Annotated in this window: 41 protein-coding genes (2 of these 41 running past the window's edge); 15 read left to right on the forward strand and 26 right to left on the reverse strand. The window is 63.4% G+C overall.

Going from position 1 to position 57,671, the window contains the following annotated elements:
* Positions 1-924: the 5' portion of an IS110 family transposase gene (locus FJ977_RS11910; RefSeq protein ID WP_140771609.1), read on the reverse strand. It extends 165 nt beyond the left edge of the window; the window shows 924 of its 1,089 coding nt (coding positions 1-924); its start codon is at positions 922-924; the stop codon falls past the left edge of the window.
* Positions 925-1,380: 456 nt separating this feature from the next.
* Between FJ977_RS11910 and FJ977_RS11915 the strand changes: the two genes are divergently transcribed.
* Positions 1,381-2,544, forward strand: a complete 1,164-nt coding sequence (locus FJ977_RS11915) for a hypothetical protein (protein WP_140771611.1) — start codon at positions 1,381-1,383, stop codon at positions 2,542-2,544.
* A 91-nt stretch (positions 2,545-2,635) separates the two neighbouring features.
* Here the strand turns inward: FJ977_RS11915 and FJ977_RS11920 are convergent, their stop codons facing one another.
* The gene (locus FJ977_RS11920) at positions 2,636-3,106 is read right to left on the reverse strand and encodes a hypothetical protein (protein ID WP_140771613.1); all 471 of its coding nucleotides are present in this window, start codon (positions 3,104-3,106) and stop codon (positions 2,636-2,638) included.
* Positions 3,107-3,226: 120 nt separating this feature from the next.
* Between FJ977_RS11920 and FJ977_RS11925 the strand changes: the two genes are divergently transcribed.
* A complete protein-coding gene (locus FJ977_RS11925; protein ID WP_140771615.1) occupies positions 3,227-4,969 on the forward strand; it encodes a DUF6119 family protein in 1,743 nt (580 codons plus the stop codon).
* A 112-nt stretch (positions 4,970-5,081) separates the two neighbouring features.
* Here the strand turns inward: FJ977_RS11925 and FJ977_RS11930 are convergent, their stop codons facing one another.
* Both FJ977_RS11930 and FJ977_RS11935 read right to left on the reverse strand, forming a co-directional pair.
* Entirely contained in the window at positions 5,082-6,047 is a 966-nt protein-coding gene (locus FJ977_RS11930) for a DUF4365 domain-containing protein (protein WP_140771617.1), read from the reverse strand.
* Between the two features lie 210 nt (positions 6,048-6,257).
* The gene (locus FJ977_RS11935) at positions 6,258-10,328 is read right to left on the reverse strand and encodes a helix-turn-helix transcriptional regulator (RefSeq protein WP_140771619.1); all 4,071 of its coding nucleotides are present in this window, start codon (positions 10,326-10,328) and stop codon (positions 6,258-6,260) included.
* A gap of 99 nt (positions 10,329-10,427) precedes the next feature.
* Here FJ977_RS11935 and FJ977_RS11940 point away from each other — a divergent pair, with 99 nt between their 5' ends.
* The 5 genes from FJ977_RS11940 to FJ977_RS11960 all read left to right on the forward strand — a co-directional run bounded on the left by FJ977_RS11940 (position 10,428) and on the right by FJ977_RS11960 (position 15,611).
* The gene (locus FJ977_RS11940; protein ID WP_140771621.1) at positions 10,428-11,027 is read left to right on the forward strand and encodes a type IV toxin-antitoxin system AbiEi family antitoxin domain-containing protein; all 600 of its coding nucleotides are present in this window, start codon (positions 10,428-10,430) and stop codon (positions 11,025-11,027) included.
* Entirely contained in the window at positions 11,024-11,944 is a 921-nt protein-coding gene (locus FJ977_RS11945) for a nucleotidyl transferase AbiEii/AbiGii toxin family protein (RefSeq protein WP_140771623.1), read from the forward strand. The genes FJ977_RS11940 and FJ977_RS11945 overlap by 4 nt, the downstream gene beginning before the upstream one ends.
* A gap of 834 nt (positions 11,945-12,778) precedes the next feature.
* Positions 12,779-14,242, forward strand: a complete 1,464-nt coding sequence (locus FJ977_RS11950; RefSeq protein WP_140771625.1) for a phosphatidylserine/phosphatidylglycerophosphate/cardiolipin synthase family protein — start codon at positions 12,779-12,781, stop codon at positions 14,240-14,242.
* 119 nt (positions 14,243-14,361) lie between these two features.
* Complete coding sequence (locus FJ977_RS11955) at positions 14,362-15,213, forward strand: endonuclease/exonuclease/phosphatase family protein (protein WP_140771627.1); 852 nt, start codon at positions 14,362-14,364, stop codon at positions 15,211-15,213.
* A gap of 74 nt (positions 15,214-15,287) precedes the next feature.
* Positions 15,288-15,611, forward strand: a complete 324-nt coding sequence (locus tag FJ977_RS11960) for a hypothetical protein (RefSeq protein WP_140771629.1) — start codon at positions 15,288-15,290, stop codon at positions 15,609-15,611.
* Between the two features lie 18 nt (positions 15,612-15,629).
* Here the strand turns inward: FJ977_RS11960 and FJ977_RS11965 are convergent, their stop codons facing one another.
* The 9 genes from FJ977_RS11965 to FJ977_RS12005 form a co-directional block, all read right to left on the reverse strand.
* Entirely contained in the window at positions 15,630-17,024 is a 1,395-nt protein-coding gene (locus FJ977_RS11965; protein WP_140771631.1) for a glutamine synthetase family protein, read from the reverse strand.
* A 32-nt stretch (positions 17,025-17,056) separates the two neighbouring features.
* A complete protein-coding gene (locus FJ977_RS11970; RefSeq protein ID WP_140771633.1) occupies positions 17,057-18,142 on the reverse strand; it encodes a branched-chain amino acid ABC transporter permease in 1,086 nt (361 codons plus the stop codon).
* A 1-nt stretch (position 18,143) separates the two neighbouring features.
* The gene (locus tag FJ977_RS11975; protein WP_140771635.1) at positions 18,144-19,043 is read right to left on the reverse strand and encodes a branched-chain amino acid ABC transporter permease; all 900 of its coding nucleotides are present in this window, start codon (positions 19,041-19,043) and stop codon (positions 18,144-18,146) included.
* An 8-nt stretch (positions 19,044-19,051) separates the two neighbouring features.
* Entirely contained in the window at positions 19,052-19,756 is a 705-nt protein-coding gene (locus FJ977_RS11980; protein ID WP_056578155.1) for an ABC transporter ATP-binding protein, read from the reverse strand.
* Positions 19,757-19,798: 42 nt separating this feature from the next.
* Entirely contained in the window at positions 19,799-20,953 is a 1,155-nt protein-coding gene (locus FJ977_RS11985; RefSeq protein WP_181179788.1) for an ABC transporter substrate-binding protein, read from the reverse strand.
* Between the two features lie 43 nt (positions 20,954-20,996).
* Positions 20,997-21,722 carry an ABC transporter ATP-binding protein gene (locus FJ977_RS11990; protein ID WP_140771639.1) on the reverse strand — a complete coding sequence of 242 codons (726 nt, stop codon included), beginning with the start codon at positions 21,720-21,722 and terminating at the stop codon, positions 20,997-20,999.
* Positions 21,723-21,867: 145 nt separating this feature from the next.
* Entirely contained in the window at positions 21,868-22,668 is an 801-nt protein-coding gene (locus tag FJ977_RS11995; protein WP_246683023.1) for a helix-turn-helix domain-containing protein, read from the reverse strand.
* The gene (locus tag FJ977_RS12000; RefSeq protein ID WP_181179789.1) at positions 22,641-23,444 is read right to left on the reverse strand and encodes an N-formylglutamate amidohydrolase; all 804 of its coding nucleotides are present in this window, start codon (positions 23,442-23,444) and stop codon (positions 22,641-22,643) included. Before FJ977_RS12000 ends, FJ977_RS11995 begins: the two co-directional genes overlap by 28 nt.
* Positions 23,445-23,460: 16 nt before the next feature.
* Entirely contained in the window at positions 23,461-24,870 is a 1,410-nt protein-coding gene (locus FJ977_RS12005) for an aldehyde dehydrogenase family protein (protein WP_140771643.1), read from the reverse strand.
* A 154-nt stretch (positions 24,871-25,024) separates the two neighbouring features.
* Between FJ977_RS12005 and FJ977_RS12010 the strand changes: the two genes are divergently transcribed.
* The 7 genes from FJ977_RS12010 to FJ977_RS12040 all read left to right on the forward strand — a co-directional run bounded on the left by FJ977_RS12010 (position 25,025) and on the right by FJ977_RS12040 (position 36,724).
* A complete protein-coding gene (locus FJ977_RS12010; RefSeq protein ID WP_056578165.1) occupies positions 25,025-25,783 on the forward strand; it encodes an SDR family oxidoreductase in 759 nt (252 codons plus the stop codon).
* A 129-nt stretch (positions 25,784-25,912) separates the two neighbouring features.
* Positions 25,913-27,298 (forward strand): MdtA/MuxA family multidrug efflux RND transporter periplasmic adaptor subunit, encoded by a 1,386-nt coding sequence (locus FJ977_RS12015; RefSeq protein ID WP_140771645.1) that lies wholly within the window; start codon positions 25,913-25,915, stop codon positions 27,296-27,298.
* Positions 27,295-30,429 carry an MdtB/MuxB family multidrug efflux RND transporter permease subunit gene (locus tag FJ977_RS12020; RefSeq protein ID WP_140771647.1) on the forward strand — a complete coding sequence of 1,045 codons (3,135 nt, stop codon included), beginning with the start codon at positions 27,295-27,297 and terminating at the stop codon, positions 30,427-30,429. The genes FJ977_RS12015 and FJ977_RS12020 overlap by 4 nt, the downstream gene beginning before the upstream one ends.
* Positions 30,426-33,710, forward strand: coding sequence for an efflux RND transporter permease subunit (locus tag FJ977_RS12025; protein WP_140771649.1), 3,285 nt, complete (start codon positions 30,426-30,428; stop codon positions 33,708-33,710). The genes FJ977_RS12020 and FJ977_RS12025 overlap by 4 nt, the downstream gene beginning before the upstream one ends.
* A gap of 196 nt (positions 33,711-33,906) precedes the next feature.
* Positions 33,907-34,281 (forward strand): hypothetical protein, encoded by a 375-nt coding sequence (locus tag FJ977_RS12030; RefSeq protein ID WP_140771651.1) that lies wholly within the window; start codon positions 33,907-33,909, stop codon positions 34,279-34,281.
* A 505-nt stretch (positions 34,282-34,786) separates the two neighbouring features.
* On the forward strand, positions 34,787-35,701 hold the full coding sequence (locus FJ977_RS12035; protein ID WP_140771653.1) for a hypothetical protein: 915 nt from the start codon (positions 34,787-34,789) through the stop codon (positions 35,699-35,701).
* 156 nt (positions 35,702-35,857) lie between these two features.
* Positions 35,858-36,724, forward strand: a complete 867-nt coding sequence (locus FJ977_RS12040; RefSeq protein ID WP_140771655.1) for a hypothetical protein — start codon at positions 35,858-35,860, stop codon at positions 36,722-36,724.
* A gap of 240 nt (positions 36,725-36,964) precedes the next feature.
* Here the strand turns inward: FJ977_RS12040 and FJ977_RS12045 are convergent, their stop codons facing one another.
* From FJ977_RS12045 to FJ977_RS12085, 9 genes are all read right to left on the reverse strand, one after another.
* Positions 36,965-38,479 (reverse strand): aldehyde dehydrogenase family protein, encoded by a 1,515-nt coding sequence (locus tag FJ977_RS12045; RefSeq protein ID WP_140771657.1) that lies wholly within the window; start codon positions 38,477-38,479, stop codon positions 36,965-36,967.
* A gap of 199 nt (positions 38,480-38,678) precedes the next feature.
* A complete protein-coding gene (locus tag FJ977_RS12050; RefSeq protein WP_140771659.1) occupies positions 38,679-39,953 on the reverse strand; it encodes an RNA polymerase sigma factor in 1,275 nt (424 codons plus the stop codon).
* Positions 39,950-40,324, reverse strand: coding sequence for a YciI family protein (locus FJ977_RS12055; protein WP_056578181.1), 375 nt, complete (start codon positions 40,322-40,324; stop codon positions 39,950-39,952). The genes FJ977_RS12050 and FJ977_RS12055 overlap by 4 nt, the downstream gene beginning before the upstream one ends.
* 94 nt (positions 40,325-40,418) lie before the next feature.
* Positions 40,419-41,507, reverse strand: coding sequence for a DNA topoisomerase IB (locus FJ977_RS12060; RefSeq protein WP_140771661.1), 1,089 nt, complete (start codon positions 41,505-41,507; stop codon positions 40,419-40,421).
* A 103-nt stretch (positions 41,508-41,610) separates the two neighbouring features.
* Positions 41,611-42,549 carry a glycosyltransferase family A protein gene (locus FJ977_RS12065; protein ID WP_140771663.1) on the reverse strand — a complete coding sequence of 313 codons (939 nt, stop codon included), beginning with the start codon at positions 42,547-42,549 and terminating at the stop codon, positions 41,611-41,613.
* A gap of 146 nt (positions 42,550-42,695) precedes the next feature.
* On the reverse strand, positions 42,696-43,580 hold the full coding sequence (locus tag FJ977_RS12070) for a transglutaminase family protein (RefSeq protein ID WP_140771665.1): 885 nt from the start codon (positions 43,578-43,580) through the stop codon (positions 42,696-42,698).
* A gap of 164 nt (positions 43,581-43,744) precedes the next feature.
* Complete coding sequence (locus FJ977_RS12075) at positions 43,745-46,156, reverse strand: circularly permuted type 2 ATP-grasp protein (protein ID WP_140771667.1); 2,412 nt, start codon at positions 46,154-46,156, stop codon at positions 43,745-43,747.
* 6 nt (positions 46,157-46,162) lie between these two features.
* The gene (locus tag FJ977_RS12080) at positions 46,163-49,522 is read right to left on the reverse strand and encodes a transglutaminase family protein (protein WP_140771669.1); all 3,360 of its coding nucleotides are present in this window, start codon (positions 49,520-49,522) and stop codon (positions 46,163-46,165) included.
* Positions 49,523-49,637: 115 nt separating this feature from the next.
* Complete coding sequence (locus FJ977_RS12085; protein WP_140771671.1) at positions 49,638-50,834, reverse strand: acyl-CoA dehydrogenase; 1,197 nt, start codon at positions 50,832-50,834, stop codon at positions 49,638-49,640.
* Positions 50,835-50,991: 157 nt separating this feature from the next.
* Between FJ977_RS12085 and FJ977_RS12090 the strand changes: the two genes are divergently transcribed.
* The gene (locus FJ977_RS12090; protein ID WP_140771673.1) at positions 50,992-51,903 is read left to right on the forward strand and encodes a LysR family transcriptional regulator; all 912 of its coding nucleotides are present in this window, start codon (positions 50,992-50,994) and stop codon (positions 51,901-51,903) included.
* Here the strand turns inward: FJ977_RS12090 and FJ977_RS12095 are convergent, their stop codons facing one another.
* From FJ977_RS12095 to FJ977_RS12110, 4 genes are all read right to left on the reverse strand, one after another.
* A complete protein-coding gene (locus FJ977_RS12095; RefSeq protein ID WP_140771675.1) occupies positions 51,904-54,225 on the reverse strand; it encodes a Tex family protein in 2,322 nt (773 codons plus the stop codon).
* A gap of 125 nt (positions 54,226-54,350) precedes the next feature.
* The gene (locus FJ977_RS12100) at positions 54,351-55,532 is read right to left on the reverse strand and encodes a serine hydrolase (RefSeq protein ID WP_140771677.1); all 1,182 of its coding nucleotides are present in this window, start codon (positions 55,530-55,532) and stop codon (positions 54,351-54,353) included.
* A 35-nt stretch (positions 55,533-55,567) separates the two neighbouring features.
* Positions 55,568-56,764 carry a serine hydrolase gene (locus tag FJ977_RS12105; RefSeq protein WP_140771679.1) on the reverse strand — a complete coding sequence of 399 codons (1,197 nt, stop codon included), beginning with the start codon at positions 56,762-56,764 and terminating at the stop codon, positions 55,568-55,570.
* Positions 56,765-56,826: 62 nt separating this feature from the next.
* Positions 56,827-57,671 carry the 3' portion of an extracellular solute-binding protein gene (locus FJ977_RS12110; protein WP_140771681.1) on the reverse strand. The gene runs 190 nt beyond the window's last position, so only the last 845 of its 1,035 coding nucleotides appear in the window; the start codon falls outside the window, past its right edge; it ends in the stop codon at positions 56,827-56,829.

The raw sequence follows: 57,671 nt of genomic DNA on the forward strand, positions 1-57,671 counted from the left end.
TGAGCGTTTGGCGATCGCCTGGCCCCAGCTCTTGACCTTGTCCCTGCCCTTGAAGCGCGTCATCAGCCCCGACGCCGCCTCGTAGAGCGAGCGTCGCACGTCAGCATCGCCGGCCTTCGATATGGGACCCTGGACGTCGATCGAGGTGCCCGACTGCCAGCGCCGCGAGGTTAGCCCGAAGTAGGCCGCGACGTCGCGTGAGCGGCGGAAGCGCGACGGGTCGTCGATCGCCGTCATGAAGGAAAGTGCTGTCACCGGGCCAACGCCAGGGATCGCCATGAAGCGTCGGCACAGTTCGCTGCGCGCCACCATTTTGACGACGAGATCGTGTAGCCGGCAATACTGCCGCCACAGTGCTGCGCGCGCCGACAGCATGGCGTCCATCAGCTCGGACGACAGTGGATCTTCCGCGACCGCGGCGCGCACCGCCTGATCGAAGGCCCCGCGTCCGACCTTGCCCAAGCGTATGCCGAATGCCTTCAGCGAGTGCCGGATGGCATTCTCCAGGTCGAGGAACTTTGCCTTCAGATTGCGACGATGCGTCAAGAGAAGCTTCGTCCGGTAGCAGCTTTCCGACTTGATATGGGCCTGGCGGAACCAGCCGGTGCGCATGATATGGGCGATGCCGAGCGCGTCAGCCTTGTCGGTTTTGTTGCGCTGCGCCGACATCGCGGCGCGCACATGCTGTGTCTCCAGGCAGACGGCCGGCAGGCCGAGTTTCTTCAGCTCCGGATGCAGCCAGGACGACAACGCGCCAGCCTCGTGGCCGACGCGGCGCAAGCGCGGCACAAACGGCTTCAACACCGCAAACAGCGCATCGGGATCTGTCACGGCCGTCGTCTCAAGATGCACCGCGCCATGATCGTCGACGACGCACACCGCTGTCTCGTCCATCGCTACGTCCAGTCCGCAAAAGAATTCCATCGTTCGCCTCCTGCGTTGCTTCACAGGCGCAGATTTTGCCGCCGAGTCGTCGGCCACCGCCAGTTGACTAGCGGTCGACGCACAGTTTTGCTGCTCTGCCAGGCGCTCGCCCCGATTACGGGCGGCAATCGGTCTTCGGTCGTATTTCGTGGCCCTCGCTCGACAGCACCAAACCTCGCTTGTCACGCGGTAATGTCCGGCTACCCCCTGCTGCGCGAGGAACTACGAAAGGGAGCAGATCGCTTCTGAAGCGTCCCGCTGATGCTCACTGAGAGCGCTGCTTCAGCTGCAGTCAATCTGCAGCCGCCTTGATGATATAGGCGCATCCCTGGCACGATCGAGGGCACGTTGGAGTTGCCAGATTTGACCCTTAGATCGCGCTGGCCGGCCTGTCATATCGACACTGCGAAGGCCTGCCAAAAACAGCCTGGTTGAACAAGATGGAGGTAAGCCGACGTGTGGCAGAAAGACATTCTTGTGTTGCCCGACGATCTGATTGCGTTCGCATGGTCGGCACCGATGCGGGACTTGGCGGCGAAGCTTGAACTGTCCGACGTAGGGCTGAAGAAGTTGCTGACGCGATGTGGAGTTGCGTCGCCACCGCAAGGATATTGGAACAAAATCCGTGCCGGAAAGAAGGTGCCAGTACTACCCAAAGCGCCACCGAGGCGCCCCGGTGAATTGGGCCGAGCAAGTGTCGACGCCCGCTTCAAAAAGGTGCTGCCGATAGCAGCTCCTCTTCCATCGAGTGGGCCATTTGCATCGGCTCTGGTTCCAGAAGACCTCGACGAACTCCACGCACAAGAGTTGAAGGCGATTGGCAAAGCTTCCGTCCCACACACGTTGGACAGGCCTCACAAAGGGCTCGTTCAAATACTGAAGCAGGAGCAGCGCCGCCGCGATAAGAATGCAGAACGCGAGTGGACCTTTGACGAACCCAAGTTCGACAATCCACTAGGCAAGCGACGACTGAGAATCTTCAACGCGTTGTTTTTGGCGCTTAGCAAGCGCGGCCACGACGGTGGTGCCTACGAGCGCGATGGAGAAATTCACGCGGGAGCAGCGATCGGCGACACACATGTTGGCTTGGAAATTGGAATAGTCGGCAGCCACCGAACCGTGCGTCAGCAGGGGTACCTGCGGCCGGCGCCGGACCTGCCAGCATCAACCTCACTTGCCCTGCGGATCGATCCGGGGTTCGACCGCAAGAATACAGTTTCTTGGCAGGATGACGGTGACGCCAAGCTTGAGTCAAAGATCGCTGAGATTGCGGCTGCGATCATCGTGGCGGGCGAGAAAAAGTTCAGAGCTAGCCTGCGGGAAGACGAGGAGCGCGCAGAGCGGGAGCGGATCGAAAAGGAAAAGCAGCGCCAGGAATGGTTAGTCCAACTCAACCAAAAGCGCCTGCAAAACCTGCGGACCAGCGGGGAGCTGCTGCGTCAGGCTGAAGACATTCGCGTGCTTGTTGAGCGCGTCCGTCGCGCGATCGATGATGGTTCGGTTGATATCGATGCATCGACACTGGACGCATGGCAACGTTGGGCACTCGCAGAGGCAGACAGGATCGATCCAGTGCGGTCTGGTCAGATTTTGACGCATCTCAACGAGCCGTCGCTTTAGTAAGTCAGCTGCGCCTTTCTAACCGAAAGCCCGGCTGTTGAGGAATTTTGCAGGGAGCAATACGGAATAGCGAGTGGCTACCGCCACTGACTCAACGTTGCGTTCTCTGTCGCACCTTTGTCTTGGCCAGGATGCGTCGATTGATCTTCTCTTTCCACGCCCTCTGTGGCTGGGAGAGCCTCCGCTTTAAGACCGTCTGCTTGAGGAAAGTGTATTCCTTCTCGCCAAACAGATAACCGTTGCGCCAAGCGTGTTCGATCAGATCGTGATTGGCGTTAGCGCTGATGTCCGCGGCGATGCGTCTTAGGCCTTCGAACAGATTACCGGTATCGATCTGGATAAAGCGGTTGATACACACGTTGCCGACGTAAGTTGCATACCCGTTCAGCCGATTGCGGATGTAGCAATGCTCCTTGATCTCCTGCCCGCAGGGACAGTTGTCGAATTCATCACTGATTTCGATCGCTTCAAGGAACCACTCCGTCCGGGCGACGTCAAATACCTGCGAGACCGAAAGCGGCAGAATGTGCGCCTTGAGGCGCTCGAAATTATGACTTTCCATAGACCAACCTTAAATCCCTGCTCAGCATTGCGCAAAATTCCACATTGAATACACCAATTACCTGAATATAGTGGTTTTTTGGTCAGGAATCTTAGAATATCTAGGCTTGGGCGGATTTCGATGGAAGGCACCGGGGTAGAGATTGCACAGATAACCTTCTTTCTCGCGAAGGAAGGCGTCACAATGGTTTCGATTATCGAAGACGAGGCCGACCTGGAAGGCGAGAAGGCTGTTCAGACGTTCGACTTCGAAGTGGAGGACGCAGCCTGTCGCTTCATCTATTTCGAAGCGAAATCAGTTCGGAAGAATCCTCCGTGGCTTGACTTCATCAACGAGCAAATGGGCGATGTCCCAATTACCTTCAGCTCCACCAGTCAAAGCCCCAACGGCTTACTTCTGATCTCGGTCGATAAGCGACTATTCGCTGCGGTATTTGGCCGGAGCGCGGTGGGCTACCTGAACAGAAAAATGCTCGAGCCAGATTTCGGCATCAAGACCGCGATGAACATGTGCGGCAACGAGGAAATTCGCCAAACACGTAGTCAGAGCAATACCATCACGCCGACCCATATCGACCGTCAGGCCACCAAGCCGTCCGACAGCTTCGTGTTTGGCTTGAGCGAGGCGGAGGACCTGAGGTACATATCGGCACACATAAAGGGCAACCGAAACACCACATTGCAAGGGCGTGACAGCCTAACAGTGAAGGTGATCGGCGAGGAAAAGCTTAGCTGGAAAAAAGTCATCGCACAGTGCCAGGAGTTCCTCGGCCGCTTCGGCGCCCGGGACTATATCGCCTTGTTCCCAAACTACCGCAATTTCCAGCCTGCATCGGATGAGGATGCCGCCATTCTCGACGCTGCCTTGATCGCGGCACTAAGAGCGAAGGACTATGGCAAGATCGAGCTGTGCATCCCCGAGTTCCTTTTGGAAGAGGACTACAGTTTCTCCTATTCCAATAAGGCTGAGCGAGAAAACACGATCTATTCGTTCCTTGAGCCCGAGCAGATGGAGAAGGTGTTCAAGACGCCGGAAGCTATCACTGTTGATCACCTCCAAAAGAAGCGTATCTTTGCTTATTCGACAGCTGAGGAACGTGTCCTGGGTTATCGGCGCTGGTCGATATATAATTGTCTGGTCTACGAGCATGAGCTCGACGGCCGCTATTTCATTCTGAACGATGGCCGATGGGTTCAGGTCGATCCCGATTTCTATAAGTCCATCGTCGAGTTCATTGCCGACCGTGTGCAGGAGGAAGCGCCGGAAGACTGGTATCTCGATATCGACATAAGTGATGATGCCGCGAAGAGGAACAGTGAAGCGATCTTCAATGCACGAATTGTCGAACTGCGTCCGACTTGCGTCCTGTTCGACCGCGCCAAGCTCCAAATTGGTGCAGGTCGCAAGGATAAGGAGTTTTGCGATGTTCTCGACTTGCGGGGCGACGGAGTGGTGCGAATCATAAATGCCAAGCAGTACAAAGACGCGTCATCGATCAACTACCTATTTTCTCAAGCAAAATTCTATTGCGAAGCATTCCTCAACGATGACACTTTTCTCAGGGAAATCCGAGAATTCATTGAAAAGAGCCCGAGCCCGCAACGGGCAGAATATCTTGATTACATAAAGCCTGAGATTGAGAACAACCACGGCGCCGACTACGTCCTATGTCTCTGGCTGCTCTACGATAAGAACACGGCAGCACCTTCAAAGGGCGACATCCCACTCATAGCTCAGTATGAGCTCAAGCTAATGCACGACCACCTGCGCAAGGTCTGCAAATTCCAAGAGATCATCATTCGTTTCATTCCTGTGAAGACGACACGATACACGCTGTCACGCAAGAACAAGAAAGCGGCGTAAAGGGCTGCCTTGTGTAGGCGAGGAAGCCGGCATTCGAGCGCTCGAAAATGTCATGTCGGACACAAGACAGCTGAGTACGTATCTGGATAGGCCCCCAGTCAATCGACAAACCCTATGTTTCTTCCATTGGGGTGCTTAGTGCCTGGCCCAAATCAGTCGGCAGGAACCACTCCCTCCAAACATCCTCGTAGTTCTTCGGCAGGATCGACAAGCCTTGCCACAGGAGGAACACATCGACCTTTCTTAGGTGGTCATCCATTTCTCCCTCGAACGTCCTAACGTCGACGAGAGGGATTGACCGCTCGATGAGGCCAGGCTGCCCCGTCTCGATGAACCGCCGCAGACCATCGCGGTAGTGTCCGATAATCGGACACATCTCGACGTCGTCCCAGAAGTCGTATCTCGCAATCTTCTGGGCGAAGTGTTCCGCTAGCGATCGCCAGTCGCCATTCTCAGCCCAGTTCAATTCCGAGTGCTGAAAGGTGAATCTCTGGAACGCTGAGAACAGCTTTGAACGCTTGGCATACCAGCGTAGCGCTATACGCCCGACAGTCCCAGAGACGTCGTTGGTGCAGGGCAGGTGTATGGTCCGGTGTTCCTTATCACGGTAGTCGTCGAAACGCGGAACGAGGATCTTGTCGATATAGTCATTGAGGCAAACGAAGATGCATCTCTCCCGTGTGAGATCGGCGATAACCAGCAGGACCGGCAGCCCGACCCCCATCCTTTCGATCGTGACGAGTTCAGACGTCTCAAGGCTGAGCCTGTATGTCTCGATCGACATGGAAGGCTCGTCATCGAGCTTTTCCCGACCCTTTTCGACATTGCCGCGACGATGCAGTTGCAGGCTTCCAATTTTCGGGGAGTCGGTGCTTTTCAGCTGAATGAAGAAATGTTCACCGAGCGTCTGGGGATACGGCGTCCCCGCATCCTCGAAGACCTCCACCGCATAGTCCAAGCCGTAGTCAGGTCTGTACTCGCGCAGTACCCAGTTCACCGGCATTACGCGCTTCAGCAGCGCAATTCCGCGCTCGTCGATCAGATGCTGGGGAGCTCGTCGCTTTGCATGACCTACCATATGATGCCTTTACCGTTTCGCTTCTTCTCACGTCGCTTGGCGGCGCGACCCAGAAAGTTCGAAAAGCTTCCAAGAACCCAGGTGGACTAGACTAGACGCCTCGTGAACCTGGCGCCCGACGGGCCGGCAGCTTAGCAGGATCAGATTGCAAATAGCTGACGTTCAGTTACGAGACGCAGTGATACTGCGCATAGACCGTCGTTTAGCAGATTAGCTGGACCAGTCGCGCCGCTCGGCATCCTCATCCTCCCGCTTCGCCTGCCAATCATAACTGTCGGCAAGCTCGTTCAGCGCCTTGGCAGTGTAAGGGTGCTCGAAGGCGATGGCCTTCGCCCAGTGTCGGTACTTCGTCACCTCGTTCCGCTCCAGAATGCCGCCATCGCCTGGCATTCGAGTGGTCACGCCACGCCGGTTTGCCTTGCCAACGCGAAACCCCTCCAGCATGGATTTGCTTCGGAAAATGTCGAGAGCGTCGCGGACGGGCTCCGCGGGCCAGTTCCCATCTGCGCCCTGGGGCGAAGAGGAAAGCATCTGGCCAATCTTGCTATCGGCGATGTCGAGCCGGCCGACCGACTTGGCCAGCGCGCGCGCGTCCTTGATCCAGGCTTCCAGCGTCTCGCCGTCGATGCTGTTGCCTTCGCGCTGGCCAGGGATGTGGTTCCAGAGTTCGAATAGCCGGTAGGCCTGGCGGGCAACCGCGTGCGCCTGTTCGGGATCGTTTGGCTCGGGCTCCTCGATCCCGCTTTCGGCGCTGGGTTTGAAAACGGCGCTTAGCATTTCGATGAATAGCTTCGGCTGTTCCGAAAGAACTGACAGCAGCACCTTCGGGGGTCGGCGAGAGTACTCAAGGACGCGCAGGTAATTCCATTCCACCATCGCCAGAGCATCGCGATCAACATCATCACGGCCGTCCAATTCCGTCAGCGTCTCGGCGACATAGTGCTGGAACATGGTAGCCTCGTTGCCGTCGGCCTGGTTCTCAGCGGGTTGGCGCGCCGCCTGCTCCAGCACCTCAAGCAGCAGGGCGGACGGAAGACCGACCGACTTGTCGCGACGGCCTACGAGCATCAGAGCGTGACTGGCCCGACCCACGTCGATCAGTTGGCGGATGGCGTAGACGATGGCTTCGCTGTCTCCGTCTATCCAAAAGACCGGTGCGCGGCGCCAGTAGGTCGCCAGCGTCTCGCCTCCGATCGACGCGACCTGGTCCCAGGTCCATCGGCCGCTAGGCAGGGCGCGCAGGACCGTCATCATAGCGTCCTGGCCCCAGGCGTCCGCTCGCACCCGGGCGATCAGCGCCTCAGCCCATGTCACGTTGCGGTCTCGGAATGCCGAGATGATGAGGCCGTGGGCGACGTCACGCTCGTGCGGATCGTCGCTTCTAGCAGCCGCTTCGATCAGGGCATCCAGGTCGACGGTCGTGATGCCGCTGTCGTAGAGTGCCTTGCCGATGTGGCCAGCTGTTTCTACCAGTCGAGCTAGGCCGAGGATCGCCGGGATCCCTCCCTTCTTGAAGAGGGTTTCAGCGGCCACCTGGCGGGCCACCTCTACCTCGCGCTGCTCGGCTTCCCATCCTTTGCCCGCAGGTTTGGGCAAAGCGACAGAGTTCTCGAACAGCCATGCAGCCAGAGCCAGTGAGTCGCTGGGTGCAAAGCGCTCGTAGACCGCCTCCAATCGTAGCAGCACTTCCTCCGACAATGACCACTGTGCGTCGGGAAACTGTCGATGGTGGTGCAGGACGCGCCGAAGCTTTTCCCAGAAGACGGCACGATCGCTGCTGTTCGTGACCTTTGGTTCAGCCGCCTCCAACGTCGCAAGTGCGTGTCCTAGGTCTGGCGCAAGGTCGCCAAACCGATCCAGCAACGCCGACCATCGCTGAGGATCGATGCCCACGTCGGCGATCAGCCGCTCGCGGATACTTGCGGCGCCCTGGCCGATCAGATTCCAGGTCACCACTTCCGGCTTGTCGACGCTGAAATCGCGCCAGCGCGGCTGGGGCGACGGACTTGAGATGTCGTGCCCGCTCGGCAGCACGCCGAGCATTAGTTTCCACGCCGTCGCCGGTTCGCGTTTGCGTATCAAGTCGAGCGCGCGAATACGCTGCTCTTGCGTAGCATAGGTCTGTGGGCTCCAGAGCAGGTGAACCTCCTTCAGACTGTTCATCGGCCCATTGATGTATTTGCGCGGCTTGACGTCTATCGCGTCGAGACGTGCCAAGGCATGAGTTACGCGCGGCATCCAATCGGGTGACCATGCAAGGGATTCCAGCGCCCACATCAGGTCGGACAGGTGCTCGGTACCGAAGACGCCGCCGTCATCGTGCCCAAACAGAGCGCCAATCGGCGGATCGTTGTGGTCTAGACTGTCTTCGATAGCCGTAAGGAAGGCATCGGGCGAAGCCTCGGCGAGCAGCCGAAAGTCGCCAGACAGTGACCACCAGCGCCGCTCGTCGGCGCCTCGTAGCAGTCGCGCAACGATTGCGTCCGCGCGTCTCGGCGCGTCTGCTACGGTGCGAATCTTGCCCCCCCAGAGTGCCAGCAGGATCAGCACCTGGCCCACGCCATGTCGCAGAAGGCCTGAATAGCTCGGCTGAACACCATGGATGTCGGCCATCCAGCGGTCGTCTGGCTCCATGTCAAAACGAGGATCGGGCGCACCAAGGACCGCTTGAGCGACATTCTCGAAACGGTTGAGATCGGCGGGCGTTAGGTAGTGGGCCAGCAGAATCCAGGCGTCAGACGGCGACGCTATGCGCCATGCCTCACCAACCTTCTGCAGCGGACTGTCGAAGGCGCCCACAAACGTCGCAAGGTCGGCGATGACGGCGTCGTAGGGCTGCTCTGCAAGTTCGGCCAGACGCGCTCGGTCGCCCTCCGAGGTCTCGACCCAGCCGCCGGCGAGCAGCGCCGCCAATAGCGCCTTCGGCGGGGCCGCTTCCGCCCACCACGGCAGACGTCCAGGAGCGCCCGGAATGAGCCGACGCAAGACGGCAAGATTTCGTGCGCTGTCGCGAGCCAGCGCCTGCGCCCGTGGTTCGCCTATGCCCGCTGCTTGGAGGGCGTTGGCGATGCCTTCTCGAGATGGCCGAGCCAGGGCTCGGACCTCGCCGCGTCCGATCAGACGCTCGTCATAGGCCAGGAGTACGAAATGGCCCCGGTTGGCGAGGGAGCGGGCAAGACCCGGATCAGGTTCGGTGAAAATCAGGATCAGCGGCCCCCTAGCATTGCTCAGGGAGCGGGCCGCCTCGGCCGTCGTAACCACCAACGTGCGGGCGCGATAGGCCGCCGCGAGATCGTCCGGAAGTTCGCTCAGCGCAGCATGAAAGAACGCGGCCACCTCTTCGGTCGTAGTCGCCTGAAGGGAAAGGACGGACGGTTCGCCGCGCAGCCAGCGCAGGACCTCGGCCGAATCCTCGCTCCGGTCGGCGAGCACGAGGTCCTCGGTAAGTCGCCACTCGGTAGCGAGCGACCACTCCTCCCATAGCTCATCGAGTTCTCGCGTCCCGGGCGGCCGCTTGTTGAGACGCGACGCGATCCAGAGGCCAACTGCCGGATGCTGCTCGATCCAATGCACCAGGTCATCAGCATCGTAGACGCGTACCTCCCGCCATGGCCCCAGTGCCTGACGGGACCTGGCCCAGGCGTCCTTCTGCGGCCAATGCCGCAGCGTGACGAAAATATAGGCGGACGTAGCGGGATCGAGGGGACTCGGTGTGGCCGTCCGCTTCTCGTAGTCTTCCGTCGCCTTCTGCTGGATGTTTCGCCGCTGGGCGCCGAGTTCCCAGCCAGCGCGCCCTTTCGGGATGTAAGCGTTACCGTTGACGGCGACGGTAACGCCGTCCCATCCGGGGTGACGAACGCCTTCATCAGACGGGAAACGCAGTTCGATGTTGGGGTCGAGCGCAGCCTGGACCAGTTTGGCGAGTAGCGTAGGCAGGCTGACCGAACCGTCTGTGCGGTCAGCCCATTCCGATAGGTCTTGCGCACTGACCCAGCGAACCGGAGTTCCGGTCGCCTCGCCGCCGGCGATAGACGGCACCGCGGGACCGATTACCGCGCCCGTGGGCAGGAAGGTGATGCCCGCGCTCTCCAGGGCGGTGCGGATGGCCTGAGCGTTGTTGGCGACCGGTGTACGTGAGCCGCGCTCGAAATCGGCGATGGTCGATGTTCCCACGCGCGCCGCCTTCGCAAGATCCTGCTGCGACCAAGCCAGTAGAGCGCGCGCAGCCCGAACATGCTTGGGTGTAAGTTCCGTGGGGGGACTGGAGTTTCTCATGGTCATATGAAATATATGACATCAGAAGGAAAATCTCAACCGTTACCTTGTGTTGACAATACCTAATTTATGCCGACAATAGGTAACATTGTGGCTGGTCGTCATATGGGTTATCGCGAACGCGCCCTTGATCTGGTCCGTGCCCGAGGCATAGCCCGAGCGCGAGACTTCAAGGCTGCCGGCATCCCCCTGACCTACCTCAAACGCCTGACTGACACCGGAGACCTGGTTCGTCTAGGCCGCGGACTCTATCAGGATTCTGCCCACGTTGGTGAGCATATCGAGCACAATTTGGCGGAAGCGGCGCGCCTTGTCCCGAATGGCGTCATCAGCCTTATCAGTGCGCTCCGTCACCATGAGCTGACGACCCAGCTGCCACATGTGGTCTGGATGACAATCCCCCACAAGGGCAGGACGCCGAACACGAGGAACCTTAAGATTGAAGTCGTCCGAGCAACTGGGAAAGCCCTGACGGCCGCGATCGAGCTAGTGATGATAGAAGGGGTGCCGGTGCCGATCTACGGCGTCGCCAAGACCGTCGCCGACTGTTTTAAGCATCGCCGGCAAGTAGGCGAGGACGTGGCGATCGAGGCCCTGCGCGACGCCCTGAAGCAGCGGAAGACGACCGTTAGCGAGCTCATAAAGTATGCCGCCATCGACCGGGTGACCAGCCGAATGGAGCCATTCATCAAGGCTATGCAATGAAGGACAAAGTCATCAAAGATCCAGCCGCATCAATCCGCGCGCGGCTGTTCGCCCACGCCAAAACAAATGGCGACGATTTCCAGCGGGTCCTGACGCGCTACGCCATTGAACGCTTGCTATTCCGCCTTAGCCAGACCGACGCGGCCGAGAGTTATGTCCTGAAAGGGGCCATGCTGTTCGTCACCTGGCCCAAGCACGCCCTTCGGCCTACCGGCGACCTCGACCTACTCGGCTACGGGGACCCCGCCCCCGAGGCCCTGATGACGTTGTTCAAACACATTTGTCAGATGGAGCTTCCGGAGGACGGCATCCTGTTCGACCCAGCTACGCTGAAGATCGAGGCGGTCCGCGAAGACGACAAGTATCAAGGCGCCCGGCTAACCCTGAAAGCGACTTTGGCCAGCGCGGTCATCACCGTGCAGGTCGACATCGGCTTTGGGGATCACGTCTACCCGCCGCCGAAAGTGGAAATTTTTCCGTCTCTTTTGGCGGGCCTGCCAGAAGCCAGCATCCTCATGTACCCGCCCGAGACTATGATCGCCGAGAAGTTCGAGGCAATGATCCGCTTCGGGCAGACCAACGGCCGCGTCAAGGATTTCCACGACATCTGGGTAGCCACGCGCATATTCCCGTTCGAGATGACCAATGTAGTGGAGGCAGTCGGCGGAACACTGCACCGCCGCGGGACGGCCATCCCAACGGAGATGCCCGTCGGCCTAACCGAGCCCTTCGCAGCGATCGCGGAGCAAGGCCTCTGGAAAGGCTTTCTGCGCCGCACGCCGCCTGTGATGAAGCCGCCCCCTTTCTCACAGCTGCTAGGTGAGCTTCGACACTTTTTCGGACCGATCATCGTCAGCCTAAGCGTCCCAGAAGGCGCGCGCGGACGTTGGGACCCTGATGGCAGCGCCTGGCGTTGATTGGCTCGTCGCCTGCGGTCATCCCTGGATGACAGTACGCAACGCAGCGATCGGCAAAACGAAACTTCAATCAAGAGTGCCGTACGGGCAATGTCACGGGTCCAAGCTCTTATGGCTACCGCATGGCCGCCAGGGTCCCTTGGCGCAGCGTTGCCCGGGACGCAAAAAACCGCCCCGGTTAGACCGGGACGGTAATTGATTTATGATGAAATTGGTTGCGGGGACAGGATTTGAATCTGCTGAGCTCTCTTGCGAAGTCCCATTAACAGACGAACTCGGTTGCAGCGCTGTATTGGCGGTAGCGCTCTCCCGCTACCACTTTCTCCACACTGTTTTGACGCCGTCGGGGGTACTCTCGCCCAAGGGTGCGGTGAGACGCTCCGCGACTTCAACTTCACCGATCCTCGGTGATCTCGAAACACAGAAGCGGCCGTCAACAACTCAATGCCAATCGACACTGTGCATCTGTTCGCAGGAGCGGGAACTCCGGCTCGCGAAGGTGCGGCTACTCGCTCAGTATGATCCCGGATGCCACGATTTGCGCCGTGCGCTCGGTTAGTTTTTCGCGTTTCACAAGCGTGGGTTTGACGTAGGTTTTCTTCATGGTCACGCTCCGATGGCAGTGGCACCGGGACTAAACGACCGCGGCGCGGCAACGTTCCATGGGACCCGGCAAGGCGACGCTGGAGCGCGCAGAACCGATGTTTTGCCCTGGCCAATCCCGTGGCGCTGACGCCTATCCAAAGTGCTGACCGAGCTATGGGCGCCACCTGCGAATGTGAAGCATGATCGGCCGCATTGCCTTCTGCAATCGCTCGCTGGATAGTCCCGGCAATGTTCGACACCATTACGACTCACTGGACCCAAATCCTGGCAATCATCTCGGTGGTGATGGCGACCGTCGGCATCGCCCACGCCGTCATGACCAAGGAAGATGTCCGCGCCGCCACCGGCTGGGTCGGCGTGATGGTGCTGTCACCGATCCTCGGCGTGCTGATCTATGCCGTGGCCGGCATCAACCGCATTCGCCGTGCCACGATCACCGCGCAGCGCCCGCTTGCCGGCGATGCGGTGGCCGCCAAGCACGAGGGTGACGTCGCTGCCGAGGAGACACTCATTGTCGAACGGTACGGGCAGCGCTTCACCGGTCTGCGGACACTGGGCGACAGGGTGGCGCGGCGCGCGCTCAACCCAGGCAATGCCATCGACGTACTGGAGACCGGCGACGAGGCCTATGCCGCCATGTGCGCGGCCATCGATGGCGCCGAACGCAGCCTCCTGCTCGAGACTTACATTTTCGACAATGACGCCGTCGGCCTGCTTTTCGTCGAATCGCTGGCCGGTGCCGTCCGGCGCGGCGTCACCGTTCGTGTGCTGATCGACGCCGTCGGCGCCCGCTATTCGGTCCCTAGCATCCTGGGTCATCTGCGCGAGGCCGACATTCCCGCCGACGTCTTCAACGGCAACATCGTCATGGGCCTGCGCCTGCCTTACGCCAATCTCAGGACCCACCGGAAGATCCTTGTGGTCGACGGCACGGTTGCCTTTACCGGCGGCATGAACATCCGCAAGGGTTTTTCCGCCGAGTTCGCAGGCTCCAACAGCGCAAGGGACACGCATTTCAAGGTCACCGGGCCTGTCGTCGCCGACCTGTTCTCGGTTGCCGCCGAAGACTGGCGCTTCGCGACCAACGAGGCCCTGAAGGGCGATGCCTGGCGAATTGCCCCGCTGTCGCCGCCACCTGGCCAGCCGATGCTGGTGCGGGCGGTTGCATCCGGACCCGATGCCAGCAATGAGACCAACCACAAACTGCTGATCGGCGCGTTCTCGGTCGCGCGCAAGTCGATCCGCCTGATGTCGCCCTATTTCCTGCCGGACCGGGAGCTGATCAGCGCCTTGATCACCGCCGCCCGACGCGGCGTCGAGATCGATGTCGTGGTGCCCGCGGTGAACAATCTCTTCCTCGTCGACCGCGCCATGACCGCGCAATTCGACCAGATCCTGAAGAACTATTGCCGCATATGGCGCACGGAAGGCCCATTCGACCATTCCAAGCTGCTTTCGATCGACGGCGTCTGGGCCTATGTCGGCTCGTCCAATCTCGACGCCCGGTCGTTGCGGCTCAACTTCGAGATCGATCTGGAGGTCCTCGACGCGGGCTTTGCCCACGAGATCGAAACCCGGATTGGATCGGCAATCGAAACGGCCATCCCTGTCACCCTGGACTCCTTGCGGGCCCGGCCCTTCATCATCCGGCTGTTCGACCGTATCCTGTGGCTGGGATCACCCTATCTCTAGAAGGCCTGGCTTTAACAAAACGACGTGTTTGCCGGATAGTTTGAAGTCGATCATGGAACATAGGCGCAAAGACTCTATTTGAAGTGCATGGTGAAGGCAGCAGCAATGGCAAGCACACGATGCGAATGAACGGACGCAGCCTTCCGGCAAGCATGCTTTTGACCATCCGCGACCGGCGGATGCGGAAAGCAAACGCCGCGGCCCACAAGGCGACCGCCGCCACCGGCACGCTGGTCGCTTCCTACAATGTCCATAAATGTATCGGTGTCGACCGGAAGTTCGACCCTGAGCGGACGAGCCGCGTCATCCGCGAAATCGACCCCGATGTCATCGCCCTGCAGGAGGCCGACAACCGTTTCGGCGACCGTGACGGCCTTCTGGACCTGCCCCGCCTCGAGCGCGAAACCGGCCTCGTGCCGGTGCCGATTTCGGCCACCGGCAAGGGTCACGGCTGGCATGGCAATGTCCTGCTGTTCAAGAGGGGTGTCGTCCGTGACGTGCATCAGATCAGGCTTCCGGGCCTGGAACCGCGCGGCGCGGTGGTGGCGGAGATCGACCTCGATGGCAACCGGACATTGCGTGTCATCGCCGCCCATCTCGGCTTGCTGCGCCATTCGCGCTCCCAGCAGGCTCGCGTCGTGCTGGACATCATGAGCAGCGCCGACGAGAAGCCGACCCTGCTGCTTGGCGACCTTAACGAGTGGCGGCTTGGAAACCGCTCCGCGCTCAACACGCTGCATGCGACTTTCGGGCCGCAACCGCCGGCGGTCCCGACCTTCCCCTCCAACCTGCCGCTCTTGGCGCTAGACCGGATCATGACCAATCGGCACGGAATGATCGCCGCGGTCGAAGCGCACGATACGCCGCTCTCGCGCGTTGCCTCCGATCATCTGCCGCTCACAGCCTTCGTGCGCCTGGATCATATGGTTTCGGCCGATAACGCAATGTCTCCTGCGTCGCAAAGCGTGTAGATTTACAGTGGAACGCTCGGTTCTTCCGCGAGTTGATACGTCGAGTTTAAGTCCTGAACTCGCAGGAGGACGAAATGAAGAAATTGATTTTAGCTTCCCTTTTGGCATTGACGGCGACAGCGGCAGTCATTGCGCCAACGCAAGCCGCTAGCGTGATTATCCAGTCCGACGACGGCAACCGATATTCACCGGATGACGAGTCCGATAATGGCGGAATTATTGTTCGCCGGCACCATGACCGCCGCTATGACAATCAATATGATGGCGACCAGAACGTCCAGTACGACAATGATGGCGAATACCGGCGCCACCACCGGCATCACCGCTGTCATACCGAAACGGTCGTGCATTGGCGCCATCATCACAGGGTGATCGAGGACGTTCGCGTCTGCGGCTAATGTGACAGGCCTGCCTCGTCAGCTCACAAAATAGCGCTGCCATTCGAAGTCAGTGATGTGCGACGCCTGCCAGGCGTCGAACGCCGCCTGTTCGGCGCGCCGGCTTTCGGCATAGTTGTCGCGGAAGGCCTCGCCGAACGCTTCGGCGCAGAAATCGGATGCCGCGAAGGCTTCGATCGAGGCATTGAGCGTGCGCGGCAGTTTCGGCTTGTCGAGAGTGGCGAGGTTCGACGTCACCGGCGCTTCCAGTGGCAGGTCCTTTTCAATGCCCTCGCAGCCCGCCGCGAGGATCGCCGCGATCGACAGATAGGGATTGATGTCGGCGCCCGGCGCACGATGCTCCAGCCGGCAGGCCCCGTCATTGGGCGTGGTGATGGCGCGGATTGGCGCGGTACGGTTCTCGAAACCCCAGGCGACGTCTTCCGGCGACCAGGCGCCACGGTCGAAGCGGCGGTAGGAATTGACCGTCGGCCGGAACAGGAGATGCGTTTCCTGCATCCGGCTGAGCACGCCGGCGAGGAATTTCTCGGCGAGCGGCGTCAGCCTGTTCGGGCCAGCGGCGAAGGCCGGCTTGCCGTCGCGCCACAGGCTGATATGGTGATGCGCGCCACAGGCGCTTTCCTTGCCCGGCGGCTGGAAGCGGGTCATGAAGGTGGCAACCAGGCCCCGCTCGGCGCAGAGTTCGCGCAGGTGCAGCTTGGCGCGCATGGCGTCATCGGCCGCCTGCAGCGGGGTCTTTGGCGTCAGCGCATATTCATACATGCCGTAGCCATATTCGGTGACCAGCGAGGCAACGCCGATGCCGATGCTCTTCATCCGGGTGATGAACTCGGCGGCGAAATCCTGATACTCGCCGCTGCGCACCAGATCATAGTTGATCAGCGAATGGCCCCATGGCTTGAGCTCACGATAGCGCCCGGCGCGCATCAGATCGTGGTCGGCATGGAAGATGCCGAACTCGTATTCCAGCGCGAACATCGGCTCGTAGCCGAGCGCCTTGGCGCGCTCCTCGACACGAGCCAGCACGCCGCGCGGATCGAAGGGACAGACCGCGCCGTCGAGCATGTAGGAGCGGGTGATGGCCGAGGCGAATTTCGGCTTCCAGCCATGCCGCACCACGGTCGCCGGATCGATGATCCCCTTGATGTTGGGAAAGCCGTTCTCCTCATTGGCGCTGGGCGATGCAAAGGCGACATCGCCCATCGGCTGGCCGTCGCCATGGGTGACGCAATAGAGGATGGCGTTGATGGATTCGCCCTGCGTCGACAGCTTCAGCGGTGCGATCTTGGAGCGGAACGCGCCCGACGTGTCGACCGTATGCACCTCGATGAACTCGACCCCGTCGGCCGCGAGTTTCTTCTGCAACGCCTCGAGCTGGGGCGCGTAAGCCGCGGCCTTGTCCTCAAATTCCACTTTCAGTCCTCCACCAAGAATGCCGGGCGCCGCTATTTCGCGTTGCGCCTCAAAAATCGCGACAACAATTCGTCGAGCTCGTAGCGGCCGCTGATGCCGCTCGGCCGGAACGCCATGCACAGCACGATGACGACGCCGAGCGCCACGCCGGACAGGCCGAGCAATTGCGGCAGCTGGACGCTGCCGATCGTCACGCCGGATTCGATGCTGCGGATGAATTCGAGCCCGACCGAAAGCACGATCACGCCGGTCACCGCGCCCGTCACCGTGGCCATGCCGCCCAGGATCAGCATCGCCAGCGTGTTGAAGATCATCTGGAAGTAGAAGAGTTTTGGGCTGATCGTGCCGGCGAAATAGGCATAGAGCACACCGGCAAGGCCGCAGATCAGCGCCGACAGCACCCACGACATCAGCCGCAGCTTTTTCGCGTCGATGCCGAGTGCAGCGGCGGCTTGCGGACTCTGGGCGCTGGCCCGCAGCTGCAGGCCCCAGCGGCTATCCTTGAACAGCCGCGCCAATACGATCACCACCACCGAGAACACCAGCATCCAGGGCAGGCCGACTACTTTTGGAATGCCGAAGAAGGCCTGGTTGCCCTTGAACAGATCGGTCCAGTTGAGAAACACCGAATGCACGATGATCAGCAGCGCCAGGCTGACGATGGTCGCGGCGACGCCCGACAAGCGGCTGATGACCTTGCCGCTGATAGCGGCCACGATGCCGACCACAACGAGAGCGATCAACGCAGAGGACACCGGGTCGAGCTGCAGCGTCGCGAAACCGAATGGCGCGTTGGGGATCGACAGCTTCTTCATCGCCAGCGGCGTCGAGAGAATGGCGACGCCATAGGCGCCAAGGCCGACAAAGGCGCTGTGGCCGAGATTGGCGATGTTGGAGTTGCCCATGAACACTTGCAGACCGACGACGACGATCAGGTTCACGAAGGCGCCGAGCGCCAGATAGGTGTAGTAGGTCGGCGCGAAATTGAGGATCGCGAGCCCGATCACCAGCACCGGCAGCGACGTCACCAACCCGCCGATAAGCGAGCGCTTCAGGGCGCTGTTGGGCCGTGTGACAGCCGCAACCGGATTCGCAGTGGTTTCGATAGTCTGCGACACCCTAGATCTCCTTGTCGCCAAGTTCGACCCGCTGGCCGAGCAGGCCTTCCGGCCGGTAGACCAGCAGCGCGACGATGATCACGTAGGTGAGCGCATCCTTGAAGCCCCCATATTCCTGCGGCAAGGCAACCAGCAGCCCGACTTCAATGAAGCCGAGCAGCATGCCGCCGGCCGCCGCCCCCGCCAGCGAGCCGAAGCCGCCGATGACGCAGGCGACGAAGGCCTTCAACACCAGGCTGAAACCAAGGTCGGGCGAGACGCTGCCGCGCCGCGCGATGATGAAGACGGCCGCGATGCCGGCCAGCGCGCCCGAAATGGCGAAGGCGGTGGCGATCACCCGGTTGGCCTTGATGCCCATCAGCCGCACCGTGGCGAAATCGCGCGATGCCGCGCGGATCGCCAGGCCAAGCGTCGAGCGGTTGAGGAAGAGCACCAGCGCCAGAATGGTCAGGCCGGAAACGATGAGTTCCATCACCTGCAGCGAAGACACCGCGAACGGGCCGAAGAACCACATCTGGTTCAGCCCGTTGAGGATCGAGACCGACTGCGGCTTGGGCGAGATCAGCAGCATGAACAGGTTCTGCACGACGATCGAGACGCCGAAGGCAGTGAGCAGTCCTGTCGTCGTCGGCGCGTAGCGCACCGGCCGGAACGCGACGCGTTCGAAGGCGACCGCCGCAAGGGCGGCGGCGGCGACGGCAAGCAGCACGGCCACGAATGGCGAGGTCAGGCCAAGGGCGGCCGCCAGGAACACGCTGTAGGCAGAGACGCCGATGATTTCGCCATGCGCGAAATTGACCAGGCCCATGATGGAAAACACCACCGCCAAGCCGAGCGCGACCAGTGAATATTCCGCGCCGAAGGCCAGCGCGTTGAGAAGCTGCTGCAGGGCATAGTCCATGTCGCCGCCTACCCGCCAATATAGAGGTTGAAGAGGCCATGCTCGTCGGCAAGCTCGGCCGGCGGCCCGTCATAGCGGAGCGTGCCGGCGCTGACGACATAGACGCGGTCGGCGAAGCGCAGCGCCTGCTTGGCGTTCTGCTCGACCACCAGCAGCGTCAGCCCTTCCCGCTTGAGTTCGCCTATGAAATCGAAGATCTGCACGACGATCTTCGGCGCCAGCCCGAGCGACGGCTCGTCGAGCAGCAAGAGCTTCGGCCGCGACATCAGCGAGCGGGCGATGGCGAGCATCTGCTGCTCGCCGCCCGAAAGCGTACCGGCCGCTTGGCCGTAGCGCTCGGACAGCACTGGAAACAGCGCCAGGAAGCGTTCGATATCGCCGCGCACGCCCTTGGGATCGCGTCGTGTCGCTGCACCCAGCCGCAGGTTCTCGCCCACGGTCAGATTGGCGAAGATGTGCCGGCCCTCCGGCGTCGAGGTCAGGCCGGCGCGGATACGATCCTCGGTGCGGACACGCGAGATGTCCTGGCCGTCAAGCACGATTCGACCGGAGGCCGGCGTGACTAGGCCGGTCAGCGCGTTGATGGTCGAACTCTTGCCCGCGCCGTTGGGACCGAGCAAGGCGACAAGTTCGCCCCGCCCGACCTTCAGGCTGAGGTCGCGCACCGCACTCACCGCGCCGTAGCGGACGACCAGATTGTCGACGCTCAGCACGACTGGGCCTGCCAGGCTCTCATCATCATCGCCTGCTGCCCGTCAGTTCAGCGCCGGCACGAAGGTCGGCGGCGTGTCGGTGATCAGCACCCGCTTGCCGTTGGAGAAGCCCATCACCGGTACGGCTTTCACCGGATAACCCTTCTTCTCGGCGAAGGAGATGGTGGGCGCGGTGGTGCCGGGATAGCCGCCCGGTGCGCGGATCGCCTCACGCAAGGCAGCGGGTTCGACGGTGCCGGATTTCTTGGCCGCCTCGTAGCTGATCTGCACCATGTCGGCGCCGAGCGCGTCGAAGATGCCGTTGATCTTGTAGCCATCGGCCTTGCACTGGGCGAGGAACTTGTCGATCGGGCTGTCGATGCCGGTCGCGCCATGGGTGGCGAACATCACCTTCTCCAGCGACGCCGGATCACCGACGGTGCCTTCCAGGGACTTGTCGTCGAAGGCATCGCAGCCGGCGACCCAGCCGTCATAACCATTGGCGCGCAGCTGGCGGATGAAGATGCCGACGTCGGGCAGCACGCCGCAAATATGGATGGCGTCCGGCTTCTGCGGCAGCGCCTTGATGCTGGCGATCTGCGGCGACCAGTCGGTGGTGCCCCAGGAATAGTTGAACTTGCCGACGACCTTGCCGCCGAGATGCTCGAACACCTCGCCGAACCATTCCGGCAGCTTTTCCGAATAGGATCCGGCATCGGGCGAGACCATCAATGCCACGCTGCGCGCGCCCTTGCCGTAAAGCGCGTTGGCGGTGGCCGCCGCGTTGATCGGATCGGGCACCGCGCCGGCGATGAAATTGTCGAGCCCTGCCTGCTGCATTTCAAGCTGCGTGTTCGGCGCCGAAAACACGGTGGCGCCGTAAGGCGCCGCGATCTGCGCGGTCGGGATCAGCGCGTCGGGGAACGGCACGCCGGTGATGATCTGCGCACCCGCATCGAGGAACTTCTGGCCGAGCGACACCGAGAGCTGCGGGTCGGAGCGGTTGTCCTCGATCATCAGCTCGACCTTGGGATCGCCTGCCGCAGCCGCCTTGTTCAGCTTGTCGGCCATGCAGCGCGCGCCCTCGGCTTCGCTGTAAGGTGCATAGGTGCCGGTCATCGCCACGGCGAGCCCGATCTTCAGGTCTGCGGCCTCGGCATGCGCCACCTGCAAAAGCCCCGCCGCGACGACCGCGGCTCCCAAGATCATTTTCTCCATTTGAACCCCTCCTTCTCCCTTGTTGTTGCTGGCCCGGGCGCCGTCACGATGTGGCGGACTGCCCGACATAAACCTCGATGACGCGCGGATCGCGCCACACCTCTTCGGTCTGTCCGGAGGCGATCACCTGGCCCTGGTCCATGACGCAGAGCCGGTCGCAGAGCCGGTTGATGAAGCGCAGATCATGATCGATGACGATGGTGGCGCAGCCGACATCGCTGCGAATACCTTCGATCGCCACGGCCAGCGTCTCGGACTCGCCTTCGTTGAGGCCCGCGGCCGGCTCGTCGAGCAAAAGCAGCGATGGGCCCAGAGCCAGCGCTCTGGCGATTTCGAGCCGGCGCTGGCTGCCGTAGGACAGCGTGCCGGCCGGGACGTCGGCAAAACCATCGAGCTGATACTGGGCGAGCAGCTGGTCGATGCCGATGCGCGCCGCCGCATCCGGGCGAACCGCCTGGCAGGTGATATGGGCGACCTCAACATTCTGCCGGACGGTCAGATCCTTGAACAGGCGGATGGTCTGGAAGGTGCGCGCGACCCCCGCCCGAGCGCAATGCTCGGGACCATGGCCGGTGATCTCCTGGCCTCCCAGCCGGACACTCCCGGTATCGGGCTTGAGCACGCCGGAGATGGCATTGACCAGCGTGGATTTCCCCGCGCCATTGGGGCCGATCAGGCCGAGGATTTCCCCGGCCTCACAGGACAGCGACGCATTGCGCAATGCCTGTACGCCGCCAAAGGTCTTGCTGACTGCCTCAACCGACAGCATCGGTCACATCTCCCATCCCGGTCGATGGCTATTTCTCCTGTCGGCCGGTCAAGTGGATGCTAGACCTCCGACTTTTCCATAACAAGTATTTTTTTCCATTTTAGAAAATATTCTTGAGATGAGGAGGTGTGCGGTCAGGTTGGACTCAAATCCCCGCGCCGGCGGGAAGCCCGTCGCGCGGCACGGTGTTCGACATGAGCATGACGACGGGCTCGTCACCAAGCGCGATATAGGCGTGCTGCATTTCGCCGTCGAACAGGATGCTGTCGCCCGGCAGCAGCACCGTCGGATCATAGTGGATCGTGTGCAGTTCCAGGCTGCCGCTCAGCACGTGGATGAACTCTTCGCCCGAATGGCTGCGCCAGCCGCCATTCTCCTCGAAACTCTTCGCGCGCAGCGTGACGCGCCAGAAAATGTTGGTCTTGTCGCGGAAATCGCTGCACAGGACCTCGAATTCCATGGCATTGCCCTGGTGCAGGATGCCGCTGCCGGCGCGCGTGATGGAACGGCGTGCCTGCATGCCGGGCTTGGGGCTGAACAGGAAGGAAGCCACCGGCACATGCAGCACGCCGGCGATCATCAGCGCGACATCGACCGTCAGCCGCGCCTTGCCGTTCTCGAGTTTGGACAGTTGCGACACAGACAGGCCGGAGCGTTCGCTGAGATCTCGCAGCGTGATATTCTGCTCCTTGCGCGCGTCGCGGATCTTGCTGCCCACATTGCCCTGCATCGCCCACGCCCTTGGCTGTCGTGTTTCCAATTCGACAAGCTCTAGCGGGGCCGCCTTGGGGCGTCCAGCCTCTAGAGCAATTCCAGGAAAAGTGTGCGGCGGTTTTCCCGGGAAAAGCGCATCGCGCTTTCCCTTGGGAATTGCGTCAAAACAAGGAGATAAAGCGGGTCGCCGTTCGGCGAACCGCTTTAGACGGCTACGGCTGGTTTCGGCCATAGCGACATCGCAACAGTTGCAAAGACGGTTTCGAGCGTGCGGCTGACAAGCTCGAATGTTTCCGGATCGGAAAGCAGGTCGTTGCGGACCTCGAGGTAGAGGCAAGGCCTGCCCTGCTCCAGTCCGTGCCGGTTCAACGTGTAGCCGATCGCCTGGCGCCAGTCATAGGGTTCGTTGTCGCCGATCCTCAAGCCCGCTTCCGCACCGTGCGCGCCAAGCATCTTCAGCACCGAGGTGACGAAGGCAGACGGCTCCCGCCACAAGACGCCGATGTCGACATTGCGCCTGACACCGCCCATCACCGGGGTGAAGGAATGCACCGAGACCAGCGCCTGCCGGCCGGCTGCGGCCTCGACGATTGCCTGTTCGACCGGCGCCCAGGCGATGGACTTGCGCAGCCTGACATCGGTGGCATCCGGCGCGACATTGCCGGGCACCGGGATGCCGCCGAGATCCGGACGCATGAAGTCCCACTCGTCGGCCGGCCTGTTGTAGTCCAGGAACAGCCGCGAGTAGTGCGCGAGAACGGCCGGCGCCCGTAACGTGCGCGACAGCCTGCGGGTCAAGGCGTCGATGCCGATGTCGACCGCGAAATGCGTGCCGAGATAGGGCCCTGGCAGGCCAAGGTCATGCCAGGGCGAGGGCACGACATCGCCGGCGTGCTCGGCGATCAGCAGGTAGGGGCTGGCGGCATCGATGTGCAGCCGCTCGACGCCGGCCGCGGCCAGCGCGGCGATGGCCGCATCGTCAAGCCCTGCAAGGCCCGCGGCGTTCATCGCACCAGGCTCCGGATCAACCGATGACGGAGCGGACATGGTAGGCCTTCGCCGCTGTCGCCTCCGCCAGTCCGGCGCGGCCATTGGTGCGGCCAAGGCCGGAGTTCTTGATGCCGCCCCAGGGCAGATGCAGGTCGGCGTGATCGCAGCGGTTGAGATAGACCGTGCCGGCTTCGACTTCGTCAAGCAGCGCCACGCCGCGCTCGATATCCCTGGTCCAGATCGAGGCGCTCAGCCCGAAATCGCTGTCGTTCATCAGGCGGATAGCCTCGTCATCGCTGCCGACCGACTGGATGCAGGCCACCGGCCCGAACAGCTCGTCGCGCATCATCTGCATGGTGTGATCGACCCCGACCAGCACCTCCGGCGCGACATAGGCGGCGCCGAGGCCGGAGGCCTTGAGCGCGCCATCCTGCTGCATCAGGCGTCTGGCCCCTGCCCGCACCGCGCTTTCGGTAAGAGCGCGAATGGTGTCGGCCGCACTCGCCCGCACCACAGGGCCGACCATCGGCTTCTCGTCGAAGGGATGGCCAATGGTCCATTTGGCGGTCTCGGCGACCAGGGCTTCGACGAAGCGGTCATGGATTGCCTTGTCGACATAGATGCGCTCGACCGAGCAGCAGGACTGGCCGGCATTGGAGTAGGTGCCCTCCGCGATCTGCGGGATCGTCGCCTCGATGTCGGCATCGGCCCTGACATAGGTCGGGTCCTTGCCGCCGAGTTCGAGATGCACCTGTGTGAAGGTGCCGGCGGCGGCGGCATGGACACGCCTTCCGCCATTGACCGAGCCGATGAAATTCACCGCGTTGAAGGCACCCGACGCGATCAGCTTCTCGGCATCGGCATGGTCGAGATGCAGGCTCTGGAACACGCCCTCGGGACCGCCGGCGGCACGGAAGGCTTCCTCGGCCAGTTCGGCGATCAGCGGCGTTTGCGGTGAGTGCTTGAAGATCACGACATTGCCCGCCGCGAGCGGCGACGTCACGAGATAGCCGAGCATGGCGGTCGGGTAATTCCAGGCGCAGATCGACAGATGCAGGCCACCTGCCACGGGCTTGGCATAGCGGCGGATGTTTTCATCCGAAGGATACGGCACATCGGCCAGCGTTTCCGGTGCGACGCCGGCCAGCAGTTCGCCAACCAGCGCCAGGCGCGGCGTCTCGTCGGCCTGCCACAGCGGCCGGCCGATCTGCCACGCCACCATTTCAGCGAGCGGCGTTGCCCGCGCTTTCATCTCCTCGCCGAAGCGCAGCAGGATCGCCAGCCGCTCTGCCAGCGGCGTGCGCCGCCACGACGGCAGCGCGGCACGTGCCCGGCTCAGCGCGGTCTCGATGGCCGCCCCGTCCGCATAGGCGCGCGTCGTGTAGGTCGAGCCGTCGACGGGAGAAGTCACGGAAAAGGTCCGCGCGCCGGAATGCAGGTTCATGGTCGTGAAATCCATCCGAGATGAGAGGTCATTCGGGGCACGATATCGCGATTTTCCATTTTGGCAAATTTTTTCTAATACCGCTTGATGGAATTTTTATCCGCCCCTATTGTCCCGACATCGCGCATTGGCGGCAGCACATGAGGGAGTTGAGATGATCGCTTACGATTTCACCGGCAGGCATGCGGTGGTCGCCGGCGCGGGCGGCGGCATGGGCGAGGCGATCACGCTGGCCCTGCTCGATGCCGGCGCCTCCGTCACCGCCATCGACGTCAAGGCCCGTCCGGCGTCGCTGGCCGCCTATGACGACAGGCTCACCTTCGCGCAGGGCGATCTGACCGACGCCGCCTTCGTCGAACAAGTGGTCAATACGGCGGGCCGCGAACGCGGCGGCATCGACTATCTCGCCAATGTCGCGGGCGTGCTGTGGTTCGGCCGCGACAAATCGGCCTTGGAGATGGACCTCGACGTCTGGGACGAGGTTTTCAACATCAATCTGAAGTCCTTCGTCCACACCGCACGCTCGGTCGTTCCGCATATGCGCTCGGGCGGACGCGGCGGCGCCATGGTGCATTTCTCGACCATCCAGTGGTATCGCGGCGACGCCAATCCGCAGGACGCCTACCAGGCCTCGAAGGCAGGTGTGTGTGCGCTCTCCAAATCACTCGCCATGCAGCTCGCCGGTGAGCGCATCCGCTCCAACGCCATCTGCCCCGGCATGGCGTTGACGCCACTGCAGGCGCGCTGGGACACCGAGGAAAAGCGCTCGGCCGTGGCGAGCTACGCACCGCTCGGTCGCATCGGCACGCCGCAGGACATGGCCAACGCCGCGCTGTTCCTCCTCTCCGACGCGGCGAGCTACATCACCGGCATCGAGCTTGCGGTCGATGGCGGCCTGTTGATGCGCATGTAGAAGGCGCCCGCCAGGTCGCGATGGCGCGACCGAAGCGAACGGCCGCAGAGCCGTTCGAACCTGTCCAAGTGTTAATTCGACTTGGGCCGGTTTCAGCCATATTGGTTCACGGGGGTGAAAGACGCCGCCATGGACCAGCAATTGGAAATGCCCCTGCAGACGACCGTCGCGCAACGCCGTTCGCGCGGCTGGATCCCCTGGCTGATCTTCATTGCGATCGTTGCCGCCACGGGCGCCTATCTCTATCAGCGGCCGCATGTCGAGGCCAGGCAGCCCGGCGGCAGACGCGGCGCGCAGCCGACGACGATCGGCGCCGCCGCCATCGAAAAGGGCACGATAGATGTCACCCTCAATGCCCTCGGCACGGTGACTTCGCTCTCCACCGTCACGGTCAAGCCGCAGGTCACCGGTCCGCTCGTCCAGGTGAATTTCAAGGAGGGCCAGGACGTCAAGAAGGGCGACCTGCTTGCGCAGATCGATCCCCGCCCCTACCAGGCGGCGCTTGCCCAGGCCCAGGGCCAGTTGGCGCGCGACCAGGCCATGCTCAGGGATGCCCAGCTCGACCTCGTTCGTGACCAGAAGCTGGTGGCCCAGGGAACGGCGACACCCCAGACCCTCGACGCGCAGGTCGCCCTTGTCGCGCAGGATCAGGGTTCCATCCAGGTCGACCAGGCGATGATACAGACCGCCACCCTCAATCTCGATTATTGCCGCATCCTGGCTCCGGTCGACGGACGGGCCGGCCTGCGCCAGGTCGATCAGGGCAACTACGTAACCCCCAGCGATGCCAACGGCATCGTCGTCATCACGCAGGTCCAGCCGATCAGCGTGCTGTTCACCGTGCCCGAGGATGAATTGCCCGCGATCGCGCAGCGCATGCAGCAGGGGGCCACGCTGCCCGTCACCGCCTTCGACCGCGCCGGAGCCAAGAAGCTCGCCGCCGGCCAGCTCGAGACCTTCGACAGCCAGATCGACCCAAGCACCGGCACCATCAAGCTGAGGGCGGGCTTCGCCAATGAGGCTCGTGTCCTCTATCCGAACCAGTTCGTCAACGTCGCGCTTCTCGTCGACGAGCACAAGGACGTGGCGATCTCCCCGGTAGCGGCGATCCAGCGCGGCCTGCCCGGCACCTTCGTCTACCTGGTCAATCCCGACAGCACGGTTTCCGTGCGCAAGGTCACGCTCGGCGTCACCAATGGCGAGCATGTCGAGATACTCGCCGGCCTGAGCCCCGGCGACCGTGTCGTCGTCGACGGCGCCGACAAGCTCCGCGACGGCGCCCATGTCAACCTCGCACAGGACGGCCAGGCGCCAGCCCCGGCACAGCCCTCAACACAGGCGCCAGCACAGACACCTGCGCAGGCATCCGCTGCCTTGCCCGCCGGCACGGCGCCCCAGGCGCAGGCGCCGGCATCCGACCAGCCCGTATCCGATACGCCGAAGCCGGACGACACGGGCAGGCACAAGGGCCAGGGCCGCAAGCACCGTCACGCGGAGTCCGGGCAGCAGCAATGAGCCCGTCGCGAGCCTTCATCCTGCGGCCGGTGGCGACGTCGCTGTTCATGGTCGCCATCATGCTGTCCGGCCTGCTCGCCTATCGTTATCTGCCCGTCTCGGCCCTGCCCGAGGTCGACTATCCGACCATCCAGGTGCAGACCTTCTATCCCGGTGCCAGCCCTGACGTCATGACGTCCTCGGTCACCGCGCCGCTGGAGGTCCAGCTCGGCCAGATCGCCAACCTCAACCAGATGAACTCGGTAAGCTCGGCCGGCTCCTCGGTCATCACGCTGCAGTTCAGCCTGGCGATCTCGCTCGATGTCGCCGAACAGGAGGTGCAGGCCGCCATCAACGCCGCCGGCAATCTTTTGCCGGCCGACCTGCCGGCGCCGCCGATCTATGCCAAGGTCAATCCGGCGGACGCGCCAGTGCTGACGCTGGGCCTGACCTCGGCCACGATGCCGCTGCGCGACGTGCAGCAGCTTGCCGACACCCGGCTGGCGCAGAAGATATCGCAGCTGCCGGGGGTCGGCCTGGTCAGCCTCAGTGGCGGCCAGCGCCCCGCCGTGCGCGTCCAGGCCGACCCGCGCAAGCTCGCAGCCTATGGCCTCAATCTCGACGACCTGCGCACCACGCTGGGCAGCGCCAACGTCAACACGCCGAAAGGTAATTTCGACGGACCCTCGCGCGCCTACACGATCAACGCCAACGACCAGTTGAAGAGCGCCGACGAATATCGCTCACTGATCGTCGCCTACAAGGATGGCGCCCCGGTGCGGCTCAGCGATGTGGCCGATGTGGTCGACGCCACCGAGAACAACCGGCTGGCAGCCTGGATGAACAGCACGCCGGCGATCATCCTCAACATCCAGCGCCAGCCCGGCGCCAACGTCATCGACGTGGTGGACCGCATCAAGGCGCTGCTGCCGCAGCTCCAGGCCTCGCTGCCGAACGCCATCGACGTGAAGGTCCTGACCGACCGCACCACGACCATCCGCGCCTCCGTGCGCGACGTCGAATACGAGCTGACGCTGTCGATCATCCTCGTCGTGCTGGTCATCTTCGTCTTCCTGCGCAGCGCGCGCGCCACGCTCATCCCGAGCCTCTCGGTGCCGCTGTCGCTGGTCGGCACGCTGGGCGTCATGTACCTGTTCGGCTTCAGCCTCGACAATCTGTCGCTCATGGCGCTGACCATCGCCACCGGCTTCGTCGTCGACGACGCCATCGTCGTCATCGAGAACGTCGCGCGCTATGTCGAGGAAGGCGCGACTCCGCTGCAGGCGGCGCTGAAAGGGTCGCAGCAGATCGGCTTCACCATCATCTCGCTGACCGTCTCACTGATCGCGGTGCTGATCCCGCTTCTGTTCATGGGCGACGTCGTGGGCCGGCTGTTCCGCGAATTCTCCATCACGCTCGCCACCACTATCCTGATCTCGGCCGTGGTATCGCTGACGCTGGTGCCGATGGCCTGCGCCAAGCTGCTGAAACCCTTGTCGGCGGTGCATGAGAATGCCCTGCAGCGCGCCAGCCACGATTTCTTCGACTGGGTGATCCGCGGCTATGGCCGGGCACTGACCTGGGTGCTCGACCGGCAGACGCTGATGCTCGTGGTGGCGGCGGCGACCCTGGTGCTGACGGCGGTGCTCTACGTGGTCATCCCCAAGGGGTTCTTCCCGGTACAGGACACCGGCGTCATCCAGGCCATATCAGAGGCGCCGCAGTCGATCTCCTATGCCGCCATGGCGCAGCGCCAGCAGCAGCTGGCTGCCATCATCCTCAGGGATCCCGATGTCGACAGCCTGTCGTCCTTCATCGGCGTCGACGGCACCAACACCACGCTCAATGTCGGCCGCATCCTGATCAACCTCAAGCCGCATGAGGAGCGCACCGCCGGTATCACCGCCGTCATCGCGCGCCTGAAACAGGAAGCCGCTTCGGTGGCTGGCGTCACCCTCTACATGCAACCGGTCCAGGATTTGACCATCGACGGCCAGGTCAGCCGCACCCAGTATCAATTCGTGCTTCAGGACGCCAATGCCGACGAATTGGGCGAATGGACGCCGAAGCTGCTCGCCAGGCTGAACACGCTGCCGCAGCTCGCCGATGTCGCCAGCGACCTGTCGAACAGCGGCCTTGCCGTCTTTGTCGACATCGACCGCGACCAGGCCGCCCGTTTCGGCATCACGCCGGCGACCGTCGACAATGCGCTTTACGACGCTTTCGGCCAGCGCATGGTCTCGACCATCTACACCACGTCAAGCCAGTACCGCGTCATTCTCGAGGCCGCCCCGTCCGAACAGGACTCGCTGAAGGCGCTGTCCTCCGTCTACCTACCTTCGTCAACGGGTGGCGCGCCGGTGCCACTGTCGGTGGTGGCGACCACCCATATCGCCACCTCGCCGCTGCAGATCACCCATATGGGGCAATTCCCGGCCACCACCGTCTCGTTCAACCTGGCGCCGGGCGCGTCGCTCGGCGAGGCGGTCACCGCGATCCAGCAGGCGCAGGCCGACATCGGCATGCCGCTCAGCATCATCACCAGCTTCCAGGGCGCCGCCCGCGCCTTCCAGGCTTCGCTCGACAACACGCTGTTCCTGATCCTGGCGGCGGTGGTGACCGTCTACATCGTGCTCGGCGTGCTCTATGAGAGCTTCATCCATCCGATCACCATCCTGTCGACGCTGCCTTCAGCCGGCATCGGCGCGCTGCTGGCGCTGATGATCGCCGGCCAGGACCTGACCATCATCTCGATCATCGGCATCATCCTGTTGATCGGCGTGGTCAAGAAGAACGCCATCATGATGATCGACTTCGCGCTCGACGCGCAGCGCCATGAGGGCAAGACGCCGCGCGAGGCCATCTACCAGGCCTGCCTGCTGCGCTTCCGCCCGATCCTGATGACGACACTGGCGGCAATGCTGGGCGCCTTGCCGCTGATGCTGGGCACCGGCGTCGGCTCGGAGCTGCGCCATCCCCTGGGTGTCTCGATCGTCGGCGGCCTGCTGCTCAGCCAGTTGCTGACCCTGTTCACCACGCCGGTGATCTATCTCTGGTTCGACCGCCTTGCCGCCCGCTTGCGAGGCATCGAACCCAATCGGCCCGGTGCCCCCGATCGTCCCCGCATCCAGGGCATGGACGCCAGGCCATGAACCTGTCGGTTCCCTTCATCCGGCGGCCGGTGGCAACGACGCTGCTGACCTTCGGCCTGCTGGCGGCCGGACTGGTGGCGTTTCCGCAATTGCCGGTGGCACCGCTGCCGGCGGTCGACTACCCCGTCATCTCGGTGTCGGCCTCGCTGCCGGGGGCCAGTCCCCAGGTGGTGGCCAACACCGTCGCCAGCCCGCTCGAGCGGCATCTCGGCGAGATTGCCGACGTCAATGAAATGACCTCGTCGAGCAGCGTCGGCAGCGCCCGCATCACCTTGCAGTTCGGGCTGGACCGCGACATCGACGGCGCCGCGCGTGACGTCCAAGCGGCGATCAACGCCGCGCGCGCCGACCTGCCGTCCAGCCTGCGCTCCAACCCGACCTATCGCAAGGTCAATCCCGCCGATGCCCCGATCCTCATCCTGTCGATGACATCGGACACCCTGTCCAAGGGCCAGCTCTTCGATGCCGCCAGCACCGTGCTGGCGCAGAAACTATCGCAGGTCGACGGCATCGGCGAGGTCTCGGTGGGCGGCAGCTCGCTGCCGGCCGTGCGCGTCGAACTCAACCCGCAGGTGCTCTACGATTACGGCATCGGGCTGGAGGATGTGCGCGCGGCCCTTGCCTCCGCCAACGCCCACAGCCCCAAGGGCGCGATCGATGTCGGCCAGCAACGCTATCAGATCTACGCCAACGACCAGGCCAACCAGGCGGACGCCTACCGCTCACTCATCGTCGCCTACCGCAATGGCGCGCCGGTCAGGCTTTCCGATGTCGGCCAGGTCAATGATTCCGTCGAGAACATCCGCAATGCCGGTCTCGCCAACGGCAAGCCGGGCGTGCTGATCATCCTCAACCGCTCGCCCAACGCCAACATCATCGCGCCGGTGGACCGGGTGAAGGCGCTGTTGCCGACGCTGCGCGCCTCCATCTCGCCGGCCATCGACCTGTCGCTGGCGGTCGACCGCTCGACCACCATCCGCGCCTCGCTGAGCGAGGTCGCGCGGACGCTGATGATCGCCATCGGCCTGGTGATCCTCGTCGTCTTCGCCTTCCTGCGCGACGTGCGCTCGGCGCTGGTGCCGATCGTGACCGTGCCCGTGTCCCTGGTCGGCACGCTGGGCGCTATGTACCTCATGGGCTTCAGCATCGACAATCTGTCGCTGATGGCGATGACGGTCGCCACCGGCTTTGTCGTCGACGATGCCATCGTCGTGCTTGAAAACATCGCCCGCCACACCGCTTCCGGCATGGGCCGCATGGAGGCGGCCATCAAGGGCTCCCAGGAAGTCGGCTTCACCGTACTGTCGATGAGCCTGTCGCTGATCGCCGTCTTCATCCCGATCCTGCTGATGGGCGGCATCGTTGGCCGGCTGTTCCGCGAATTCGCCATAACGCTGTCTGCGGCGATCCTGGTCTCGCTCGCAATATCGCTGACCACGACGCCGATGATGTGCTCGATCCTGCTGCGCCCCGAGGGAGAACGCGAACACGGCCGGCTGTATCGTTTCAGCGAACGTATCTTCGAGGGCATGCTGAATTTCTATCGCCGGTCGCTGTCCTGGGCGCTCGACAATCCGCTGCTGATCATGGCCGTGCTTGCGGCCACGCTCTGCCTCAACGGCTACCTCTATGTCACCATCCCGAAGGGCTTCTTCCCGCAGCAGGACACCGGACGGCTGACCGGCTCGATCCAGGCCGACCAGGCAACCTCTTTCCAGTCGATGTCGCAGAAACTCAGCCAGTACGCGGCCATCGTCGGCAAGGATCCGGCCGTCGACACAGCCGTCGGCTTCACCGGCGGCGGCCAGACCAATTCCGGCTTCATGTTCGTGTCGCTGAAGCCGCTGGCCGAGCGCAAGATCTCCGCCGACCAGGTCATCGGCCGGCTGCGGCGCGAACTGGCTGATGTGCCGGGCGCCACGCTGTTCCTGCAGGCGGTGCAGGATATTCGCGTCGGCGGGCGTCAGTCGAACGCGCAATACCAGTACACATTGCAAGGTGACAGTTTCGACGAGCTGGCGGAGTGGGCGCCGAAGCTCGCCGCCGCGCTGCAAACAGAGCCCAGGCTCACCGACGTCAACTCCGACCAGCAGAACAAAGGCCTGGAAGCCGACGTCACCATCGACCGTGATACGGCGACGCGCCTCGGCGTATCAGCCAGCCAGATCGACAACACGCTCTACGACGCCTTCGGCCAACGCCAGGTGTCGACCATCTACGTGGCGCGCAACCAGTATCACGTCATCATGGAGGTGGCGCCGCAATACTGGCAGAACCCGGACGCGCTGAACAAGGTCTATGTCAGCACCTCCGGCGGTTCGGTGCATGGTTCGCAGGCCAGCAATGCGGTCGCCGGCACATTCGTTGCGGCAGGCCGGTCCACCTCGGCACAGTCGATCGCCGCCGACGCGGCGCGCAACCAGGCCAACAATTCCATCACCAGCACCGGCAGGACGGCGGCCTCGACCGGATCGGCGGTCAGCACCGGAGCCGAGACCATGGTGCCGTTGTCGGCCGTCGCGCATTACGGCCCCGGCAGCACGCCGCTGTCGGTCAACCATCAGGGCCTGTTCGTCGCCACCACCCTGTCCTTCAATCTGGCGCCCGGCGTCGCGCTCAGCGAAGGCGTCGCGGCCATCAACGCCGCTGCCGACCGCATCGGCATGCCGGCCACCATTCATGGCAGTTTCCAGGGCACGGCGCGCGTCTTCCAGGACTCGCTGTCCGATCAGCCGCTGCTGATCCTCGCCGCGCTGATCGCCGTCTATGTCGTGCTCGGCATTCTCTACGAGAGTTACGCCCACCCGCTGACCATTCTGTCGACCTTGCCTTCGGCCGGTGTCGGCGCCTTGCTGGCGCTGACCCTATTCAACATCGAGTTTTCGATCATGGCGCTGATCGGCATCATCCTCCTGATCGGCATCGTCAAGAAGAACGCGATCATGATGATCGACTTCGCGCTGGCTGCCGAGCGCAACGAAGGCAAGCCGGCGCATGACGCCATCTACCAGGCGTGCCTGCTGCGCTTTCGCCCGATCATGATGACGACCATGGCGGCATTGTTCGGCGCCGTGCCATTGGCGATCGGCCTTGGCGAGGGCGCGGAACTGCGCCAGCCGCTTGGCATCGCCATCGTCGGCGGCCTGATCCTGAGCCAGATCCTGACCCTCTACACGACGCCGGTCATCTACATCTATGTCGACCGCTTCAGTCGCTGGTGCCGGCAATTGCGTTCACGGGCACGGTATCCCCGGCAACCAACTGTGCAAGCCGGGGAGTGAGCCGGCTCACCCCGCCGATCACAACCTGTCAACTTTCCGTTCCTCTGCCATGCCGGGCCCCGGAACATCCCTATATCGACTTTGCGGGCCACGAACCGCCGGCGATGACAGGATCATCGCGACGCGACGGGAGCAGATTGCCCGCGATCGGAAAGCGATAGCCTTACCGCTTTTCCCGTTGAAGGGAGGCGCAACCATGCGCGGTTTCACACCAAAGATCATAGCAATTGCATCGCTCCTGGCGGCAGTGCCACTATCGAGTGCTTACGCGGTGCATCGCCACCGGGTCGAACCTGGCGGCATGTCCGTCGAGTCACGGGCGGTCCTGGATCAGTTGCAGGGCGTCAAGCAGGGGATTGTCGAGGCAATGGATGCAAAGGCGATCACCCCTGAGCAGGAGCACGATCTGATGACGCAGGCCGACAGCATCCATCGCTCGGCCACCGGTGGCGGCGCATACCAGAGCTTGCTCGGCCAGATCGAGAGACTGGATCAGCAACTGCAGACCGATTCAGGCGGCGGCACCTACATCGGCGACGGCGCCGATGGCGGCTATTACCCGAACGGCTGACGCGGGCTGATCATCATCGCACGGCGCCTCGGACAGGTTTCCGGGGCGCCGATTTTTTTCATCGAGCCTCGCGAACGAGTAAGGCAGGAGCCTGCCGGACCGAGGTAATTTGCGCGGATGGAAGCTGTTTCGGCCAGGCCTTGGCCGAAGGTCAAGCCACCAAGCCGAACATCCTCGACCAGCATCCGCCTGTTGCCATCCACCGGCGGGCCGGTGAGAAGGCCGTCACCGGCCCGCCAGCACCATGTGCATAGGCTTATAGCCCCCCTTCACTGGCTGCTTGCGATGAAGCCCGCACCGGCATAGGTGATATCGTTCGAGTTTGCCGCGTTGGAAGATCAATCCAACGGGCGCTCGTTCGACTGACGGTGATTGGGAGGATTTTTCCAAGCCATGGCAATCAGTTAGCAGACCGAACCGTGAACCTGTCGCCGTGGATCCATATCTCGGCTGGCGCTGTTCTTCGCAATTGGTACGTCTGGACACAAATACTGAAGGTTGGAAAATGAGGAACGCAATCTCGCCATCAGAGTTGTTTCACAGCTTCAGGAGATCCGCGCTGAAATTGGAAGACATAGCGGCCCATCCGGCCTTGCACCGCTACGTTCAGGAACAGTCGCAGTCCCTGATCCGAATCTATGAGGAAACCCCGCGACTGGCTTCCATCTTTGCCACGCAGCAGCGCTGGCTTATGGGCCATGTCGGCCTTGCCATGCACTTCAGGCGCGACCCGAACGACCGCCGCAAGGAACTGACAGTCTCGCGTTTCATCGAGGTCGTGCACAAGAACGCGGTGGCCAGCCGCAACACGGCGGACGCCTTCATCAAGGAGATGCTGCACTACAACATCGCGGAGTATGTGGCGGGCGGGGACGGTCGCACGCATCCCCTGCAGCCGACGGCGGCCACCATCGAGAGATTCACCGGCTGGGTCATTGCCCATCTGCGCACGCTTGACCATATCGATGGCGGCGACCGGTTGGCCAGATTCCTGGACCGGCCCGACATGCTTGCCACGCTGCAGCCCCTGATAGCCGACGGCCTGCTGGCCTCGAAGCCGGTGCGTGAACCCAACCAGACCTTTTCCCTGTTCATCTGGCTCAACAATGGCGGCATCGTCATGGACTGGCTGATGTCCGGCATCGATCCCGATCACGCCGGCCTGGAGCGAATCCCGACCAGCGTGGTTTCGATCGGCGACTTCGCCAGATGGCTCAAGCTGTCGCGGACCCATCTCGGCCGCAAACTGCGCACCGCCGAGGAATTGGGCAGCATTGGCTGGGTTGGCCAGCGCGGCCATTCGGTGATGTGGGTGTCGCACGGGTTCTATGAGGAGTACATGACTGTCCAGGCCGCCAAGCTGGCCGTTGTCGACACCGCCTTCGAGACTTGTTTTCCGCCATCGCGAGGCGGTGGCTGAGCAGCGGCGTTTGCGAGAAGCGATGAAGCGCTCCCGCGATTTGTACCACTGTGCGCATTCACTCACTGTTGACGGCCGGCGTCTGGACACAAGGCGCGAAGACTGAAAATGTGTCCTCGCGTCTTCGCGACAAGGGGTCTTATCGCAGCGGGGGGAATGGCGCTGACGTTGGAAGAAATTGCCGCTCATCCGGCACTGCATCGCTGTATCCGCGTCCAGGCACAGGCGATGAACCAGACTTATGAGATGAATCCGCGGCTCGCGTCGGTGTTTGCCACGCAGCAACGCTGGCTCATGGCTCATATCGGTCTCGCCTTGCATTTCAGGCGGGAGCCCGACGACTATCGCAAGGAACTGACGGCAGCCCGTTTCCTCGACGCGATCCGGCAGAATTCGGTGGCCAGCCGCAACACCGCCGACGCCTTCGTCAAGGAAATGCTGCACTACGGTTTCATCGAGTATGTGCCCACGGCACAGGACGGCCGCATCCGTCCCATGCAGCCGGCCGCGGCCTCGCTGGAGCCGGTCACCCTCTGGCTGATGGCGCATCTGCAGACGCTGGACGGTCTCGACGGTGCGAACCGCCTGGCCCTGTTCCTGGCCAGGCCGGACGCGCTCGCCATGCTGCAGCCGCGGATTGCCGATGGCTTGCTCTCGTCCAATCCGGTGCGCGAGCCCAAGCAGACCTTTTCCCTGTTCACCTGGCTCAACAATGGCGGCGTCGTAATGGACTGGCTGATATCGGGCGTCGATCCCGAGCATGCCGGCCTCGATCGGATCCCGACCGGCGTCGTCTCGATCGGCGATTTCGCGAAATGGCTGAAACTGTCGCGCACTCACCTTGCACGCAAGCTTCGCGCCGCCGAAGACCTCGGCAGTGTCGGCTGGCTCGGCCAACGGGGCCAGTCGGTCATGTGGGTGTCGCGCGATTTCTATGGGGAATACATGGCCGCCCAGGCGGTGAAGCTGGCGATCATGGATGCCGCTTTCACCGAAACCTTTGGTTCGACGGCAGCCCGCTGACCCGTGCGTCGTCTGCCGCACGGGGGATGCACGAATCCGTCATGCCCGCTAGCACTCCAATCGCCGCTATGCGCGGCGCCATGATTGGAGAGGGACCTGCATGAAAGACGTTATGAAAAGCCGACGCTGGACAAGCGCGAACGATTGTCCAGCGTCAGTGCGGCATGTACGCCCTCCACCTGTGTCGATTGATGCTCGCCGAGCCCAATCGACACTAGCCTTGGACAACCCCCGGCGGTCTCAATCGATGTCGAATGAGACGCCCTGGGCCAGCGGCAGCGCCTTGGAGTAGTTCACCGTGTTGGTGGCGCGCCGCATATAGGCCTTCCACGCATCGGAGCCGCTCTCGCGGCCGCCGCCGGTTTCCTTTTCGCCGCCGAAGGCGCCACCGATCTCGGCCCCCGACGTGCCGATGTTGACGTTGGCGATGCCGCAGTCCGAACCGTCGACGCCGAGGAAGCGCTCCGATTCTTGCAGGTCGCGCGTGAAGATCGACGACGACAGGCCCGCACCCACCGCATTGTGCTCGTCGAGCACGGCGTCGAAGTCGGAGTATTTCATTACATAGAGGATCGGCGCGAAGGTTTCTTCGGTCACCGGCGAGACCTGCTTCGGCATTTCGACAAGGGCGGGATGCACATAATAGGCATCGGGATGACCGTTCTCGACCCGCGTGCCGCCGGTCACCTTGCCGCCATGGGCGGTGGCCTCCTTCAACGACTTCTGCATGGACTCGTAGGCGGCCTTGTCGATCAGCGGCCCGACCAGCGAGGAGGTCTCTAGCGGATTGCCGACCGAAACGCTCTGATAGGCCTTCTTCAGCCGCGGCAGCAGCGCGTCATAGACGCTCTCATGTACGAACAGCCGCCGCAGCGTCGTGCAGCGCTGCCCGGCCGTGCCCATGGCGCCGAAGGCAATCGCGCGCAGCGCCATGTCGAGGTCGGCGCTGGGCGCCACGATGCCGGCATTGTTGCCGCCGAGTTCCAGCACCGCGCGCGCAAAGCGCTTGGCCAGCCTTGGCCCGACCTCCCTGCCCATGCGCGTCGAGCCGGTGGCCGACACCAGCGGCACCTTGGGATGATCAACCAGGACTTCGCCGACGGCACGGTCGCCGATCAGCACCTGGAGCAGGCCCTGCGGCGCGTCGGCGCCGAAACGCTTGACGGCGCGCGCAAAGATCGCCTCGCAGGCAAGTGCGGTCAGCGGCGTCTTCTCCGACGGCTTCCACACCACCGCATCACCGCAGACCAGCGCCAGGGCTGCGTTCCACGACCACACCGCGACCGGGAAGTTGAAGGCGGAGATGACGCCGACGACGCCGAGCGGGTGCCAGGTTTCCATCATGCGATGGCCTGGGCGCTCGGTGGCGATGGTGAGACCATACAATTGCCGCGACAGGCCGACGGCGAAATCGCAGATGTCGATCATCTCCTGCACTTCGCCGAGCCCCTCGGACGGGATCTTGCCGACCTCGATCGACACCAGCCGGCCAAGCTCGGCCTTGTGGATACGCAATTCCTCGCCGAGCAGCCGCACCAATTCGCCGCGCTTGGGCCCCGGCACCAGCCGCCAGGACTGGAACGCCTTGTGCGCGGCATCGATCGACCTGGCCGCATCGGCCGGCGAGATCGTCTTCAGCGCCGCGATCTCTTCACCCGTCACCGGGCTCTTCACGATCAGGTCGCCGCCGGCAAGCGCCTCCCTGGCAACACCCAGTTTCGCCAGAAGCTCAGCCGTTTCCTTCGCTATGGTCATTTTTGTCCCTTTCAGATCCCGCCGTCATCATATGGCGTCGGGTCAAAGCCTCGCTATTTCGCCCGCGTGCCAAAGGCACTCCAGGCACAGTCATGGCGTGGCCTTACTCGTTTCAGGGGAAAATCGCCACCCCGGCATGGTCCAAGCCCAAATTACAAGATTGAGCCAGAGACGATTGAGCCAGACCGGCGAATGCTGCTCAGTTGGCCTTTTTCGCCGGCGCGCGCACGGCACCGTCTTTCATTAAACGGTCGATATGCATGCGGATATGGGCAGCTTCCGCGGCCGTGTTGGCAAGCGCGATAGCCCGGTCGAAGGCGATCCGCGCCTCCTCGCCCCGGTCGAGTTGCATCAGCAGTCCGCCCTTGAGGCCGAAGAAATGAAAATAGCCGGAAAGCCTCGGCTCCAGCGGCTCGATCATGGCAAGGGCGGCTTCCGGGCCGCGCACCTTGGAGACCGCCACCGCGCGGTTGAGCGTGATGACCGGCGACGGCTGCATCTGTTCGAGCAGGCCATAGAGCAGGTCTATCTCCACCCAGTCGGTGTCCTCGGCCTTATCAGCCCGCGCATGCAGGGCGGCGATCGCCGCCTGCACCTGGTAGGGGCCGGGCTTGCGATGGCGCAAAGCCTTGTCGACAAGGGCCAGCCCCTCGTCGATCATCTTGCGGCTCCACAGGCCGCGATCCTGGTCCTCGAGCAGCACGATCTCGCCGTCTTCGTCGAAACGGGCCGGTGCGCGCGCATGCTGGAGCAGGAGCAGCGCCGTCAGCCCCATGATTTCCGGCTCGGTCTGGAACAGCCGCAGCAACAGCCGGGCCAGCCGGATCGCCTCCTCGCACAGCGGCGCGCGGGCCGGTGCCTCGCCGCTGTTGGTGGAATAGCCCTCGTTGAAGATAAGGTAGACCATGGCCGCCACCGCCGCGAGCCGCTCGGAGCGCTCGACGGCGCCCGGCGTCTCGAACGGCATACCGGCGTCGGCGATGCGCGCCTTGGCGCGGGTGATGCGCTGTTCCATGGCGCTCTCGCCAACCAGGAAGGCGCGCGCGATCTGCTTGACCGTCAGGCCGGAAACGATGCGCAGCGCGACCGCGATCTGCTGCGTTGCCGGCAGGTCCGGATGGCAGCAGATGAAGAGCAGCCGCAATATGTCGTCGCGGTAATGCGCTCCGTCCAGCCGCTCGGCGATATCGCTTTCGGCATCGTCCAGATCGGAGATCTGGTCTTCTTCGGGCATCGGCGCCTGCTTGGCGCGCTTGCGCACCGCGTCGATGCCGCTGTTGCGGCCGACGAAGATCAGCCAGGCCGCCGGATCGCGCGGCGGCCCGTTCTGTGGCCAGTTCTTCAACGCCCTGAGACAGGCATCCTGGAAAGCTTCCTCCGCCGTATCGAGATCGCGGAAATAGCGCAGCAGCGCACCCATCGCCTGCGGGCGGGCGGCGCTGATCGCGGAGCTGATCCAGGCAAGTTCGGTCATACGGCAACCCCGGTGGGATTGAACACCGAGACCGGCCGTATCTCATAGGATCCACCGCTCGGATTGACCTCGGAAAGCTCACGGGCGAACTCGACGGCCTCGTCGAGATCGGCGCATTCGAGCGTATAGAAACCGAGGAACTGCTCCTTGGTCTCTGCGAACGGGCCGTCGATGACGATCGATTCGCCCTTGACCTTCCGCAGCGTCGTCGCCGCCGTCGTCGGCAGAAGCCGCGCCACGGGACCAAGCCGGCCGGCCTTGGCGTATTTCTCCTGGACGCCGAGGAGATTGGCCATGACTTCGTCGTCCTGCGCCTTGCTCCACGAGCTGACGACGTCTTCGGAGGCATAGCAGAGGATGGCGTAGAGCATGGCTGGTCCTTTCTGTGTCAAAGGACGAAACAGTAGGGCCGATCCCGACACGACGTCGATAAAAAAATCCCGAGATGGCGGGTGACAATTGCCGTCAGTCAGCGTTCGTGCGTTTCAACCATCTCAGCACGAGCGCCTCCTCCTCATCGAGACCCTCGATGGACCGCTTGCGCTTGTTGGCCTCCGCCATTTCGGCAAGCAGCCGCCCCTGCAGCCAGGCCTCGAAGACCTGCGGGTGGATATAGCATTTGCGGCAGACCGCGCGGGTGTTGCCCAGCCGCTCGGCGACCTTGTCGATGACACTGTTCATCACTCGCTTTTGCTGTGCCTGGCTTTCGGGCAGCTCCGTCTGCGCAAACAGCGACGCGGCATGGATGGTGCCGCCCCATGTGCGGAAATGCTTCGAGCTGAAGGCATCGCCAACCGCCTGGCGGATATAGCGGTTGACGTCGTCGGAGCGGACCGGGCGCCTGTTGCCGTCCTCGTCGAGATACTGGAACAGCTTCTGGCCCGGCAGATCCTGTGCACCCCGTACGATCCCGGCAATGCGGCGGTCCACCAGCTTCAGTTTCCATTCCTTGCCGGATTTGCCCTTGAAGGCAAAGCGCAGGCTCGACCCCTTGATGTCGACATGGCGGTCGCGCAATGTCGTCAGGCCGAAGCTCTTGTTGTCACGCGCATAGGCGGCATTGCCGACGCGGATCATCGTGTTGTCGAGCAGCCAGACGACCGCGGCGACGACACGCTCAAACGGCAGGCCGCGGCGGCGGAAATCGCGATCTATGGTGCGCCGGAGCTCCGGAAGGCTTTCGGCGAAGGCGACGAGGCTTGAATATTTGGCACCGTCGCGTTCCTCGGCCCATTGCGGATGATAGCGATACTGCTTGCGTCCGCGCTGGTCCCTTCCGGTCGCCTGGATATGCCCATCCGCGTCGGGCGAGATCCAGACATCCGTCCAAGCCGGCGGAATGACGATCGCCTCGATCCGTGCCCTGGTGGCATCCGAGACTGCTTTCCCGTCCGGCCCCTTGTAGGAAAACCGCTTGCCTGCCTTCAGCCGGCGGATGCCGGGCTCGGCATCGCTGACATAGGTCAGTGCGGCATCCCTTGCCGAAAGCTGCGCGCCATTCTTCGCTTCACCGCCAGCCGATCGGCTGTAGGTTGATCCGGATTTCTGCAGCATGACGGCTCCATGCAGATGTCGGTAGATAAGCCGTTGGCTGACTGCTGGTTCCACAGCCATCCGAAAAGTCCGCGATGCGGCGCCGAACGGGCGCCGAATTGCTCTAGAGCACGCCTTGCAGTTCTATCTGCTGAGCCGACAGCCGGCGGCGCACGGCGAGCTTGAGCTTGTAGCGCAGGCAGCGCCATGCCTCCGAGCGTCGCTTCGGCGCGACCGCCGCCACAGCCAGGAAGCGCGCGGCTGTGTCCAGGTCGCCACGGGCGTAGTGGACGCGGGCGATCTTGAGGGCGACCAGTCCCTCCCTGGCCTTGAGCGCCGAGACCGGGATGCTGCAATCCGTGAGCGTGCGCAGTTCGCGACGCCACTCCAGGAAGCGCCGCACCGGGTTGATCGCAAAACGATCGTCCGAACGGGTGGGCGAAACCTCGTAGACCATCACCGGCTGCGGCATCATGGCCAGCGAGGCCTTGCTCATCAGCCGTGCCCAGAACAGCGTGTCCTCGTCATAGGCAAGCCCCACAGGAAACCGCGTCTCGCCGATCAGACGCCGGGACGCCAGCACGCTGCCCACCGCGACCGAGCGGATGTCGCCTTTCACATAGGCGGAAGCGTTTGCCAGGCAGGCGGCCTGGTAGCCGTTCGGCACCTTGATCTGCCGATCCTCACCGCTCACCCGCCGCCGATAGGCACCAACGATCATGTCGGCTTTCGGCTGGCTCTCGGCCTGCCGCAGCAGTGCGCGCAATCCGCCATCAAGATGCAGATCGTCGGCGTCGATCAGGTAAACCCACGGATGGAATGCCTCGGCCAGCGCCACGTTGCGGGCGCCGCCGGCGTCGCGGCAATTGGCCGGCAGCACACGCAGCGGCAAGGACAGTTGCGCCGCGGCCTGCAGCGCCGTCGCCGCCGTGCCGTCCGTCGATGCATCGTCGACCAGCAGGATCTCGCCGATAACCTCGGCCTGGCAGGCGAGTGACGCCAGTGTCGTGGCGATTGTGGCCGCTGCATTGTGGGCAGGAATGACGACGCTGACCGCTTTCAATTACAAAATCCCGCGCTCGCGCGCCTTGGCAGTACGATGATTGTCCCTCGGAACGAATACAGACTAGCGGCCCGTTCGATGTTTGAGAAGTCGCCTTCGACAATCCAGAATTGCAACAACGGGACTTCTCGGCGTTTCGCTCGCATTCATACCTTTTCGAGCGCGACCGGAATGACGTCGACGGCCTGCTCGCCCACCTGACCGCCCGTGGTCTTGAGAACGCCGACGATCGGCGCGACATCGGAATAGTCGCGGCCATAGCCGACGGTGATGTGGTCGTTGCTCGCCCGCATGCCGTTGGTCGGATCGAACTCCTGCCAGCCGGCGTCACGCCCGCACCAGACCTTGACCCAGGCATGCATGGCATCGGCGCCTTCCAGCCGGGGCTTCCCCTTGGGTGGAATGGTGCGCAGGAAGCCGCTGACATAGCCGGCCGGAATGCCGAGCCCGCGCAGGCCGGCGATCATGATGTGCGAAAAATCCTGGCAGACGCCGCGCTTCAACTTGAAGGCATCGCTGGCCCGGGTCCGCACCGTGGTCGCTTCACCGTCATAGGTGAAGTCGCGATGGATGCGATTGCAGAGATTCATCGCCGTACCGGCGGCCGAACCGGCAATGCTGTCCCCCGCATAGGCGGTTATCGCCGCATCGATGCCGGAGTGAGCGCTTCCCGCCAGAAAATGGTGCGGCGCATCAGGCGCCAGCGACCGCACCGCGGCCAGTTCCTGCCTCAGCCGGGCGATATCGGGCGACACGTCGAGTCCGGGTTCCGGCCGCGACACCGAAACGCGTGCGCTCATACGGATGTCGAGCGCGTCATGCGCGTCGCGAAAGGCGATGGACGTGACGCTGTTGCCGAAGAAGTCCAAAAAATCCGACCGTTCATTCGGCGCCGGCGTGAATGACAGGGATGCGGCGATGACGCGTTGCACACCGGAAATCGTCGACGGCAGCACGCGGATCTGATGGCGGCCGCCGCCGGCCGCGGCTGCGTAGTCGTAATGGAGATGGAGCCTGATGTCGTAGAGCATGCGCTGCTTTTCTTGTTTGCCGCAGGTTCTTGTCGCAGAACCGTGCGACACTTTTGCGGAGCCTGCCTAGAGCATGATGCCGAAAACTGTGAAGCGGTTTCCGGACGACGTCATGCTCTATCTCCTAATTTAGAGCTGGATGATTGATCTGAAATCATCCGGCTCTAACCGAAATAGGCCTTGGCGAGGCTGTTGTAGAGCCCCCCGATCTCATAGGCGAGCTCGTCCAGCGCCTTTGCCGTCATGTCCGATGGCTCCTTGATGGCGATGGCCGTGTTGAGCTGCAGGATCTCCTTTGCCGCCGGCGACATATGCCCCTCGCCGCCAAGCGACGGCAACAGGCCGATCTCCGCCTTCAGCCTTTCGAGCTGGAACAGGATGGAGCGCGGATTGAGTGGGTCGAGCGCCAGAAGATCGATCACCGTGCGCCGGCCAGCCTGCACCGGATACTGCCGGCGGTGGGTCATGACGCTGTCGCCGATCTCGAGCATCATGTCGAGCGCCCCATCCGGCGCCTTGGAGCCGGTCAGCCGGGACAGCGTACGGGCAATCTGGATGCCGCGCTCCAGCCGCCGGCCGATCTCGAGGAAACGCCAGCCGGCGAAGCGGTACATGTTCTCGTGCAGCAGGCCGGAAAAGCCGGCGAGCTTGCGCAGGATCACCGTCATTGCCCGTGTCGCATCGTCGCCCGGCGCCACCGTCTTGGCGAACTGATGGATGGTCTTCGACAGGTCCTTCAGCGCCAGCCAGCCATCGGGCGAGAAGCGGTCGCGGATCTGTCCTGCGCTGTAGACCGCGCTGTCGAGCGTTCCGATCAGCCCCAACGGGATCGCTGTCGCAACGTCGATGCCGAACGGTTCGAGATAGTCCCTGATGTCGGCCATCAGCGGCATATCCGGATCGGAGGTCTCGGCCAGCCGCACATGATAGGCGCGCAGGATGCGCACCGTGTCTTCCGAGCGCTCGATATAGCGCCCGAGCCAGGTCAGGTTCTCCGCCGCGCGGCTGGGCAGGCTGCCCGGCCGGGTGCGGCTGAAGCTGTCGCCCTCCTGCGGCAACAGCGTTTCACGCTCAACCGGCCTGTCGCTGACCACCCAGACGTCAGCCGCCTGGCCGCCGCGCTGCATGGCGATCGCGGTCGGGTCGAGCGACAGGCCGACGCGGGCGAACCCGCCCGGCATCACCGTCCAGCCCTCGGGCGTGCGTGCCAGATAAACGCGCAAACTCGCCGGCCGCGGCTCCAGCCAGCCGCCGACAAAGACCGGTGTCGTCGACAGCGTCACCGCTTCCTGGCCGACGAAGGCGCCGCCGTCGCGTTCGATGCGCGCCACCAGTTCGGCCCGCTCGCCGGCCGACAGCGTCGAGCCCAGCGTGGTCTGGCCATCATCCTCGAAGGCTAGTCTCGTCGAGAGCGCCGGGCCGACCACCATGCGGTCGATATTGGCAAGCACATGGGCGCGTTCCGTCGCCTGCCCGCACCACCAGGTCGCGACGCTCGGCAGCAGCAGCTCCTCGCCGCGCAATTCGCGCGCGATCTTGGGCAGGAAAGCAAGCAGCGCCCGCGTTTCCATCAGGCCTGAGCCCAGCGCGTTGACGGTCGCAACCGCACCCTGGCGGATCGCTTCCACCAGCCCCGGCGTGCCGATCTGCGAGTCCGAGCGCAATTCGAGCGGATCGGCGAAGGCGGCATCGAGACGGCGCCAGAGCACGCTGATCGGCATCAGGCCGGAAACGGTGCGCACCATCAGCCTGCCGCCGGAAACAGTGAGGTCCTCGCCCTCGAGCAGCATGATGCCGAGGTAACGGGCGATATAGGCGTGTTCGTAGTAGGTTTCGTTGAGCGGCCCCGGCGTCAGGATGGCGACGCGGCCGTCGGTTTCCCTGGCCATGCCGATCAGCGCATCGCGGAAGCGTCGGAAGAAGCCGGCAAGCCGGTGCACGTGCATCTCGCCATAGATGTCGGACAGCGCGCGCGTGGTGGCGACGCGGTTCTCCAGCGCGAAGCCGGCGCCCGATGGCGCTTGCGTGCGGTCGCCCAGCACCCACCAGCGGCCATCGGGTCCACGGCCGAGCTCGAAAGCACAGAAATGCAGGAAATGGCCACCGGCCGGCGTGGTACCGATCACGGGCCGCAAATATTCGGGGCTGGCCGCGATCAATCCCGCCGGCAGGATGCCTTTTTCGACCAGCCGGTTGCGCCCATGGATATCGGCGATGGTTTCCTCGAACAGCTCGGCCCTCTGGATGAGCCCGGCGCTGATTGCGGCCCATTCGGCGTCTTCGATGGCCAAGGGCACATGCGCCAGCGGCCATTCGCGCTCATTGGCGCCGGCCTTGTCGTAGACGCGGTAATAGACGCCGGCATCGCGCAGATACTGGTCGGCGCGGGCGAAACGCTGGCCGAGCTTTTCAGAGCCTATTTCGTCGAGCGCCTCGATGAACTGCTTCCACGCCGGACGGGGATTGCCTGACGCGTCGACCATTTCGTCGACGACACCGTCGATCGGCTGGTAGTGCTCCAGCAGGCTGTGGATCTGCGGCTTGCCGCGTACCCTCTTGTGATTCCCCTTTGCCATGTCCGATCACAGTCTGGGTGGACGCCGAAGGTCAAGGGTCATCGGGAAATCTTCCGCCGGTTGTTCTTCGCGCAGCACATAGCCTGATGGCGTGTGGCCGCGCGGTTCGAAGCGGGCGAGCCGCCGCGCTTCCGCCTCGTTGCCGTTGACCGGGAACGTATCGTAGTTGCGCCCGCCGGGATGCGCGACATGGTAGACGCAGCCGCCGACCGCCCTGCCCGACCAGCGGTCGTAGATGTCGAACACCAGCGGCGTGTTGACCGGCAGCGCCGGATGCAGGCCGGACGCCGGCTGCCAGGCCTTGAAGCGCACGCCCGCCACCGCCACCTCGCGATTGTCCGTCACCTTCATCGGCACGATGCGGCCGTTGCAGACGATTGCATGGCGTTCCGGATTGAGCCCTTCGGTCTTGACCTGCAGCCGTTCGACCGAGGAATCGACAAAGCGCACGGTTCCGCCGATCGCGCCCTGCTCGCCCATGACGTGCCACGGCTCCAGCGCCTGCCGCAGTTCCAGCTTGATGCCGGCATGCCGCACCTCGCCGCAGAAGGGAAAACGGAATTCGAGCTGGGCGTCGAACCATTCAGGCCGGAATTCGAAACCGTTGAGCTTGAGGTCGTCCAGCACGTCGAGAAAATCAGCCCAGACATGATGCGGCAGCATGAAGCGGTCATGCAGCGAAGTGCCCCAGCGCACGAAACGGCCGTCGAGCGGGTTCTTCCATGCACGGGCGATGATGGCACGGACCAGAAGCTGCTGCGCGAGGCTCATGCGCGCGTTGGGCGGCATTTCGAAGCCGCGGAATTCGACCAGGCCGAGCCGGCCGGTCGGCCCATCCGGCGAGAACAGCTTGTCGATGCAGATTTCCGAGCGATGCGTGTTGCCGGTCACGTCCGTCAACAGGTTGCGGAACAGCCGGTCGACCAGCCAAGGCAGGGGTGCCGCGCCCTGGTCGGGATGCGGCACCTGCGCCATGGCGATTTCGAGTTCGTAGAGCGAATCGTGGCGCGCCTCGTCGAAGCGCGGCGCCTGGCTGGTCGGACCGATGAACAGGCCCGAAAACAGGTAGGACAGCGACGGATGCCGCTGCCATTGCAGCACCAGGCTCTTCAACAGATCGGGCCGGCGCAGGAACGGGCTGTCGTTTGGTGTCGCGCCGCCGACGACGACATGATTGCCACCGCCAGTGCCCGTGTGGCGGCCGTCGATCATGAATTTGTCGGCGCCAAGCCGCGTCAGCCGCGCTTCCTCATAGATTGCCGTCGTCGTCGCCACGCAATCCTGCCAGTTGGAAGCCGGATGGATGTTGACCTCGATGACGCCGGGATCGGGCGCGACGCGGATGACATTGAGGCGCGGATCATGCGGCGGGCCATAGCCCTCGATGTGGACGGGAAGGCCGATGGCTCGCGCAGCGTTCTCGGCGGCCGCGACCAGTTCGAGATAGTCCTCCAGTGCTTCAACCGGCGGCATGAACACGCAGAGCCGTCCATCGCGCGGCTCAACCGAGAGCGCGGTGCGCACCGCGCCACCAATCTCGGTGATCTCCTGTTCGACCCGGTCCTGCTGGCCGGTCGCCGCGGTGAACGACACCGCCTGCTGCCGGCGCGCCATCTCGTCGGCGCCTTCAAGTTCGGCAGGCGCGGCGGAGGGCAAGATGGCTTCACGCGCGGGCAGCGCTCCGCGCGGCAGCGACGGATCGACGGGCACGATGTAGGGGAATTGCGCCGGTGGCACATAAGGCAGCGTGCCGAGCGGCAAGCGATAACCGACCGGTGAATCGCCAGGCACCAGGAACAGCCGCCCGCGTCGCGTCTTCCATTTTTCCGAACGCCAGCGTGGCCCGGATGCCTGGCTGTTCCAGCGCTGCACCGGCAGCACATAGCCGGACGGCTTGGTCAGCCCGCGCTCGAACACTTTGGCCATACGGCTGCGCTCTTCCGGATCCTCCAGCTTGGAATTGGACGGATCGACATTCTCCGGCAGCTTGCCTTCCTTGAGCAGCCACTCGGCCGGGTCCTCATAAGCTTCGCTGACCATCGACGTGTCGATGCCGAGTTCACCGGCGATCGCGGTGAGAAGGCTTTCGGCCTGTTTCGGGCCGATATCGGCCGAACTCTTTTCGCGCGCGATCAGCGACGGGTCGCTCCACACAGGCTCGCCATCGGCACGCCAGTAGAGCGAAAAGGTCCAGCGCGGCAGGCTTTCACCGGGATACCATTTGCCCTGGCCGTAATGGAGGAAGCCGCCCGGCGCGAAACGTTCGCGCAGCCGACGGATCAGCGCATCGGCCTTTTCACGCTTGGTCGGCCCGACGGCGGCGGTGTTCCATTCGGCCGACTCGAAATCATCGATCGACACGAAGGTCGGCTCGCCGCCCATCGTCAGCCGCACATCGCCTTCGCCAAGTGCGGCATCGACCCTGTTGCCGAGCGCGTCGAGCGCCCGCCAGCTTTCATCCGAGAACGGCTTGGTGATGCGCGGATGCTCGGCGATGCGGTCGACCCGCATGTCGAAGCCGAATTCGACATTGGCAAAGCTCGCCATGCCGGAAATGGGGGCCGCATTGCGGAAATGCGGTGTCGCGGCGAGCGGCACATGGCTCTCGCCGGTGAGCAGGCCGGAGGTCGGATCGAAGCCGATCCAGCCGGCGCCGGGAAGATAGACCTCGCACCAGGCATGCAGATCCGTGAAGTCGACTGATGTGCCGGCCGGCCCATCGAGCGCGATGAGGTCGGGTTTGAGCTGGATCAGATAGCCCGACACGAAGCGCGCGGCGATGCCGAGATGGCGCAGGATCTGCACCAGCAACCAGCTAGAGTCCCGGCACGATCCCTTGCCGGCGGCCAGCGTTTCCTCCGGCGAGAACACGCCGGTCTCCATGCGCACGATATAGGCGATCTCGCGTTGCAACCGGGCATTCAGGTCGACAAGGAAATTGACCGTGTTCTTCTGGGTGGTGTCAACGGTTTTCAGGAAAGCCGAAAGCAGCGGCCCCGCCGGTTCCGGCGTCCGGTAGATAGCGAGGTCATCCCTGATCTCCTCCGGGTATTCGAACGGGAATGTCTCGGCCGACGGTTCGACGAAGAAATCGAACGGATTGTAGACCGTCATGTCGGCGACGAGGTCAACCTCGATCTTGAGCTCGCTCACCGGCTCGGGAAAGACGAAGCGGGCAAGGAAGTTGCCGTAGGGATCCTGCTGCAAATTGACGAAATGGTTCGCCGGCTCGACCTTGAGCGAGTGGCTCAAGACCTTGGTACGGGAATGCGGTGCCGGCTGCAGCCTGATGATCTGGGGCCCGAGAACCACCGGCCGGTCATATTTGTAGTGGGTCAGGTGGTAGACGGCTGCCAGAATTGCCATGGGGCCCCGGAGATCGGCGTTTATTCAGCCGAACCCTGACACATCTGGCCGCCATTCTCCAAGCGGATGTTGCGCTGCACCTAAATTAAAGAACCGGTTGCCGGCTTAAAGTCGCTCAAAAGAACGCCTGTATCCCGGTCTGGGCCCGCCCCAGGATCAGCGCATGCACGTCGTGCGTGCCCTCATAGGTGTTGACGGTCTCCAGGTTCTGCGCGTGGCGCATGACGTGGTAGCCGATCTGGATGCCGTTGCCGCCATGCATGTCGCGGGCCTGGCGGGCGATGTCGAGCGCCTTGCCGCAATTGTTGCGCTTGACGATCGAGATCATCTCCGGCGCCATCTTGCCTTCGTCGAGCAGCCGTCCGACGCGCAAGGATGCCTGCAGCCCGAGCGCGATCTCGGTCTGCATGTCGGCGAGCTTCTTCTGGTAAAGCTGCGTGCCGGCCAGCGGCTTGCCGAACTGCTTGCGGTCAAGGCCATACTGGCGGGCGCGATGCCAGCAATCTTCCGCCGCCCCCATCGAGCCCCAGGAAATGCCATAACGAGCCCGGTTGAGGCAGCCGAACGGGCCGCCCAGGCCCTTGGCGTTGGGCAGCAGCGCGTCTTCGCCGACCTCGACGCCTTCCATCACCACCTCGCCGGTGATCGACGCCCGCAGCGACAGCTTCCCGCCGATCTTCGGCGCAGACAGCCCCTTCATGCCCTTTTCCAGCACGAAACCGCGGATCTCGTCCTTGCCGTTCTCGCCCTTCAGCTTCGCCCAGACGACGAACACGTCGGCGACCGGCGCGTTGGAAATCCACATCTTGGAGCCGGAGAGCTTGTAGCCGTTAGCGGTCTTCTCGGCGCGCGTCTTCATGCCGCCCGGATCGGAGCCGGCATCCGGCTCGGTCAGGCCGAAGCAGCCGATCCACTCGCCGCTGGCGAGCTTGGGCAGGTACCTCTTGCGCTGTTCGTCCGAGCCATAGGCGTAGATCGGATACATCACCAGCGACGACTGCACCGACATCATCGAGCGATAGCCGGAATCGACACGTTCGACTTCCCGCGCGACCAGCCCGTAGGTCACATAGTTGGCGCCGAGCCCTCCGAACTCTTCCGGGATGTTGATGCCGAGCAGGCCGGCAGCGCCCATCTCGCGAAAGATGGCGGTGTCGAAGGTCTCGTTGAGGTAGGCGTCCTCGATGCGCGGCGCCAGCTTGTCGGCGGCAAAAGCCGCTGCACCATCTCGCACCATGCGCTCATCTTCGGAAAGCTGCTCCTCGATCAGGAACGGATCTTCCCAGACGAAGGCATTCTTGTCGGCGGCCATGGCTCTCTCCCGGACTCTATGCATGCCGGCGAAGGAGTTCAGGATCCTTGGCAACAACGGCATGCGTGAAGCAAAATCTTGGTCCGGCTTATCGACCCGGGGCCTGAAAAAATCAAACGAAATTGCTTCACCAATCAATGAGCGTTAGGAATGGATCATGAGTGTCCAGCGCCGCCTCCTGCCTAACATCAGCGCCCTCGCTGCCTTCGAAGCGGTGGCTCGGCTTGGGTCTTTTACCGCCGCTGCCCAGGAGCTGGATTTGACTCAAGGCGCTGTAAGCCGGCAGATCAAGCTGTTGGAGGATCAGTTTGGCCGCCGGCTGTTCGAGCGCGACAGCCGTAATGTCCGGTTGTCGACGGCGGGCGAAATCTACGCCGAAGCGGTGCGTTCGGCACTTGGCCAGCTGCGCGACGCAGCCCTTGGATTGATGAGCAATCGGCATAGTGGCATCTTGAACCTCGCCATTCTGCCGACCTTCGGCACGCGCTGGCTGATGCCGATGATCCCCGATTTCGTCGAGAACAACCCCGACATCACCATCAACTTCGTCACCCGGGTCGGCCGTTTCGACTTCGCCAGGGAGAGGCTGGACGCCGCCATCCACTATGGCCTGCCCGATTGGCCGGACGCCGACTCGACCCTCCTGGTGCGCGAAACGGTGGCGCCGGTGGTGTCGCCCGAATTTCTCGCCGGCCGCGCCATCGCCACGCCGGCTGATATCGGCCGCTTGCCCTTGCTGCATATGGCAACGCGTCCCGGTGCCTGGACCGAATGGTTCGAGCATCAGGGCCTGAGCGCGCCGACCGGGCCCGGCATGCAGTTCGAGCAGTTCGGCACCGCCGCCCAGGCCTGCATGGAAGGGCTTGGCGTCGCGCTCCTGCCGCTGCTCCTCATCGCAGGCGAATTGCAGCGCGGCCAGCTTGTGCCGGCGCCCGGCCAGCCCATGCAAAGCCGCAGCGCCTATTATCTCGTCGTCCCGCACGACAAGCGCGGCCATCCGCCCGTCGCCAGTTTTCGTGACTGGCTGCTGAGCCAGGTCGAGAAGGAGCCGACTGTTCTGGCGTGGTAGCTACTTCCGCTTCAGCGCATCCGCCAACGCAGCACCAAATGCGCCCTGCTGGGCCGGCCGCTCCGGCTGGCGCTGCGGTGCCGGGCCACGTGGCGCCGGCCTGCCGCCGCCATTGTCGCGCGGCCCACCTTTTGACGCTCCCTCGCCGCCGTCCTTGCGCATGGAAAGCGCGATGCGCCTGCGCTTGATATCGACATCGACGACGCGCACCTTCACTACGTCGCCCGCCTTGACCACCTCATGCGCGTCCTTGATGAAACGGTCGGCCAGTTGCGAGACATGCACCAGGCCGTCCTGGTGCACCCCGATATCGACAAAGGCGCCGAAGGCCGCGACATTGGTGACGGTGCCTTCCAGCAGCATGCCGGGCTTCAGATCCTTGATGTCATCAATGCCGTCGGCAAAGGTCGCCGTCTTGAAGCCGGGGCGCGGGTCGCGGCCAGGCTTTTCCAGCTCGGCAAGAATGTCGCGCACCGTCGGCAGGCCGAAACGCTCGTCGACGAAGACGCGCGGGTCGAGCGCCTTGAGCGCGGCGCTGTCGCCCATCAGCGAACGCACATCGCGGCCGCAGGCGGCGACGATCTTCTTGGCGACCCCGTAGGCTTCCGGGTGGACCGACGAGGCATCGAGCGGCTCGCTGCCATTGGCAATGCGCAGGAAGCCGGCGGATTGCTCGAACGCGCGCGGCCCAAGCCGTGGCACCTTGAGAAGGTCCTTGCGGCTGGCAAACGGCCCGGTGGCGTCGCGATGCGCGACGATGGCGTCGGCGAGCGACGCGCCAAGGCCCGAAACGCGCGCCAGCAATGGCGCCGAAGCGGTGTTGAGATCGACGCCGACGGCGTTGACCGCGTCCTCGACCACCGCCTCCAGCGAGCGGCCGAGCCGATACTGGTCGACGTCATGCTGATACTGGCCGACGCCGATCGACTTCGGTTCGATCTTGACCAGTTCGGCGAGCGGATCCTGCAAGCGCCGCGCGATCGACACCGCGCCGCGCAGCGATACGTCCAGACCGGGGAATTCCGCCGCCGCCGTTGCCGACGCCGAGTAGACCGAGGCGCCCGCCTCGCTGACGATGACCTTGAGCGGCTTGGGTCCGCCATCGGAAGGCATGTCGGACAGCATGTCCGCCACCAGCTTTTCCGTCTCGCGGCTGCCGGTACCGTTGCCAATGGAAATCAGCTCGACCTTGTGCAGTCGGATGAGTTTGGCGAGTTCGGCCTGCGTGCCGCGCACATCGTTCTTCGGCGGGAACGGATAGACCGTCGTCGTTGTCAGCACCTTGCCGGTGCCGTCGACCACGGCAACCTTGACGCCGGTCCGGATGCCGGGATCAAGGCCCATCGTGGCACGCGAACCGGCGGGCGCGGCGAGCAGCAAGTCCTTGAGATTGCGGGCGAAGACATGGATCGCCTCCTCCTCGGCCCGTTCGCGCAGATCGCGCATCAGGTCGAGCGTCAGGTGCAGCGACAGTTTTATCCGCCAGGTCCAGCCGGCGACGTCCATCAGCCAGCGGTCGCCCGGCAGGCTGGCGCCGATGGCATAGGCGTTGGCGATCATCCGCTCGACCGGCTTCACCGGCGACGTGTCGTCGGCGTCGACCTCGATGTCGAGCGACAGCACCTCTTCGTTGCGGCCGCGCAACATGGCCAGTGCACGGTGGCTCGGCACATTTGCCCAGCGCTCGACATGGTCGAAATAGTCCGAGAATTTCGCCCCGGCCTCCTGCTTGCCGTCGACCACTTTGGCGCGCATGAAAGCGCGTTCCTTCATGTAGGTGCGCAGCTTGCCGACCAGGTCGGCATTCTCGGCGAATTGTTCAGAGAGAATATCGCGCGCGCCCTCAAGGGCCGCCTTGGCGTCGGCCACCTCCTCGGTGACATAGGCCAGCGCCAGTTCGGCGGGCACCAGTGAACGGTCCGCAAGAATGGCCTCCGCCAGCGGCCCCAGCCCGCGCTCCCTGGCGATCTCGGCCTTGGTACGGCGCTTGGGCTTGTAGGGCAGATAGATGTCTTCCAGCTCCGCCTTGGTAGCGGCGGCGGCGATCTTGGTCTCAAGCTCCTGCGTCAGCTTGCCCTGTTCGCGGATCGAGCCAAGGATGGTGTCGCGGCGCGCGTCGAGCTCACGCAGATAGGCGAGCCGCTCGGCAAGGTCGCGCAATTGCGTATCGTCAAGCCCGCCGGTCACCTCCTTGCGGTAACGTGCCACGAACGGCACCGTCGCGCCCTCGTCGAGCAGTTCGATCGCCGCGGCCGCCTGTTCGGGCCGGGCAGCGATCTCGGCCGCGATGATGGCTGCGATGCGCTTGATGTCGGATGCCATGTCATTCCCACTCTTGTCGAAAAGAGCGGCGACCATAGGCGCAGACATCCGGTCCGCCAACCGCCGCGCCTCCATCAGCCCGGCGGTCCACAGGAAAGCGCGCGCTAATGTGGCTGCGGAGCCGCTTAGACCATCCGGCTCAACGCTTCGAAAAACGCGACGAGTTCAAGATCCAGCGGGTCGTCGACCGGCTCCGGTTGCGACGACATCTTGGAGATCACCACTTCGGTGCTGGGATCGACATAAAGCCACTGGCCATGGATGCCGATGCCACAATAGGCACCGTTCTCATGTCCGGTCTGGTACCATTTGTTGCGATAACGGCCCTTGGGAAACAGCGGCAGCATCGCGCCGCGCTGCCAGGCTTCCGTACTGCCGCCGGTGCTTGTCGTGTCGCGCACCCAGGCCTCGGACACGATGCGGCGTCCATTGGCGGCGCCCCCTTGCCGCATCATTTCGCCGACGCGCGCCAGATCGCGCGGCGTCACCGAAATGCCGCCGGCGGTGCGCGCCGTGCCTTCCATGTCGACGCCGATCGAGGCCTCGCTGACGGCGCCAAGCGGCAGCCACAGCTTCTCGCGCATCAGGTCGGTGAAGCGCTGGCCGGAAGCCCGCTCCAGCAATAGGCCGAGCAGGTCTGAATTGGGCGAGCGATAGCGGAAGGTCTGGCCATGCGGCTCGGCCAGGCGCTGCAGGGTCAGGATGAATTGGCGCAGGCTTTCCGTGCCGCCGCCCGGATTCCACAGCGTGGCGCGACGGTAGCGCGCGAAAGCGCTTTCCGGATCGAGATAGGCTTCCTCGAAATCGAGGCTGACGCTCATGTCGAGCACATGCCGGCAACTCGCATCGCCATAGGCCGAGCCGGCGGCTTCGGGGATGTAGGTCGTCACCGGCGCTTCCGGATCGAACACGCCCTCGCCTTCCAATATGCCGGCGATGATGGCGGTGACCGACTTGCTGATCGAGAAGATGATGTGGCGGGCGCCAAAATCCATATGCGGCGCGAACCAGTCACCGATCACCTTGCCACCCTTCATCACCGTCAGCGCATCGGTGCTGGAGCGCACGAGGAATTCCGCCACCGTCTCCGGAGCGCTGGCAACCGAAACCTTTTCACCAAGCAAGCCACCGAAATCCCGCGCGGGTGCCTCGGCACTACCCGATGTAGCGGTCACGCGCGCTGTCGGCACCAGTTCGCCCAGATTCTGGAACGACCATCGATTGAACGGGTTCACGCGCCAGTTGGAGAGCAGCACCTCGTTGCGGCGAAAGCCGTAGCGGGTCTCGAACGCGGTCTTGCCGGTCATGGCGTTTCCCCTTCCAGGTCGTTTCTTGTGGAGGCTCAGATCAGCGCGGCGGCGATGGCGTGCACCGCCTTCAGCGTCGCTGTGGAATAGGCGAGATTGCTGAAATCCGGCCAGGTCGAAAGCTTCACCACGACCATTCCTGTGTTCCAGTCCATATGGATCATTTGCCCGAACACACCCCGGCACATCAGTGCGCGCGAGCTGGCATTCTCGATCCAGAACTGATTGCGATAGCTGCCTTCCGGCAGGCTGGTGGAGAAATCCGGCCCGTGCTCGCCGTTGCGTGTCGCCTCGATCCAGCCGGCCGGCACGATGCCGCCGCCATTGTCGAGGATCATCTGGCCGAAGCGGGCATAGTCGCGCAGCGTCGCATTGAAGCCGCCATCGGCCAGCGCATAACCGGCACTGTCGACGGTGAAGCAGGCGCTTTCATCGGCACCGAGCTTTTGCCAGAGTTCTTCCGAAACCAGCTGCGCCAGCCGCTTGCCGGTCACGCGCTCCATGATGAAGGCGAGCACGTCGGTCTCGATCGAGCGGTATTCAAATGCAGTGCCATGCGGGCGGACCGTGTCCTTCAGGCCCAGGATCAGCTCGAACATGTGCGAGGGCCAGCGAAAATCCGGATCGCTGCCTGGCGGCACCGGCTTCCATCCGGTGGCGACGTCGACTTGGCCGATATCGGAATAGCGGTCGGTATATTCCTCGGAAAAACGCACGCCCGTCGTCATGTCGAGCACATGCTGGACGCTGGCCCCGGCCCAGCCGGTGGCGCCGAGTTCAGGCAGATAGTCGGTGACCGGCCTGGCCGGATCGATCAGGCCACGGCCGGCCAGTATGCCGAACACCGAGCCGGTGACGGACTTGGCCATCGACTGCGACAGATGCAGCGTGCGCTCGTCCATGCCGTTGAAATAGCGCTCATAGGCAATCTTGCCGTCCTTGAGCACGAGGAAGCCATCCGTATAGGTCTCGTCCAACAACCCGGCGAGGGTTGTTGGCTTGCCCTCGCTGTCCTCGACCGCCAGCCCGTCAAGATCGACCTCGGCGCTTTCGAGGCGATGGCGATGGCCGTTGCCGCGCCAGACTTCGGCTGTCGGCAGAATTTCCCTGATGTGCTGGAACGCCCAGCGGTTCCACGGCGGCCGGTCCCAGTCGAGCTTCGGAGGGACCATGGCGGGCGGCGAGCCCTGCATGATCGGCGGCCGCGGATCGCTGTTGCGATAGGAGTCCATGAAAGGCCATTCCCGGAAAAGATAAAGACCCGGCGTGTACCGCCGGGTCTCTCACGCAGCGATTACTTCTGCAGTTCGGTCCAGATCTTGGTGTAGAGTTCCTGCGTTTCCGGCGCGCACATCTTCTGGAACTCGCCATGCGGCTTGGCGTCGGCCGGAATGACGACTTCCGGCGCGTCCTTCATGTCGGCCGGCATGTACTTGTCCGAGCCGGTGATGGCGTTGGCATAGCGGTGGAAGGCCGAGAGGCCCGCCGCGTTTTCCGGATCCATGATGAAGTTCTGGAACAGCTTGGCGTTCTCGACGTTCTTGGCTTCCTTGAGAACGACAACGTTGTCGCTCCACAGGCCAAAGCCTTCCTTCGGATAGTTGTAGTGGATGGCCGGGTTGGCCAGGCGCTGGCGCAATGCCGAGCCGTTCCAGTCGCTGGTCGCCTTGAAGTCGCCGGCGCCCATCTTCTCGATGGTGTTGTATTCCATCGCGATCCAGTTCGGCTTGGCCGCCACCAAGAGGTCGCGCACCTTCTTTAGCACCGCCTTGTCGTCCGTGCACTGCTCGCCGCCGACATATTTGATCGCCGCGAAGATAACGTCACCCATCTCGGGAACGACGTTGACCTTGCCTTTCAGCTCGTCCGGCGTGTTGAAGACGATACCCCACGTGTTGGCCGGCCCCTTGTAGGCATCGGTGTTGACGACGACGCCGATCGTGCCCCAGGCCCACGGCACGGAATATTTGCGGCCCGGATCGAACTCAGGATTGGCCCATTCCGGAGCGACGTTCTTGAAATTCTCCATCTTGCCCGGATCGGTCTCGAGCAGGAGACCTTCCTTGATCCAGATCGGCACGTAGGTCTGCGAGGGCACGGCGATGTCGAAGCCGGTGCCGCCCTGCCGGACCTTGGCGA

It is taken from the genome of Mesorhizobium sp. B2-1-3A (assembly GCF_006442655.1).
Classification (GTDB): Bacteria; Pseudomonadota; Alphaproteobacteria; order Rhizobiales; family Rhizobiaceae; genus Mesorhizobium.

Bases quoted from the DNA above. Each gene is read 5' to 3' on its own strand.
- FJ977_RS11920 (WP_140771613.1), bottom strand. From the start codon at position 3,106: ATGGAAAGTCATAATTTCGAGCGCCTCAAGGCGCACATTCTGCCGCTT.
- FJ977_RS11925 (WP_140771615.1), top strand. From the start codon at position 3,227: ATGGAAGGCACCGGGGTAGAGATTGCACAGATAACCTTCTTTCTCGCG.
- FJ977_RS11930 (WP_140771617.1), bottom strand. From the start codon at position 6,047: ATGGTAGGTCATGCAAAGCGACGAGCTCCCCAGCATCTGATCGACGAG.
- FJ977_RS11935 (WP_140771619.1), bottom strand. From the start codon at position 10,328: ATGACCATGAGAAACTCCAGTCCCCCCACGGAACTTACACCCAAGCAT.
- FJ977_RS11940 (WP_140771621.1), top strand. From the start codon at position 10,428: ATGGGTTATCGCGAACGCGCCCTTGATCTGGTCCGTGCCCGAGGCATA.
- FJ977_RS11945 (WP_140771623.1), top strand. From the start codon at position 11,024: ATGAAGGACAAAGTCATCAAAGATCCAGCCGCATCAATCCGCGCGCGG.
- FJ977_RS11950 (WP_140771625.1), top strand. From the start codon at position 12,779: ATGTTCGACACCATTACGACTCACTGGACCCAAATCCTGGCAATCATC.
- FJ977_RS11955 (WP_140771627.1), top strand. From the start codon at position 14,362: ATGCGAATGAACGGACGCAGCCTTCCGGCAAGCATGCTTTTGACCATC.
- FJ977_RS11960 (WP_140771629.1), top strand. From the start codon at position 15,288: ATGAAGAAATTGATTTTAGCTTCCCTTTTGGCATTGACGGCGACAGCG.
- FJ977_RS11975 (WP_140771635.1), bottom strand. From the start codon at position 19,043: ATGGACTATGCCCTGCAGCAGCTTCTCAACGCGCTGGCCTTCGGCGCG.
- FJ977_RS11985 (WP_181179788.1), bottom strand. From the start codon at position 20,953: ATGGAGAAAATGATCTTGGGAGCCGCGGTCGTCGCGGCGGGGCTTTTG.
- FJ977_RS11990 (WP_140771639.1), bottom strand. From the start codon at position 21,722: ATGCTGTCGGTTGAGGCAGTCAGCAAGACCTTTGGCGGCGTACAGGCA.
- FJ977_RS11995 (WP_246683023.1), bottom strand. From the start codon at position 22,668: ATGGCCGAAACCAGCCGTAGCCGTCTAAAGCGGTTCGCCGAACGGCGA.
- FJ977_RS12000 (WP_181179789.1), bottom strand. From the start codon at position 23,444: ATGAACGCCGCGGGCCTTGCAGGGCTTGACGATGCGGCCATCGCCGCG.
- FJ977_RS12005 (WP_140771643.1), bottom strand. From the start codon at position 24,870: ATGAACCTGCATTCCGGCGCGCGGACCTTTTCCGTGACTTCTCCCGTC.
- FJ977_RS12010 (WP_056578165.1), top strand. From the start codon at position 25,025: ATGATCGCTTACGATTTCACCGGCAGGCATGCGGTGGTCGCCGGCGCG.
- FJ977_RS12015 (WP_140771645.1), top strand. From the start codon at position 25,913: ATGGACCAGCAATTGGAAATGCCCCTGCAGACGACCGTCGCGCAACGC.
- FJ977_RS12020 (WP_140771647.1), top strand. From the start codon at position 27,295: ATGAGCCCGTCGCGAGCCTTCATCCTGCGGCCGGTGGCGACGTCGCTG.
- FJ977_RS12025 (WP_140771649.1), top strand. From the start codon at position 30,426: ATGAACCTGTCGGTTCCCTTCATCCGGCGGCCGGTGGCAACGACGCTG.
- FJ977_RS12030 (WP_140771651.1), top strand. From the start codon at position 33,907: ATGCGCGGTTTCACACCAAAGATCATAGCAATTGCATCGCTCCTGGCG.
- FJ977_RS12035 (WP_140771653.1), top strand. From the start codon at position 34,787: ATGAGGAACGCAATCTCGCCATCAGAGTTGTTTCACAGCTTCAGGAGA.
- FJ977_RS12040 (WP_140771655.1), top strand. From the start codon at position 35,858: ATGGCGCTGACGTTGGAAGAAATTGCCGCTCATCCGGCACTGCATCGC.
- FJ977_RS12045 (WP_140771657.1), bottom strand. From the start codon at position 38,479: ATGACCATAGCGAAGGAAACGGCTGAGCTTCTGGCGAAACTGGGTGTT.
- FJ977_RS12050 (WP_140771659.1), bottom strand. From the start codon at position 39,953: ATGACCGAACTTGCCTGGATCAGCTCCGCGATCAGCGCCGCCCGCCCG.
- FJ977_RS12055 (WP_056578181.1), bottom strand. From the start codon at position 40,324: ATGCTCTACGCCATCCTCTGCTATGCCTCCGAAGACGTCGTCAGCTCG.
- FJ977_RS12060 (WP_140771661.1), bottom strand. From the start codon at position 41,507: ATGCTGCAGAAATCCGGATCAACCTACAGCCGATCGGCTGGCGGTGAA.
- FJ977_RS12070 (WP_140771665.1), bottom strand. From the start codon at position 43,580: ATGCTCTACGACATCAGGCTCCATCTCCATTACGACTACGCAGCCGCG.
- FJ977_RS12075 (WP_140771667.1), bottom strand. From the start codon at position 46,156: ATGGCAAAGGGGAATCACAAGAGGGTACGCGGCAAGCCGCAGATCCAC.
- FJ977_RS12080 (WP_140771669.1), bottom strand. From the start codon at position 49,522: ATGGCAATTCTGGCAGCCGTCTACCACCTGACCCACTACAAATATGAC.
- FJ977_RS12085 (WP_140771671.1), bottom strand. From the start codon at position 50,834: ATGGCCGCCGACAAGAATGCCTTCGTCTGGGAAGATCCGTTCCTGATC.
- FJ977_RS12090 (WP_140771673.1), top strand. From the start codon at position 50,992: ATGAGTGTCCAGCGCCGCCTCCTGCCTAACATCAGCGCCCTCGCTGCC.
- FJ977_RS12095 (WP_140771675.1), bottom strand. From the start codon at position 54,225: ATGGCATCCGACATCAAGCGCATCGCAGCCATCATCGCGGCCGAGATC.
- FJ977_RS12100 (WP_140771677.1), bottom strand. From the start codon at position 55,532: ATGACCGGCAAGACCGCGTTCGAGACCCGCTACGGCTTTCGCCGCAAC.
- FJ977_RS12105 (WP_140771679.1), bottom strand. From the start codon at position 56,764: ATGGACTCCTATCGCAACAGCGATCCGCGGCCGCCGATCATGCAGGGC.